The sequence below is a fragment of the Streptomyces sp. NBC_00670 genome, from assembly GCF_036226765.1.
Classification (GTDB): Bacteria; Actinomycetota; Actinomycetes; order Streptomycetales; family Streptomycetaceae; genus Streptomyces.
This window is the reverse complement of record NZ_CP109017.1, coordinates 1423881-1481551: the sequence shown is the minus strand read 5'-3', so window position 1 is coordinate 1481551 and position 57671 is coordinate 1423881. Positions and strand designations below refer to the sequence as shown.

Sequence of the window (57671 nt, the reverse complement as noted above, 5' to 3'; positions counted from 1 at the left end):
CCCGCAGCCCGACGCCGCCCAGAGCTGCGGTTTCACCGACTCCGGGAACGAGCGCTACGCCTGCACGCTGCGCAAGGACCTCAAGTTCTCCGACGGCACCCCGGTCACTGCCGACGACGTCAAGTTCTCCATGGAGCGGGCGCTGACGATCAAGGACCCCGAGGGCGTCTTCGCGCTGTTGTCCACGATCGACACCATCGAGACCAAGGGCGACCGTCAGGTGATCTTCCACCTCAAGACGGCCGACGCCACCTTCCCGTTCAAGCTGTCCACTCCGGTCGCGGGCATCCTCAACCCCAAGGACTACGAGAAGGACAAGCTGCGCGAGGGCTTCTCGATCGACGCCTCCGGCCCGTACACGCTGAAGGCCGAGGTCAAGGACAAGTCGATGGTCAAGGCCGTCTTCACCAAGAACCCCAACTACAAGGGGCTGCTCGACGTGAAGAACGACAAGGTCGAACTGGAGTCCTTCCCCTCCGCGGACGCCATGGGTGAGGCGCTGTCCAAGGGCGACATCGACGTCATGGCCCGCGCCATGACGCCGGACCAGATCGACAAGCTGTCCGCCAAGACCAACGGCGACATCAACCTCGTCGAGATGCCCGGTCTCGAGATCCGTTACCTCGGCTTCAACACCGAGGCCGACTCGGTCAAGAACAAGGCCGTGCGCCAGGCGATGGCCCAGGTCATCAACCGCGGTCAGCTGGTCTCCGAGGTCTACGGCACCCAGGCCGAGCCGCTGTACTCGATGGTCGCGGCCACCGTCACCGGCCACTCCAACGCGTTCCTCAACAAGTACGGCGACCCCAGCGTCAGCAAGGCCAAGACGCGGCTGACCGAGGCCGGCATCACCACCCCGGTGAAGCTGACGATGCACTACACGACCGACCACTACGGCGCGGCGACCAAGAAGGAATTCGAGGTCCTGCAGAAGCAGCTCAACGCCAGTGGCCTGTTCGACGTGTCCATCAAGGGCTACCGCTGGCAGGAGGACGACTACAAGACGAAGGAGCAGAAGGGCCAGTTCGACGTCTACGGCATGGGCTGGTTCCCCGACTTCCCGGACGCCGACAACTACATCTCACCGTTCCTGGACAAGGACAACACCCTCAACACGCCCTACGTGAGCAACAAGATCCGCAACCAGCTGCTGCCGCAGTCGCGGCGTGAGGCCGACCGGCTCAGCGCGGCCAAGGACCTCACGGAGATCCAGGACATCGTCGCCGAGGACGTTCCGCTGCTGCCGCTGTGGCAGGGCAAGCAGTACATCGCCGCCCGCGACGACATCACGGGCTCCGAATGGGCCATCAACTCCTCCTCGACCCTCCAGCTCTGGGAGCTGGGCCGAGGCGTGAAGGGCTGACCCGACGGCCCCCGCCGGGCCGGACACACGAAAGGGCGCCCCTCCTGAACCGGAGGGGCGCCCTTTCGTACGCGGTCGCCGGCGTCCGCGCGGGGGAGAGGGCGGGGCGCGGTTACTGCGCGCCCGGCCGGACCAGACCGCTCTCGTACGCGTACACCGCGGCCTGCACGCGGTCGCGCAGCCCCAGCTTGGTCAGCACATGCCCGACGTGCGTCTTCACCGTCGTCTCGCTGACGAAGAGATCCGCGGCGATCTCCGCGTTCGACAGCCCGCGCGCCACGAGCTTCAGCACCTCGACCTCACGGTCCGTCAGCGTGTGCAGGGTGTCCGGCACCGGTTCGTCCCCCGACGGCAGGTGCGTGGCGTACTTGTCGAGGAGCCGGCGGGTGATGCTGGGCGCCAGCATCGCCTCCCCGGCCGCCACCACCCGGATCGCCTGCACCAGTTCGTTGGCCGGGGCGTCCTTGAGCAGGAAGCCGCTGGCACCGGCGCGCAGCGCCTCCACCACGTACTCGTCGAGGTCGAACGTGGTCAGCACCAGCACCTTGGCCGGTCCGTCCCGCCCCGGCCCGGTGATCTGCCGGGTCGCCTCCACCCCGTCCATCCGCGGCATGCGGATGTCCATCAGCACCACGTCGGGCTGGAGCGCCCGCACCTGGTCCAGCGCCTGGAGGCCGTCCCCGGCCTCGCCGACGACCGCGATGTCCTGCTCGGCCTCCAGGATCATCCGGAACCCGGTGCGCAACAGCGGCTGGTCGTCGACCAGTAGGACGCGGACGGCCACGTGCAACTCCCTCGGTAGGTCCTATGGAGGGCCCATTCTGCCCTGCTCGCCGTCGTCGGAACCGGGCGCCCCGAAGGGCAGCGCGAGGGGCAGCGGGTAGGGAGGGGGAGTGCCGCCGAACTCGGGGCAGAACTGCTGGTGGTCGCACCAGCCGCAGAGCTTGGTCGGCCGGGGCCGCCAGTCGCCCGTCTCCGTGGCCGACCGGATCGCCTCCCACAGCGCCAGCAGCTTCCGCTCGACCCGCCGCAGGTCCTCGACGACCGGGTCGTACGTCACCACGTCGCCGCTGCCCAGGTAGACCAGCTGGAGCCGGCGCGGCACGACCTTCTTCAGCCGCCACACCACCAGGGCGTAGAACTTCATCTGGAACAGGGCGCCCTCGGCGTACTCCGGGCGCGGGGCCTTGCCCGTCTTGTAGTCGACGATGCGGACCTCGCCGGTCGGGGCCACGTCCACCCGGTCGATGATGCCGCGCAGGGTGAGCCCCGACTCCAGCCGCGTCTCGACGAAGAGCTCCCGTTCGACGGGTTCCAGGCGTGTGGGGTCCTCCAGGGCGAACCAGCGCTCGACCAGTTGCTCGGCCTCCGCCAGCCAGCGCGCCAGTCGGGTGCCGTCCGTGTCGTCGGCGAAGAGTTCGGCGAGCTCCGGGCGGTTCTTGCGCAGCCGGTCCCACTGGCCGGGGACCAGGGACCGGGCGCGCGGGGCGGTGCGCTCGGCGGCCGGTGCGTCGAACAGCCGCTCGAGCACCGCGTGCACCAGGGTGCCGCGGGTCGCCGCGGGGCTCGGCTTCTCCGGCAGCCGGTCGATCACCCGGAAGCGGTAGAGGAGCGGGCACTGCATGAAGTCACCGGCACGGGACGGCGACAGCGACTTGGGGCGCGCGGGCGCCCGCCGCCGGGTGGCGGGGGTGGGGTCGGGGGCAGGGGCCTGGGCCGGTATGGCGGGGGTCGCCGGTGCGACCTCGGCCTCGGCCGCGGCGGTGGCCTCCGTGGCCGTCGCCGTCGCCGCCGGGACCGCCGTGTCCGCGGATGCCGTCTCCGTCTCCGCGGGTGCCGGTGCCGCCTCGGCCGTGGTGCCGTCGGCCGGGCCGGCGGCTGTGGGCACCCCGGCCGGGGCGGCCTGGGGTTCCGTGTCGGCCGGCGCCGCCGCGCCGCCCTCCGTGCTGGTCTCCATGCCCACAGACCATACGGCCCACCACTGACAGGCTGAGGGGGTGCCGGGGCGGAACCCGGCGCCACGGCCGCATACCATCGACACCGGACCCTTCCGCCCGGTCAGCGCCGGGACCGGGAGACGCTTCGATCGAGGGGACATCGTGGACGAGAGCGGCGGGAGCGGACAGCCGCGCTCCGGCAACGACCGGGCGACCGATCGCCACGAGGGGCAGCCGCCCCGCACCGACACGTCCCGCCCCGAGCCGACCCCGGACACCACCGACCCCGGGCGGACCGCCGAGGAGCGTGCCCCGCACGAGGGGACGCCCGGCCCGGACACCGGCCCCCCGGCCGACGCGGACACCCCGGGGGACGCGGCGCCCGGCACCCCCGCGGACCACGCCCCCGGTGGCGCACCCGCCGGCGCCCCGCACCCCCCGGCCCCCGCACACCGGGGCCGGACCGAGGCATCGTCCGGCAACACAGGCGCAGGCGCAGGCACAGGTGCCGGCAGCACAGGCACAGGCGGCCCGGGCACGGGCGGTCCTGGCACCGGCGGTCCACGTGGGCCGCAGCGGCCCAAGGACCCCGGGGGCGGACTGCTCATGGGCCGCCCCTTCGGCGTCCCCGTCTACGTGGCCCCCAGCTGGTTCCTCGTCGCCGCCTTGATCACCTGGGTCTTCGGCGGCCAGCTCGATCGCGTCCTGCCCGAGCTCGGCGCCGCCCGCTACCTCGTCTCCCTCTTCTTCGCGGTCGCCTTCTACGCCTCCGTCCTCGTCCACGAACTCGCGCACACCGTGGCCGCCCTCCGCTTCAAGCTCCCGGTCCGCCGCATCCAGCTCCAGTTCTTCGGCGGCGTCTCCGAGATCGAGAAGGAGGCCGAGACCCCCGGCCGGGAGTTCGTCCTCGCCTTCGTCGGCCCGCTGCTCTCCCTCGTCCTGGCCGGCGTCTTCTACCTCGCCATGAGCCCCGTCGAACCCGGCACGGTCCCCGGCGTGCTGCTCGCCGGGCTGATGATCTCCAACCTGATCGTCGCCGTCTTCAACCTGCTGCCCGGCCTCCCGCTCGACGGCGGCCGCATGCTCCGCGCCGTCGTCTGGAAGATCACCGGCACCCCGATGAGCGGCACCGTCGCCGCCGCCTGGGTCGGCCGCGCGCTCGCCGTCGCCGTCCTGATCGGGCTGCCGCTGCTCACCCAGACCGGCGCCCTGGGCGGCGACCCCGAGGACATCGGCGGCATGGACACCGTCACCGACGCGCTGCTCGCCGCCATCCTCGCCGCGATCATCTGGACCGGCGCCGGCAACAGCCTGCGCATGGCCCGGCTGCGCGAACACCTGCCCGAGCTGCGCGCCCGTGCGCTCACCCGGCGTGCCGTCCCCGTCGAGACCGACACCCCGCTCTCCGAGGCGCTGCGCCGCGCCAACGAGGTCGGCGCCCGTGCCCTGGTCGTCGTCGACGCCCAGGGGGAGCCGCTCTCCCTGGTCCGCGAGGCGGCCATCGTCGGCGTGCCCGAGCACCGCCGCCCCTGGGTCGCGGTCAGCGGGCTCGCCCAGGACCTCACCGAGGGCATGCGCGTCTCCGCGGAACTCTCCGGCGAGGAACTCCTCGACGTCCTGCGCGCCACCCCCGCCACGGAATACCTCGTCGTGGAGGAGACCGGCGAGATCTACGGCGTCCTGTCGGCGGCCGACGTGGAAAGAGCCTTCGTCAGGGCGATGGCCAGGCCGGCCTGACCCCGCGGCACCGCATCCCGGTCAAGCCCTCGGCAAGGAGCCGGTAGGCTGGTCACATGTCCGAACCGACCGGTGCCGCCCGCCGTCGCGGGCCCTTCAAGGTCGGGGACCAGGTACAGCTGACCGACCCCAAGGGTCGCCACTACACGTTCACGCTCGAAGCCGGGAAGAACTTCCACACCCACAAGGGTTCCTTCCCGCACGACGAACTGATCGGCGCCCCCGAGGGGAGCGTCGTCCGTACCACCGGGAACGTCGCCTACCTCGCGCTGCGCCCCCTGCTCCCCGACTACGTCCTGTCCATGCCCCGCGGGGCCGCCGTCGTCTACCCCAAGGACGCGGGGCAGATCCTGGCCTTCGCCGACATCTTCCCCGGCGCCCGCGTCGTGGAGGCCGGCGTCGGCTCCGGCTCGCTCAGCAGCTTCCTGCTGCGTGCCATCGGCGACCAGGGCATGCTGCACAGCTACGAGCGTCGCGCGGACTTCGCCGAGATCGCCCAGGGCAACGTCGAGCGCTATTTCGGGGGTCCGCACCCCGCCTGGCAGCTCACCGTCGGCGACCTCCAGGACAACCTCTCCGACACCGACGTCGACCGCGTCATCCTCGACATGCTCGCCCCCTGGGAGTGCCTGGAGGCCGTCTCCAAGGCGCTCGTCCCCGGCGGCATCCTGTGCGCCTACGTCGCCACCACCACCCAGCTCGCGCGGACCGTGGAGTCGATCCGGGAGATCGGCTGCTTCAACGAGCCGACCGCCTGGGAGACGATGATCCGCAACTGGCACATCGAGGGCCTCGCCGTCCGCCCGGACCACCGCATGATCGGGCACACCGGGTTCCTGCTCACCGCCCGCCGCCTCGCCGACGGCGTCGAGCCGCCCATGCGCCGCCGCCGCCCCGCGAAGGGCGCCTACGGCGAGGACTACGCCGGTCCCAACGCCGACGGAGGCACCGCCGGCCGCTGACCCCGCCGGGCCGTCCCGCGCGGGCGGCCCGGTGCCGCGTACAACGCACAAGGGCCGTGGCCGAGTTCCCCGACACTCCGGGGAACTCGGCCACGGCCCTTCGCCGTTGACGGCGTCCCGCCCGGCGGTGCGGAGGAAATCCGGACCCCGCCGTTCCCCGGGACTGTGACGTGTGGCACCATGCCGAGCACCCCCGCCGGCTCAGCCCTCACAGGAGACGCCGTCCTCGTGCAGCAATCCGCCGCCGTCCCGGAACTGGCCCACGCCACCACCCGCCCGATCCACTGGGTCGCCACGGCCACGGCCCTCGCCGGCGTGATCGCCCTCTCCGCCGTGCTGCAGCCCGGCCACGCCACGGCCGCCCAGCCCTCGCACACCGCCGCGAAGGCCGCCCCGGTCACCGCCCCGGCGCCCGATCCCGCCAAGGCCGCCTTCCCGCTCGACTGCGGCCGCAACAAGCTCGTCGTCCAGAAGAAGGCCGAGGGCGATCTCGACGGCGACGGCCGCCCCGAGACGGCCGCCGTCGTCCACTGCGAGTCGGGCATGGGCACCCCGCCCGACGGCGTCTACGTCCTCACCCAGGCCGCCGGCGACAAGAAGCCGCGCGTGGTCGCCACCCTCGTCGATCCCAAGGACCGCGACACCGTCACGGAGTTCACGGTCGCCGACGGCGCCGTCACCGCCACCCTGCTCGGCTACTCCACGGCCGACGTGCCCAGTTGCTGCCCGGACGTCACCGAGCACGCCAAGTGGCAGTGGAAGAACGGCGTGTTCGAGCGTTCCACCCCGGCCCCGGCCCGGCGCGTCTGAGGCATGGCCGCGGCCGAAGGTCCGCTCACGGCCGGGCGAATGTGAGAAACCAGACAGAAGTGACGTACCGCATCCGGCGGGTCACCCGGCGTCCGCGGTCTCCACGGCGTCCGGGCCGTACACCTCGACGCCGTCCGAGGCCCGCCGCACATGGATGCACTCGCCCGGGCACTCCCGCGCCGAGTCCACCACGTCCGTCAGCAACGGCAGCGGCACGGGCGTCGTCGCACCCCTGGCCTGCAGCAGTTCGTCCCCGTCGCCCTTGACGTAGGCCAGGCCGTCGATGTCCAGCTCGAAGACCTCCGGGGCGTACTGGGCGCAGATCCCGTCGCCGGTGCACAGATCCTGGTCGATCCACACCTCCAGCGCCTCGCCCCCGCCGGTCGCCTCCTGCTGCACGGTCATCTCTCCTGCCCTTTCTCTGCCGGGCCGGACGGGAATCCGGCCAGCTCCGGCGGGTGTTGAACACTTCGACCCTACCCGGGGCAGCTTTTCAATCGCGTTCGGTGGGTATTCCCCTGGCGTGAGGGAGAGCGCAAGGGTGAAGATCGGACACACCCCGACCGTCTTTGTGATCTAGGGGTTTCAATCGACACCCACCCAGGTAGGGTCTGGAAGCGTCCAGCTCCCCTTGGAGGAGGTGAGGACCGTGGCAGCCCACGACGACGACATGAACCGCGGCATCCGCCCGGGACGCGGGTCCGACGACCCGGCCGGGCAGATCGCCTATCTTGAGCAGGAGATCGCCGTCCTGCGACGCAAGCTCGCCGACTCTCCGCGACACACGAGGATTCTCGAGGAGCGGATCGTCGAGCTGCAGACCAACCTGGCCGGCGTGTCCGCCCAGAACGAACGACTCGCCGGAACGCTCCGCGAGGCCCGCGACCAGATCGTCGCCCTCAAGGAGGAGGTCGACCGGCTGGCCCAGCCGCCGGCCGGCTTCGGCGTCTTCCTGCAGGCCAATGAGGACGGCACCGCCGACATCTTCACCGGCGGCCGCAAACTCCGCGTCAACGTCAGCCCCTCCGTGGAGCTCGACGAACTCAGGCGCGGCCAGGAAGTGATGCTCAACGAAGCTCTCAACGTGGTCGACGCCATGGAGTTCGAGAGCGTCGGCGACATCGTCACCCTCAAGGAGATCCTCGAGGACGGCGAACGCGCCCTGGTCATCGGGCACACCGACGAGGAGCGGGTGGTGCGGCTCGCCGAGCCGCTGCTCGACATCACCATCCGTCCCGGCGACGCCCTGCTGATGGAGCCCCGTTCCGGCTACGTCTACGAGGTCGTCCCCAAGAGCGAGGTCGAGGAACTCGTCCTCGAAGAGGTCCCCGACATCGGCTACGAGCAGATCGGCGGTCTCGGCGGCCAGATCGAGGCCATCCGGGACGCGGTCGAACTGCCGTATCTCTACCCCGACCTCTTCAAGGAGCACGAACTGCGGCCGCCCAAGGGCGTGCTGCTCTACGGGCCCCCCGGATGCGGCAAGACGCTCATCGCCAAGGCCGTCGCCAACTCGCTGGCCAAGAAGGTCGCCGAGGTCACCGGCCAGGCCGCCGGCAAGAGCTTCTTCCTCAACATCAAGGGCCCCGAGCTCCTGAACAAGTACGTCGGCGAGACCGAGCGGCAGATCCGCCTGGTCTTCCAGCGGGCCCGTGAGAAGGCGTCCGAGGGCACCCCCGTCATCGTCTTCTTCGACGAGATGGAGTCCCTCTTCCGTACCCGCGGCTCCGGCGTCAGCTCGGACGTGGAGAACACCATCGTCCCGCAGCTGCTCGCCGAGATCGACGGTGTGGAGGGCCTGCAGAACGTGGTGGTGATCGGCGCCTCCAACCGTGAGGACATGATCGACCCCGCGATCCTGCGCCCCGGCCGGCTCGACGTGAAGATCAAGATCGAACGTCCGGACGCCGAGGCGGCCAAGGACATCTTCGGCAAGTACCTCACCGAGCGCCTCCCGCTGCACGGCGACGACCTCACCGAACACAGTGGCGACAAGGCGTCCACGGTCCAGGGAATGATCCAGACCGCGGTCGAGCACATGTACGCCGAATCCGAGGAAAACCGCTTCCTGGAAGTCACCTACGCCAATGGCGACAAGGAAGTCCTGTACTTCAAGGACTTCAACTCCGGCGCCATGATCGAGAACATCGTCGGGCGCGCCAAGAAAATGGCGATCAAGGACTTCCTGGAGAAGAACCAGAAGGGCCTCCGCGTCTCCCACCTGCTCCAGGCATGCGTGGACGAGTTCAAGGAGAACGAGGACCTGCCCAACACCACCAATCCGGACGACTGGGCCCGCATCTCCGGAAAGAAGGGCGAGCGGATCGTCTACATCCGTACGCTCATCACCGGAAAACAGGGTTCGGACACCGGGCGCTCCATCGACACCGTGGCCAACACCGGGCAGTACCTGTAGCACAAAGGGAGGCTGCGGGTGCCCACGGCGGGTACCCGCAGCCGACTGCTTTACCGGCCACCGCCGGACCACCAATGACGCAAATGATCTCCCCACCAGCGCAGAGGCGTTCTAGGCTCTTTCGTACCGCCGCGTCGCGCCGTGCGGGGACGGGCACCGCACGCGCACCGGAGCACCAGCGGTAACTGAGCGCCGCCCCGACCGGGGACGCCGCCGGGCAAGGAGGGCCGCATGACCGTACGGCGAGTAATGGGCATCGAGACGGAGTACGGGATCTCCGTCCCCGGCCACCCCAACGCCAATGCCATGCTCACCTCGTCCCAGATCGTCAACGCCTACGCGGCGGCGATGCACCGGGCCCGCCGGGCCCGCTGGGACTTCGAGGAGGAGAACCCGCTGCGGGACGCGCGGGGCTTCGACCTCGCCCGTGAGGCCGCCGACTCCACCCAGCTCACCGACGAGGACATCGGCCTGGCCAATGTGATCCTCACCAACGGCGCGCGCCTCTACGTCGACCACGCCCACCCCGAGTACAGCGCCCCCGAGGTCACCAATCCGCGGGACGCCGTGCTGTGGGACAAGGCCGGCGAGCGGATCATGGCCGAGGCCGCCGAGCGGGCCGCCCAGCTCCCCGGCGCCCAGCCGATCCACCTCTACAAGAACAACACCGACAACAAGGGCGCCTCCTACGGCACGCACGAGAACTACCTGATGAAGCGGGAGACCCCCTTCTCGGACATCGTGCGCCATCTGACGCCCTTCTTCGTCTCCCGCCAGGTCGTCACCGGCGCCGGCCGCGTCGGCATCGGTCAGGACGGCCACGAGCACGGCTTCCAGCTCAGCCAGCGCGCGGACTACTTCGAGGTGGAGGTGGGCCTGGAGACGACGCTCAAGCGCCCCCTCATCAACACCCGCGACGAGCCCCACGCCGACGCCGAGAAGTACCGCCGGCTGCACGTGATCATCGGTGACGCGAACCTGTCGGAGATCTCGACGTACCTCAAGCTGGGCACCACGGCCCTGGTGCTCTCCATGATCGAGGACGGCTTCATCGCCGTCGACCTCGCCGTCGACCAGCCCGTACGCACCCTCCACCAGGTCTCCCACGACCCCACGCTGCGGCATCTGGTCACCCTCCGCAGCGGGCGCACGCTCACCGCGGTGCAGCTCCAGATGGAGTACTTCGAGCTCGCCCGCAAGTACGTCGAGGAGCGCTACGGCGCCGACGCGGACGAGCAGACCAAGGACGTCCTCATCCGTTGGGAGGACACGCTCAACCGGCTGGAGAACGACCCGATGAGCCTGGCCGGCGAGCTCGACTGGGTCGCCAAGCGGGAGCTCATGGAGGGCTATCGGCGCCGTGACGGCCTGGACTGGGACGCCGCCCGGCTGCACCTCGTCGACCTGCAGTACGCCGACGTGCGCGCCGAGAAGGGCCTGTACAACCGTCTGGCGGCCCGCGGGCGGATCAAGCGGCTGCTGGACGAGAAGGAGGTCGAGCGGGCCCGTACACAGCCCCCCGAGGACACCCGCGCCTACTTCCGCGGCCGGTGTCTGGAGCAGTACGCCGACGACGTGGCCGCGGCCTCCTGGGACTCGGTGATCTTCGATCTTCCGGGTCGGGACTCCCTGCAGCGGGTACCCACGCTGGAACCGCTTCGCGGAACGCGTAATCACGTCAAGGAGCTGCTCGACCGCTGCCGCACCGCCGAGGACCTGGTCAAGGTGTTGTCGGGCGGCTGAGCGGCCCGCCCGGCCGATCCGGCCGGGCGGGGTGGAAACCGCGGTGCGAGGGAATGATCCGATCACGGGGCCGATGTCGGACCCGGCGAGTAGGGTCTGATCATCACCGATCGGCAGGAATGCCGACCATGTCGGGCGAACCGAACTGAGCGGGGTGAGGGTAATGGCGACCAAGGACACCGGCGGCGGCCAGCAGAAGGCGACGCGCTCCACGGAGGAGGTCGAGGAGCAGGCGCAGGACGCGCAGGGCTCGGAGGACCTCAAGGAGCGCCACGAGAAGCTGAGCGACGACGTGGACGACGTCCTGGACGAGATCGACGACGTCCTGGAGTCCAACGCCGAGGACTTCGTGCGGTCCTTCGTGCAAAAGGGCGGCGAGTAGCACCCGGCCCCGCGTGAGGCCGGGGGCCGGCGCCCGGGCGCACCGCCCGGTGCCGGCCCCCGGCGGGCACGCCGGCAGCGGGCCGGTACCGGGACGGATGACCGGCCCCGGTGCGGGTAGGGTCCGTGCACGGATTTGATGATCGGCTCGGCTGTTCCCGGCGGGGCCGCAGCCTTACGTGGAAGGAAACGCGTGGAAGCCAACACTCGTAGCACCGGGCGTCTGCCGGCTGCCTTCCTGACGCCCGGGTCCTCGTCCTTCATGGACTTCCTCTCCGTACACCAGCCGGAGATGCTGCCCGGCAACCGGCAGTTGCCCCCGACCCAGGGAGTCCTCGAGGCCCCGCACGGCACGACGATCGTGGCTGTCACCTTCCCCGGCGGCGTGGTGCTCGCCGGTGACCGGCGGGCCACCATGGGCAACGTGATCGCGCAGCGGGACATCGAGAAGGTGTTCCCCGCGGACGAGTACTCGGCGGTGGGCATCGCCGGCACGGCGGGTCTCGCCGTGGAGATGGTGAAGCTGTTCCAGCTCGAACTCGAGCACTTCGAGAAGGTGGAGGGCGCCCAGCTTTCCCTGGAGGGCAAGGCCAACCGCCTGTCCACGATGATCCGGTCCAATCTCGGCATGGCGATGCAGGGCCTGGCCGTGGTCCCGCTCTTCGCGGGCTACGACGTGGACCGCGACAAGGGCCGGATCTTCTCCTACGACGTCACGGGCGGCCGCTCCGAGGAGAGCGGCTACGCGGCCACGGGCTCCGGCTCGGTCTTCGCCCGCGGCGCCATGAAGAAGCTCTACCGCGAGGACCTGACCGAGGACCAGGCCACGACGCTCGTGGTCCAGGCCCTGTACGACGCGGCGGACGACGACTCGGCGACCGGCGGTCCCGATGTCGCACGCCGGATCTATCCGATCGTCACCGTGATCACCGAGGACGGCTTCCGCCGGCTGACGGAGGAGGAGTCCTCCGGGATCGCCCGCTCGATCCTCCAGCGGCGGCTGGAGCAGCCCGACGGCCCGCGGGCCTCGCTGCTCTGACGGCGCCCGGTCTTGTTCGAGGTGTTCGAGTGACTTCCACAGAAAGGGACGGATAACCGGTGTCGACGCCGTTCTATGTTTCTCCTCAGCAGGCGATGGCGGACCGCGCGGAGTACGCCCGCAAGGGCATCGCCCGCGGCCGCAGCCTGGTGGTGCTGCAGTACGCCGACGGCATCGTCTTCGTCGGTGAGAACCCGTCCCGCGCGCTGCACAAGTTCAGCGAGATCTACGACCGGATCGGCTTCGCCGCGGCCGGCAAGTACAACGAGTACGAGAACCTGCGGATCGGCGGCGTGCGCTACGCCGACCTGCGGGGCTACACCTACGACCGCACCGACGTGACCGCCCGCGGCCTGGCGAACGTCTACGCGCAGACGCTCGGCACGATCTTCTCCAGCGCGGCCGAGAAGCCCTACGAGGTGGAGCTGGTCGTCGCCGAGGTGGGGGAGACCCCCGAGGGCGACCAGATCTACCGGCTGCCGCACGACGGCTCGATCGTGGACGAGCACGGCTCGGTCGCGGTCGGCGGCAACGCGGAGCAGATCAGCTCCTTCCTGGACCAGCGGCACCGCGACGGCATGACGCTGGCGGAGGCGCTCAAGCTGGCCGTGCAGGCGCTGTCGCGGGACACCAACGGCAGCGAGCGGGAGATCCCCGCCGAGCGCCTGGAGGTGGCCGTCCTGGACCGTACGCGGCCGCAGCAGCGCAAGTTCAAGCGGATCGTCGGCAACCGCCTGGCGCGGCTGCTGGCGGGCGACGCCGGGCCGGCCGGAAGCGCCGACGCCGACGACGACGATGCCGCGGGCGGCATCGAGAAGACCGACCCCGAGGCGGACTGACCGCCCGACGCCCCGCCTCCCGGTGCCCCGGCCCGCGGTCACGCGGCCGGGGCACCGGCGCGTCTCAGAGCGACGCGTCGACACGCCGGGCGGCGCCGGCCCCGTCCCGGGGCGGGCCGGGAGGCGCCGTGGAGCCGCGGACGACCAGCTCCACCGGGATGTCGCCCACCTCCACCCGGCGGCCCTCCAGAACGGCCAGGAGGGCGTGCATGCCGCGCTCACCGAAGCGCTCGGCGTCCAGGCGCACGGTCGTCAGCTCGGGGTCGAGCGCCGCGGCGAGCCCGAGGTCGTCCACCCCGGTGACGGAGAGGTCGTCGGGGACGCGCAGGCCGAGCCGGCGGGCGGCCTTGTAGGCGCCCGCGGCGAGCATGTCGTCGTCGCACACCAGCGCGGTCGGCCGGGCGCCCGGCGCGGACAGGGCGGTCCGGGCGGCGGCCACCGCGTCCTCGATCGAGATGGGGGCGCGCGCGGTGTGCAGCTCGGTGCCCGGGATCTCGCCGAGGCGTGCGGCCAGTTCCCGTGCGCGCACCTCGAAGGTCCAGGACGGCACGTCCGCCGCCAGGTGCAGGAACCGCCGGTGACCGAGGCCCAGCAGATGGTCGGCGACCCGGCGCATGCCGTCGGCGATGTCCAGGTTGACCGTGGCGGCGCCCGGGCCGGTGTCCGGGTCGCTGTCCAGCATGACCAGCGGCAGCTCGTCGCCGCGCAGCGCGGTGAGGGCGTCGGCGGCCATGGAGGAGGCGATGACGCCGTCCAGGGCCGCCCGGGCGGACGGGAACGGGTCGCGGGCGGGGCCGACGCCCTCGGGGGAGGGGTAGAGGACCAGCCCGAAGCCGTGGTCGGCGGCGACGCGGGCGGCGCCGGTGTAGACACCGCCGAAGAACTCGGTGGTCAGCGCCGGCACCACGAGCAGCACCGTGCGGGTGCGGCCGAGGCGGAGGTTGCGGGCGGCGAGGTTGGGCCGGTAACCGAGCCGGCGGGCGGCGGCGCGGACCCGCTCGGCGGTGGGCTCGGAGACCCGGCCGCGCCACTTGTCGCCGAACACCAGGGAGACCGCCGCCTGCGACACCCCGGCGGCCCGGGCCACGTCCCGGCTGGTCGGGCGCGTGCTGTTGGCTGCCACCGCGGGACCGCTCCTTCGTCTGGACCAGTGAACAGCGCACATGGTACGTATGCGGGAGAAAGTTATACGTAACACCGGCCCACGTGACACTGGCAGGCGTCGAGAGAGGTGGCGGGCATGGCCGCGGGGTACCTGGAGATCCTCCGTACGAGGCACGCGGCCCGGCTGCTGGCCGGCACCCTGACCGGACGGCTGCCCAACGCGACCGCCGCCATCGCCCTCGTGCTGTTCGTCCGCGCCCAGGGCGGCGGCTACGGCCTGGCCGGCGCCCTGGCGGCCGTGTACGGCGTCGCCAACGCCGTGGGGCAGCCGCTGCTCGGCCGCCTCGTCGACCTGCGCGGCCAGCCGCGCGTCCAGCTCCCCGCCGCGCTCGCCTCCGCCCTCGCCATGACCGTCCTGGCGCTCTCCGGCACCGAACCGCTGCCGCTCGCCTACGCCGCCGTCGCGGCCGCCGGACTGTTCACCCCGCCCCTGGAGGGCGGCCTGCGCGCCCTGTGGCCCTCCGTCCTGCGCCGCGAGGAGCAGGTCCCCACGGCGTACGCCATGGACGCCGTCGCCCAGGAGGTCATGTTCACCGTCGGACCGCTCCTGGTGACCCTGTGCGTGTCGCTGTGGTCGGAGCGGGCCGCGCTGCTCGTGCTCAACGCGGTGGGCGTGCTGGGCGCCCTCTGGGTGGTCGCCTCGCCGCCCTCGCGCGCGTGGCGCTCGGCGCCCCGGGAGGCGCACTGGCTCGGCGCCCTGCGCTCACCCGGGCTGCTCGCCCTGCTCGGCGCCTTCCTGTTCGTCGGCGTCGCCCTCGGCTCCATCACGGTGGCCGCGGTGTCCTACGCCGACGACCACGGCGGCGACGCCGTCTACGGGTGGCTGATGGCCGCCCTGGGCCTCGGCGCCCTCATGGGCGGCGCGGTCTACGGGGCGCGGCGGTGGAGCGGGGCGCCGGAGCGGCGACTGCGGATCCTGGTGGCCCTGCTGGCGGTCTGTTACCTCCCCCTGATGCTGATGCCGGGCGCGCCGGGCATGGTCGCGCTCAGCGTGGTCTCCGGGGTGTTCCTGGCGCCGTGCATCGCCTGCGCGTTCGTCCTCGTCGACCGGCACGCGCCGGCCGGGACGGTCACCGAGGCGTTCTCCTGGCTCGTGACGACGTTCACCGTGGGCTCCTCCGTGGGTACCGGGCTCGCGGGACCCGTGGTCCAGTCGGGCGGCGCGGCGGCCGGTTTCGCGGTGCCGGGAGCGGCGGGAGCCGTCTCCCTGCTCGTGCTGCTCGCCACGACACGGGTCCTCGCAGCTCCCCCGCCGGGAGCGGTCGTTGCGTGTTCACCGGAAAATGATCCAAACCGTGCTGCCGAACCCCGTTTCAGTTCGGGTGATCGGGCGTAATGTTCAGTCATGGACCGCCGCATTTTCGGGCTGGAGAACGAGTACGGCGTCACGTGCACGTTCAGGGGACAGCGCCGTCTGTCGCCTGACGAGGTGGCGCGGTACCTCTTCCGCCGTGTCGTGTCATGGGGCCGCAGCAGCAATGTGTTTCTGCGGAACGGAGCCCGTCTGTATCTGGACGTCGGTTCCCACCCGGAATACGCGACACCCGAATGTGACAACGTGACCGAACTGGTCACTCACGACAAGGCCGGCGAGCGCATTCTCGAAGGGCTGCTGGTCGACGCCGAACGCCGCCTGCACGAGGAGGGAATCGCGGGCGACGTCTACCTCTTCAAGAACAACACCGACTCCGCCGGAAACTCCTACGGCTGCCACGAGAACTACCTGGTGGCCCGGCACGGGGAGTTCTCGCGGCTCGCGGACATCCTCATTCCGTTCCTCGTCACACGGCAGCTGCTGTGCGGCGCCGGCAAGGTGCTGCAGACCCCCAGGGGCGCGGTGTACTGCGTCAGCCAGCGTGCCGAGCACATCTGGGAGGGCGTCTCCTCGGCGACGACGCGGTCCCGGCCCATCATCAACACGCGTGACGAACCGCACGCGGACGCCGAGCGCTACCGCCGGCTGCACGTCATCGTGGGCGACTCGAACATGTCCGAGACGACGATGCTGCTCAAGGTCGGCGCCACCGACCTCGTCCTGCGCATGATCGAGGCGGGCACGGTGATGCGCGACCTCACCCTGGAGAACCCCATCCGGGCGATCCGCGAGGTCAGCCACGACATCACCGGCCGCCGCAAGGTGCGCCTGGCCAGCGGCCGCGAGGCCTCCGCCCTGGAGGTGCAGCGCGAGTACTACGAGAAGGCGCTCGACTTCTGCGAGCGCCGCGGCATCCGCACCGGCACCGTCGAACAGGTGCTGGAACTGTGGGGCCGCACCCTGGACGCCATCGAGTCCGAGGACCTGGACCGCATCGGCACCGAGATCGACTGGGTCATGAAGTACAAGCTCATCGAGCGGTACCGGGCCAAGCACAACATGACGATGTCGCACCCGCGGGTCGCCCAGATAGACCTCGCCTACCACGACATCCACCGCCGTCGTGGCCTGTACTACCTGCTGGAGAAGAAGGGTCAGGCCACCCGGATCGCCAACGACTTGAAGATCTTCGAAGGCAAGTCGGTTCCCCCGCAGACCACTCGGGCCCGACTGCGCGGCGACTTCATCCGGCGGGCCCAGGAACAGCGCCGCGACTTCACCGTCGACTGGGTGCACCTCAAGCTCAACGACCAGGCACAGCGCACGGTGTTGTGCAAGGACCCGTTCCGTTCGGTGGACGACCGGGTGGAGAAACTGATCGCCGGCATGTGAGAGCCGGCGAGTTCCGGCGGGGCCCGTCGAGTTCCGCCGGGTGAGAAAGGGCACTCCGGGACCCCGGTCCCGGAACGCCACACGGGCGTCGCACGTTAACCGTGCGGCGCCCTTCTCACGCCGTAGAGTTTGCGCGCACTTCCGTCCGTGGCACCCGGCCCCACCGCCGGTGAAGCCGTCGCAAGACCGATCGATTGAGGCACCCACAGTGCGCCGACGCTCCCTCCTTCTCGCCACCCTGCCCGCGGGGCTGGTCACGCTCGCCGGCTGCGGCGACGACTCGTCCGGCAGCAAGACCGGTGACAGCCCCTCGCCCTCCGCGTCGGCCACCTCCGCCGCGCCGCCGCCGAAGATCGTGGACGGACCGCTCCCGGCCATCACCGCGGGCAAGAAGTTCGGCGAGAAGCCCACCGTGGCCAAGGGCAGCGGCGACCCCTCCAAGAACCTCGCGGTCCGCACGGTCATCGCTGGCAGCGGCCGCACGGTCGCGGAGAACGACTTCGTCCAGGCCCACTACCTCGGCCAGATCTGGGACACCGCGAAGGTCTTCGACAACTCCTACGACCGCGGCACGCCCCTGCTCATCCAGCTCGCCCAGGGCGGCGTCATCGACGGCTGGCGGTACGGCCTGGCGGGGAAGAAGACCGGCAGCCGCGTCGAGATGGCCGTCCCGCCGACCTGGGGCTACGGCAGCGACGGCAACAGCCAGGCGGGCATCAAGGGCACCGACACGCTGGTCTTCGTCGTCGACATCCAGGAGACGTTCAACGCCAAGAGCTCCGTCAAGGGCGAGAAGGTCCCGCAGAACGACGCGGCCCTGCCCACGGTGGGCACCAACACGGACGGCAAGGAGCCCTCCGTGAAGGTCCCCGGGGGCGACCCGCCGAAGAAACTCGTCTCCGCGTACGTCCTGGAGGGCGACGGGGCGGCCGTCAAGAAGGACCAGACCGTGCTGGTCCAGATGGTGGGCCTGGTCTGGAAGGGCGGCAAGAAGTTCGAGTCGACGTACGAGCGCCAGTCGCTGAACCAGTTCTCGCTGGCCCAGATGGAACAGGTCCTCAAGGGAGTGACCCAGGGGCTGACCGGCAAGAAGGTCGGCAGCCGTGTGCTGCTCGTGGTCCCGCCCGACCTGGGGTACGGCGACACCCCGCCGGCCGGCGACGTCGTCAAGAAGGGCTCCACCCTGGTGTTCTCCGTGGACATCCTGGCGGCGATGTAGTCCCGCGGAAGATGAAAGACTGACCCCGTTGTCTGTTGTTCTGTTGTTTTGCCGTATCGACATGCAGGAGCTGGAGAAGTGAGCATCGACAAGCCCGAGATCGACTTCCCGGGCGGCGAGCCCCCGGCCGACCTCGACATCAAGGACCTGCGGGAGGGCGACGGCCCCGAGGCCAAGGCGGGTGACTTCGTCCAGGTCCACTACGTGGGCGTGGCGTTCTCCACCGGCGAGGAGTTCGACGCCTCCTACAACCGCGGCGCCCCGCTGGAGTTCCAGCTCGGCGTCGGCCAGGTCATCCAGGGCTGGGACAAGGGCGTGCAGGGCATGAAGGTGGGCGGCCGCCGCCAGCTGATCATCCCCGCGCACCTCGCGTACGGCGACCGCGGCGCCGGCCGGGCGATCCAGCCGGGCGAGACGCTGATCTTCGTCTGCGACCTGGTGGGCGTGAAGTCGCGCTGACGTGGCCGTGAGATCGCGCCGACGCGTCCGTGGGGTCGCGCCGACGTGGCCGTGACGTGACGCCGCGCGGATACCGCAGGGCCGCCCTCGCGGCCGTCCGCGCGCACCGAGGGCCCCCGCCCGCCCGGGCAGGGGCCCTCGGCTTTTGTCCCGCGACCAAGGAGCGGTACCGTCGTCGCGCAGAAGCACATAGGGGAAGGGCGTAGGGCGTCGATGGCCATTGCCAAGGCCGAGCGGCTGATGAACCTCGCGCTGTGTCTGCTCGGGACGCGGCGGCCGCTCAGCAAGCGCGAGCTGCGCGAATCCATCGAGGCCTACGTCGAGGCGTTCGGGCCGGGCAACGGCGCGGTCCTCGCCTCCGGCGCCCCCCACACGTCGGACGACTCGTTCAACCGCATGTTCGAGCGGGACAAGGACGACCTGCGCGAGCTGGGCCTGGTCATCGAGACCGTGGAGAACCTCGACGGCGAGGTCGGCTATCTGGCCCGCCGCGACAGCAACCGGCTGCCCCCGATCACGCTCGACGCCGAGGAGGCCGCCGCGCTCGGTCTGGCCGCCAAGGTGTGGCAGCAGGCCCGTCTCGCCGGCGCGGCCAGCGGCGCCCTGCAGAAGCTGCGCGCGGCCGGCCTCCCCGAGGACGTCGACCCCTACGGGGCGCACGGCGCGCTGGAGCCGCGCATCCCCGTGCACGAGGCCGCCTTCGAACCGCTGATGCTGGCCTGCCGCGACCGCCGCCCCGTGGTGTTCGACTACCGCAAGGCCTCCGCCGCCCGCCCCGAACCCCGCCAGGTCGAGCCCTGGGCACTGGAGTGCTGGCGCGGCCACTGGTACCTGGCCGGCTTCGACCGCGACCGGAGCGCCGAGCGGGTCTTCCGGCTCTCCCGGATCACCGGGCGGGTGCGCAGCAGGTCCGGGCGGTTCACCGCGCCCGTCCCCGACGTGGTGACCGTGCGCGAGACCGTCGCGGGCTGGGCCGGGGAGATCACCGACCGTTCCGCGCTGATCCGGCTCCGCTCCGGCGCCGGTTACCCCCTTCGGGCGAAGGCCACCGTGGTCCGGGAACTCGGGAACGGCTGGGACGAGTTGGAGATTCCGTACGGGCACGGCCTGGACGCCTGGCTGGTCGAGTTCGGGCCGGACGTGGTGGTCCTGGAGCCGGCCGAGCTGCGGGCCGACGTGGTGGCCCGGCTGCGTGCCGTGGCCGGGGTCCGAGGGGGGAGTTGAGGACAGTGGCAGGCAAGCCGGCCCGGCCGGTGAACGCGATCGACCAGACCCGGCGGATGCTGTCCCTGGTGACGTATCTGCGCGAGCGGCCGGGCGCCCGGATCGAGGACGTCGCCCGCGCCTTCGGGATCACCGAGGAGGAGCTCGTCTCCGACCTCGACGTGCTGCCCATGTGCGGCACCAGCTTCCGCGGCGGCGACCTGCTCGACATCGACACCGACGGCGACCGCATCTGGTGGCACAACCCCGCCGCGCTCGGCGCGGAGGCCGCCGAGCCGCTGCGGCTCGCCGCCGACGAGGCGACGGCGCTGCTGGTGGCCGCCCGGGCCGTCGCCACGCTGCCCGGGCTGCGCGAGAGCGACCGGCAGGCGCTGCTGCGCGCCACCGCCAAGGTGGAGACGGCCGCGGGCGAGGCCGCCGGCGCCAGCTCCCGCCTCTCGGTGACGTTCGAGTCCGAGGGCGGGGTCTTCGCCGACGTCGACCGGGCCATCTCCGAGCGGCGGCGGCTGTGGATCCGCTACTACTCGCCCGCGCGCGACGAGGTCACCGAACGCGAGATCGACCCGATCCGCCTGGTCAGCGTCGGCCACACCTACGTCGAGGCCTGGTGCCGCCGCTCCGAGGCGCGCCGCACCTTCCGGCTCGACCGGGTCGCCGAGATCCGCATCCTCGACGAGCCCTCCGCGCCGCCGGAGGTGGAGCTGCGGGATCTGTCCGAGGGCCTCGTGCAGCCCGCCGCCGAGGACCCCGAGGTCGTCGTCGAGGTCGGGCCGGGCGGGCGCTGGGTGGCCGAGTACTACCCGCACGACAGCGCCGATGAACTCGACGACGGAGGACTGCGTATCACTCTGCGCACGCCCGACCCGGCCTCCCTGCGGCGGCTCGCGCTGCGGCTGGGGCGGGACGGGCGGATCGTCGCGCCGGAGGAGCTCGCGGACAGTGCGCGCCGGGCGGCGCGGGCGGCGCTCGCGGCGTACGGCGACGCGGGCGAGCACGAAGGCGGAGCGCCGGGCGCGGAGGCGCACGGCGCGGTGCCCGCGGCGCACGGGGCCGGGGACGGACTGTACGACAGGCAGGAGCAGGGGCTTTGAGCACGTCGGCGGGGTCTGGTACGTCAGCTTGGGAGCCGGAGGCGGGGGGCGTGTCCGGAGCCGCCGGGCACGTGCCGGTCGCCGGAGCGGCGGAGGTGTCCGTGCGGACGGCGTTCGCGGGGATGCGGAGAGTGGCCGACGTGGTGTTCCGGGCCGGGTGCCCGGACTGCCGGTCCCGGTTCGAGCTGGGGGCGGGGGCGTTGCGGCTGGCGATCGGGGCGAGTGACCGGACGACGTTCTACTCCTTCACGTGTCCGGAGTGCGGGGCGGCGGTGCGGAAGCCGGCGGGGGAGCGGATTGTGGAGCTGTTGACGGGGGGTGGGGTGCGGACGTTGCGGCTGCACTCCACGCTTTAGGGTTCTCGGCATGTTCTGGGCGATGGTTGCGGTGGCTCTGGGGTTCGCGGGGCTTGTGGTGCTCGGGGTGTTCGCCGTGCGGGTGTTTGTGGAGGCGGGGCGGTTGGGGCGGGAGGTGGCTGTCGCGGCGGAGCGGATCGGGCGGGCGGCGGACGACCTCGAGAGGGTGGCCGGGCGGGTGGCCGAGCGACTGTGACGGGGGGGGGGGCGCCCGGGAGGGTTTTCGCCCCCGCCGCCCCTACCCTTCCCGTCCTTTCAAGGGGCTCCGCCCCTTGGACCCCGTTGGGTGCGTTGTCGGGTGCGGGTGGGTGGGTGCTTCTCGCGCAGTTCCCCGCGCCCCTTACAGGGGCACGGTGAGTGCTCGCGCACACCGCGGCGGGGCCGCGCAGACGACACAGTCCCGCGCCCCTTACAGGGGCACGGTGAGTGCTCGCGCCCCCGCGGCGGGGCCGCGCAGACGACACAGTCCCGCGCCCCTTCCAGGACGCCCCACGCTGTGAGTTCGGCAAGAGAATGCTGAGCGTTCGGCTTGGCCTGTCGTGTGTGTGGCATCGGCAGGTACTCTGGCCTGCGGCCCGAGAAACGAGGCGCGGGCCGAATCGGGAGTACGCACAGGGATTGCCTCGCGTTCACCCCTGGGCGTTACGATCGCTGCGGACGACGGTCGGACACCTGTCCGAACAGCCGGACGTCAGCACCGCACCCAGCCCGCCTCGGTGAGAAGGTAAAGACTTATGTTCGGAAGGCTCGGCGCTCCCGAGATCATTCTCATCCTCGTCGTCATCATCCTGCTGTTCGGCGCGAAGAAGCTTCCGGACATGGCGCGCTCCCTCGGCAAGTCCGCGCGCATCCTCAAGAGCGAGGCCAAGGCGATGAAGGACGACGGCAAGACGTCGACCGCCGCCCCGGCCGGCCCGCCCAACCCCGAGGACGCCGCCGCGCAGCGCACCATCCAGGCCGCCCCCGGTGACGTGACCAGCTCCCGCCCGGTCACCGAGCCGTCGGACACGACCAAGCGCTGACGCACGGCCGGGACGCCCCCGGCCTGCCGCACGAGATGAGGACGTGGGTTGCCCAAGCCTGCCCGCAAGAAGGAGAAGGATCCCGAGGGGCGGATGCCCCTCGCGGATCACCTGCGTGAGCTCCGCAACCGGCTCGCGAAGGCACTGCTGGCCATCGTCGTCGTGACGGTCGTCGCCGCCTTCTTCTACAACGACATCATCAACTTCCTGACCGACCCGATCCTCGACTCGGTCGGCTGCAGGCAGACCTTCGAGGAGCTGGCCAAGTCCGAGGACTCCGTCAAGTGCGCCCGGATCACGATGAACGGCCTCCTCGCCCCGTTCACCCTCGCGCTCCAGGTCTCCCTGACCGCCGGCATCGTCGCGGCGTCGCCGGTCTGGCTCTACCAGCTGTGGGCCTTCGTCGCGCCGGGACTGCACCGGCACGAGCGCAAGTACGCCTACGCCTTCGTCTTCACCGGCGCCCCCCTCTTCTTCGGCGGCGCCTTCTTCGCGTACAAGGTGCTGCCCACCACGGCGAAGGTGCTGCTCCAGTTCACGCCGAGCGGGGACGTCAACAACTTCCTGCCGCTGGACGACCTGCTGCAGCTCGTCACGCGCATGGTGGTCGTCTTCGGCCTCTCCTTCGAGCTGCCGCTGCTGCTGGTCATGCTCAACCTCACCGGGGTCATCACCGGCAAGCGGATGCTCGGCTGGTGGCGGGCCATGATCATGGGCATCACGGTCTTCGCGGCCGTCGCCACCCCCAGCACCGACCCGCTGAGCATGCTCGCCCTGGCCGGACCGATCTGGGTCCTGTACTTCGGCGCCGTGGCCTTCTCGCTGCTCAACGACCGGCGCAAGCGCCGCCGCGAGCTGTCCGGCCCCGCCGACGACGAGGCCTCCGAGCTGGATCTGACACCGGAGTCCATCGACGAGGTCGAGCCGGTCACGGCCGGCCGTGCGCTGCCCGAGCAGGCGAGCACGGAGCGGGTCAACGGCTACGACGACGTGACGTGAGCGCCGGCCGAACGCTGCCGCCAACCAGAGTGGGCCCCACCGGGACAACGGTGGGGCCCGCCGTCGTTCGCGCAGGTCGGAGCGGGTATGGCGAGAAAGATCGTCCCGTTGTCGGTGGGGCCCGGTACGCTCGAAAGTACGATGACAGAGGATCTCTCTCCGGCCGAGCGGTACGCGGCAGCCCGTAAGCGTGCTGCCGAGCAGGCCACCGCACTCGCGTCCTTCCGCGAGATGTACGACTTCGGCCTCGACCCCTTCCAGATCGAGGCCTGCCGGGCGCTCGAGGCGGGCAAGGGCGTGCTCGTGGCCGCGCCCACCGGATCGGGCAAGACGATCGTCGGCGAGTTCGCCGTCCACCTCGCCCTGGAGCAGGGCCGCAAGTGCTTCTACACGACGCCCATCAAGGCGCTGTCGAACCAGAAGTACGCCGACCTCTGCCGCCGCTACGGCAGCGGCAAGGTCGGTCTGCTCACGGGCGACAACAGCGTCAACTCCGACGCCCCGGTGGTCGTGATGACCACCGAGGTGCTGCGGAACATGCTGTACGCGGGCTCCCAGACGCTCACGGGGCTCGGATACGTGGTCATGGACGAGGTGCACTACCTCTCCGACCGCTTCCGCGGCGCCGTCTGGGAAGAGGTGATCATCCACCTGCCCGAGTCGGTGACGCTGGTCTCCCTGTCGGCGACGGTCTCCAACGCCGAGGAGTTCGGCGACTGGCTGGACACCGTGCGCGGCGACACCGAGGTCATCGTCTCCGAGCACCGGCCCGTGCCGCTCTTCCAGCATGTGCTGGCCGGGCGCCGGATGTACGACCTCTTCGAGGAGGGCGAGGGCCACAAGAAGGCCGTCAACCCGGACCTGACGAGGCTCGCCCGCACGGAGGCCGCCCGCCCGCTCTACCGCGACCGCAGACGCGGCCGCGCGATGCGCGAGGCCGACCGCGAGCGGGACCGCCGCAGCCGCTCCCGGGTGTGGACCCCGGGCCGCCCCGAGGTGATCGAACGGCTCGACGCCGAGGGTCTGCTGCCCGCCATCACCTTCATCTTCAGCCGCGCCGGCTGCGAGTCCGCCGTCCAGCAGTGCCTGTACGCCGGGCTCCGGCTCAACGACGACGACGCGCGCGAGGAGGTGCGCGCCCTGGTGGAGGAGCGCACCGCCTCCATCCCGCGCGAGGACCTGCACGTCCTCGGCTACTACGAGTGGCTGGAGGGCCTGGAGCGCGGTATCGCCGCCCACCACGCGGGCATGCTGCCGACCTTCAAGGAGGTCGTCGAGGAACTGTTCGTACGGGGACTGGTCAAGGCCGTCTTCGCCACCGAGACCCTCGCGCTCGGCATCAACATGCCCGCCCGCTCGGTGGTCCTGGAGAAGCTCGTCAAGTGGAACGGTGAGCAGCACGCCGACATCACCCCCGGCGAGTACACCCAGCTCACCGGCCGGGCCGGCCGCCGCGGCATCGACGTCGAGGGCCACGCGGTCGTGCTCTGGCAGCGCGGCATGAGCCCCGACCACCTCGCCGGCCTCGCCGGGACCCGCACCTATCCGCTGCGCTCCAGCTTCCGGCCGTCGTACAACATGGCGGTCAACCTGGTCGAACAGTTCGGCCGGCACCGCTCGCGCGAACTGCTGGAGACCTCGTTCGCGCAGTTCCAGGCGGACAAGTCGGTCGTCGGCATCTCCCGCCAGGTGCAGCGCAACGAGGAGGGGCTCGACGGCTACAAGGAGTCGATGACCTGCCACCTCGGCGACTTCGAGGAGTACGCGCGGCTGCGCCGCGAACTCAAGGACCGTGAGACGGAGCTGGCCCGGCAGGGCGCGGCCCAGCGGCGCGCCGAGGCCGCCGTCGCCCTGGAGAAGCTCCGCCCCGGCGACGTGATCCACGTGCCCACCGGCAAGTACGCGGGCCTCGCCCTCGTGCTCGACCCCGGGCTGCCGGCCGGGCGCGCGGGGGGCCACCGCGGCATGGAGTACCACGACGGTCCCCGCCCGCTGGTCCTCACCGCCGAACGCCAGGTCAAGCGGCTCGCCTCGATCGACTTCCCGGTCCCGGTGGAGCCGCTGGAGCGGATGCGCATCCCCAAGTCGTTCAACGCGCGCTCCCCGCAGTCCCGCCGCGACCTCGCCTCCGCGCTGCGCACCAAGGCCGGGCACATCCCCGCCGAACGGCACCGCAAGCAGCGCTCCCAGGCGGCCGACGACCGGGAGATCGCCCGGCTGCGCACCGCCCTGCGCGCCCACCCCTGCCACGGCTGCAACGACCGTGAGGACCACGCCCGCTGGGCCGAGCGCTACTACCGGCTGCTGCGCGACACCTCGCAGCTGGAGCGCCGTATCGAGGGCCGCACCAACACCATCGCGCGCACCTTCGACCGGATCGTGGCGCTGCTGACCGAGCTGGACTACCTGCGCGGCAACGAGGTCACCGAGCACGGCCGGCGGCTGGCCCGGCTCTACGGCGAGCTGGACCTGCTCGCCAGCGAGTGTCTGCGCGCCGGCGTCTGGGAGGGCCTCGGCCCCGCCGAACTCGCCGCCTGCGTCTCGGCGCTGGTGTACGAGTCCCGCGCCGGGGACGACGCGATGGCGCCGAAGCTGCCGTCGGGGAAGGCCAAGGCGGCGCTCGGCGAGATGGTGCGCATCTGGGGCCGGCTCGACGCGCTGGAGGAGGAGTTCCGGATCAGCCAGACCGAGGGCGTCGGCCAGCGCGAGCCCGACCTCGGCTTCGCCTGGGCCGCCCACATGTGGGCCTCCGGCAAGGGGCTCGACGAGGTGCTGCGCGAGGTCGAGATGCCGGCCGGCGACTTCGTCCGCTGGTGCAAGCAGGTCATCGACGTCCTGGGCCAGATCCAGGCCGCCGCGGTGCCCGAGGGCTCCACGGTCCCGAAGAACGCCCGCAAGGCGGTCGAGGGGCTGCTGCGGGGCGTGGTGGCGTACTCGTCGGTGGGCTGACCGCACGGAGACCCCGAGCCGCCGCGCACCCTGGTGAACCACCGGGGGCGCGGCGGTTCTGCATGTCCCCGCCCGCGCATTCGCATGCCCGTTCACCGCTACTCAAGGTGTTCGAACGTACGCGCAGCGTGTAAATCAGCCGAGCGTACTCCTGTGAAAGGGGTGATTTCAGGTGGTCGCTGAATATGACACAGCGATGATCCGGTCGGACTAAGCTCGCCCGCGACGCACCGAGTTGAGGTATTCGTGCGTTTGTTCCCGAAATATGCCCAGAAGGGGCTTTGTTCCAGAGGGCTACCCACTTACGTCAGCACCACACCCCCCCGACTCCCCGTCGAATTCGTCTCAAAGGGCTTACATGGTGAGTGTTCAATCGCCCCACGGTGGCCGTGAACTTCCCTACGCACGCGTGCTCCTGCTGCCGGCCATAGTGATGGCCGCGGTGACCGGGGCCGCCGTCGCCGTGGTGACGGAGCCGGCCCGGGCCGCCGTCGGCTGGTGCGGCGGCGTCGCCACGCTCCTGGTCACCGCCGTCGCGGCCGAGGCCGTGCGCCGCGGCCGCGCGTCCGGGGCACTGCGCGCCGAACTGGCCCGGCAGAGCGCCCGCCTGGACGAGTGCGTCGCCTCCCAGGACGCCCAGTTCCACCGCCTGGGCCACGAGATCGTGCCCGAGACCCTCGACCGCATGCGGGCCGGGTTCTCACCCGATGAGGTGATCCGCGAGGTCGTCGACACCCATCCCGAATGGCGTGGACTCCCCGACTCCCAGCGCATGCTGGTCCGCCAGGTGCTCAAGGTGATCGACCGCGAGGACACGCTGCGCGACTCCCTGCAGCGCTCCTTCGTCAACATCGCCCGCCGCGTCCAGGCGATCATCCACCAACAGGCCAAGGAAGTGCGGGAGATGGAGGAGGACCACGGCCGCAACCCCGAGGTCTTCGACGACCTGCTCCGCATCGACCACGGCAACGCGCTGATCAGCCGGCTCGCCGACTCCATCGCCGTCCTCGGCGGCAGCCGCCCCGGTCGCCAGTGGCCCCTGCCGGTACCGCTCTACAGCGTGCTGCGCGGCGGGCTCTCCCGCATCCTGGAGTACCGCCGCATCGAGCTGCACTCCGTCGCCAAGGTCAACATCCGCGGCATCTCCGTCGAGCCGATCCTGCACGCCGTCGCCGAACTCCTCGACAACGCCACCCGCTACTCGCCCCCGCACACCAAGGTGCACGTCACCGCGCACGAGGTGCAGTCCGGGATCGCCGTCGAGATCGAGGACTCCGGCACCGGCCTCAACGGCGAGGGGCGCGCGCGGATCGAGCGGATCATCGAGGAGGCCAAGCGCGCCGAGGACCTCCAGGGCCTCGCCGACAGCCCCCAGCTCGGTCTCGCCGTCATCGGCCGGCTCTGCACGGCGTTCCACATGCAGGTCTCGCTGCGGCAGTCCGCCTACGGCGGCGTCCGCGCCGTCCTCGTCCTGCCGCACGTCATGGTCACCGACGAGCCCGCCTACGGCGTCGCCCACGGGGTCGGCGCGCAGTCCCGCTCCACGCTGGACAACGGCGGCGTCAGGGTCGGCTCGCGCCTCGAGAAGAACCGCAAGCCCACCACCGGCCCCCGCATCCCCGGCGAGGACGACTTCGACGAGGACATGCCCGTCGTCACCGAGTGGACGGCCAACGGCCTGCCGCAGCGCCGCAGCCGGATCAGCATTCCGCTGGACGAGCACATCCTCAACACCTACGCGGCGGCCGAACGGGCCGAGAAGGAACGCGCCGAGAAGGAGGCGCGGGCCGCGGCCGCCCGGGCCGCCGCGGCCGCCCCGGAGAAGGAGGAGCCGCCGCCCGGCATGTGGGTCGAGGCCTTCATGGAGGGCCTCAAGGCAGACCCGGACCCGAACGCATTCACCCGGAAAGACGAACCGGCCGACGCCGAGGCCGGCAACGAGGGGGACCTCAAGTGATCTCGCAGCGCGCCAACTTCGACTGGATGCTGAAGGACCTCGCCGACGGCGTGCCCGGCGTCCAGCAGATCGTGGTCCTCTCCGCCGACGGTCTGCGCATCGCCCGCCACGGCGGCGACCCCGACACCGCCGACCGCGTCGCCGCCGCCTGCGCCGGACTCCAGAGCCTGGCCGGCGCCGTGGCCGGGGAGATCCACGTCAGCGACGGCCGGATGCGCATGGTCATCATCGAGGTCGACGGCGGCTACTTCTACCTCATGGCGGCCGGCGCCAACGCCTATCTCGCCGTCCTCTCCGACATGCGGACCGAGCCCGGCATGATGAGCACCCGCATGCGCGACCTCGTGCTGCGCATCGGCTCCCATCTGACCAGTCCGCCCCGGCGCGACGGGCAGACCGTATGACTCCTCCGCAACGCCGAAGGCGCACACCCCTGGAGCCGCCCCCCGAGCCCGCCCCGGCCGCCCCGCCCGCCGAGGCGGAGGGCGCCGAGGGGGAGCCGGGGGCTCCCAACCCCGAGCGGCTGTACTCCCTCACGGGCGCGGCCGCCGGGGGCGAGCGGGCCTCGATCGACCTCGTCACCCTCATCGTGGCCGCCGAGGACCCGCCCCCGACCCTCACACCGGAGCAGGCCTCCCTGCTCCGGCTGTGCACGGCCCCCCTGTCCGTGGCCGAGATCTCGGCCTATCTGAGTCTGCCGTTCAGCGTGGTGACCGTCCTGCTCACCGAGCTGATGACGGCGGACCTGGTCCAGGCACGCGCGCCGATCGTCCGGCAGATCGTGCCCGACCGATCCCTCCTCGAAGCGGTGATGCATGGACTTCAAAAGCTCTGACACCGTCCCCGGCCCACGGGTCGAGGACCACCTGCCGCACACCACCCAGGCCGCCGTGAAGATCGTGATCGTCGGCGGCTTCGGGGTCGGCAAGACCACCATGGTCGGGTCCGTCAGCGAGATCAAACCGCTGACCACCGAGGAGACCATGACCCAGGCGGGCATCGGCGTCGACGACAACTTCGGCTCCGACAGCAAGACGGCCACCACCGTCGCCATGGACTTCGGCCGCATCGGCATCACCGAGCAACTCGTGCTCTACCTGTTCGGCACCCCCGGCCAGGAACGGTTCTGGTTCCTGTGGAACGGCCTGTTCGAGGGCGCGCTCGGCGCCGTCGTCCTCATCGACACCCGCCGCCTGGAGGTCAGCTTCGACGTGATGGGGCGGCTGGAGGAACGCGGCGTGCCCTTCGTGGTCGCCGTCAACTCCTTCCCCGACGCGCCCCGTTACCCCGTACCCGAACTCCGTGCGGCACTCGACCTGGCCGAATGGGTGCCCATCATCGAGTGCGACGTACGGCGCCGGGCCTCCAGCCGGGACGTGCTGATGACCCTCATGCACTTCCTGCACACCCTGGCCACCCGGCGGGCCCCCGTCTGACCGCCCGCCCCAGAATCCCCTCTTTTTCAGCTTCGGAGCGATCACCGTGACGCCTGAATCCCCTTCCCCGACCGGCCTGGCGGGACCGCCGCCCGGCTGCCCCGCCCACGCCCTCGGCCCGGACGGGCTGCGCCGGCTCTACGGCCCCGGCGCGGAGAACCTCTCGGACCTGTACGAGGAACTCCGCGAGGAGCACGGTGCCGTGGCCCCCGCCCTGCTGCACGACGACGTCCCCGTGTGGGTGGTCCTCGGCCACGGCGAGAACCTGCACATGGTGCGCTCGCCCTCGCAGTTCACCCGGGACAGCCGCATCTGGAAGCCCCTCCTCGACGGCGAGGTCCACCCCGCGAACCCGCTGATGCCGCACATCGCCTGGCAGCCCATCTGCTCCCACGCCGAGGGCGACGAACACCTGCGGCTGCGCGGTGCCGTCACCGGCGCGCTGGGCACCATCGACCACCGGTCGCTGCGCCGCCACATCAACCGCGCCACCCAGCGCCTGGTCAACCGCTTCTGCGAGGAGGGCCGGGCCGACCTCGTGGGCGAGTTCGCCGAGCACCTCCCGATGGCCGTGATGTGCCAGGTCCTCGGCATGCCCGACGAGTACGACGACCGCATGGTGCACGCGGCCCGCGACATGCTCAAGGGCAGCGACACCGCCATCGCCAGCAACCAGTACCTCGTCGACGCCCTGGACCGGCTCACCCGGCGCCGCCGGGTCCACCCCGAGGACGACATCGCCAGTCACCTCATCGCCCACCCGGCCGGACTCAGCGACGACGAGATCCGCGAGCACCTGCGGCTCGTCCTCATCGCCGCCTACGAGGCCACCGTCAACCTCCTCTCCAACGTGCTCCGGGTGATCCTCACCGACCCGCGGTTCCGCGCCCAGCTCAGCGGCGGGCAGATGACCGTGCCCGAGGCGGTGGAGCAGTCGCTGTGGGACGAGCCGCCGTTCAGCACGGTGCTCGGCTACTTCGCCAAGCAGGACACGGAGCTGGGCGGCAAGCGCATCCGCAAGGGCGACGGGCTGCTGTTCGGCATCGCGCCCGGCAACGTCGACCCCCGGGTGCGCCCCGACCTCGCCGCCAACATGCAGGGCAACCGCTCCCACCTCGCCTTCGGCGGCGGACCGCACGAGTGCCCCGGGCAGGAGATCGGGCGGGCCATCGCCGACGCCGGGATCGACGCGCTGCTGATGCGGCTGCCGGACGTGCGGCTCGCCTGCCCCGAGGACCAGCTGCGCTGGACGGAGTCCATCGCCTCCCGGCACCTGGCGGAGCTGCCGGTGCTGTTCGGGCCCCGGCCGCCGCAGGACGTCGCCCGGCGGCCCGCGTTCCGGCAGCTGCCGGCGCCCGCCGCGCGGGTGAGGGCCGCCGTCCCCCAGGAGACGGCCGAACCGGCACCGGCGCCGCCGACGGCCGCCCCGCGGCCCGGCGCCTGGCAGCGGTTCCTGCGCTGGTGGCGGGGCGAGGCCTAGGAGGCCGGCGTGACACCCGGGAGCGTCAACTCCCGGGTGCTGTGCAGCGCGTGGTGCCGTCCCGTCACCGGGTCCGTGAACTCCAGTGCGCGGGCGAGCAGCCGCAGCGGCCGGGTGTGGTCCTCCGCCGTGCCCGGCGGCCGCACCTCCGGGTAGAGGGGGTCGTCGAGGATCGGCAGGCCCAGCGCGCACATGTGCACGCGCAGCTGGTGGGTCTGCCCGGTGCGGGGAAGCAGCCGGTACCGCCCGACGCCGCCCTCGTGGCCCACCAGTTCGACCCGGCTCTCCGCGTTGGGCTCGCCCGGCACCTCGTGGGCCGTCAGCTGCCCGCGCTCCTTGACCAGGCGGCTGCGCACGGTGCGGGGGAGGACGACGGCGGGGTCGTACGGGGCGAGGGCCTCGTACTCCTTGCGCACCCGCCGGTCGCGGAACAGCGTCTGGTAGGCGCCGCGTTCCTCGGGGCGGACGGTGAACAGCACCAGTCCGGCGGTGAGCCGGTCCAGGCGGTGCGCGGCGGTGAGCGTGGGGATGTCGAGCTCGCGGCGGAGCCGGGCGAGCGCGGTCTCGGCGACATGGCTGCCGCGCGGGGTGGTGGCCAGGAAGTGCGGCTTGTCCGCGACGACGACGTGCGCGTCGCGGTACACCACCTCGATCTCGAAGGGCACCCGCTCCTCGGCGGGCAGCGCGCGGTGGAACCACACGTACATGCCGGGCACGTAGGGGGCGTCCGGGGCGACGGGGCGCCCGTCGGCGCCGACGATCGCGCCCGCGGCGAGCATCGCGTCGACGACACCGTCACCAGCCGTGAGCCGGGCCACCAGGTGGTCGCGGACGGTCGCCCAGGCGCCGTCCCGCGGCAGCCGCACCCGCACCGGGTCGACGCCCTCGCGCTGCGGCAGCGGGGCGGGCGGGATACGGGTCCGGCGTCTCACGCGCCCCAGCGTACGGGCGGGTGGCGCTCAGGCGGTCGCGGGCTCCTGCTCGGCCTCCACCTGGGCGTTCCACTCTCGCTTGGAGGCCTGCCAGCCGTCCTCGTTGTGGCCGAGCCGCCAGTAGCCGGAGATCGACAAATCCTCGCGCGGCACCGACAGCTCCACCCGCAGCAGCCGGCGCAGCTCCTTGACGAAGCCGGCCTCGCCGTGCACGAAGGCATGCAGCCGACCCTCGGGGAACCGAAGCGACCGTACGGCCTCGACCAGGGCCTCGCCGACCGGGCGGTCGCCGCGGTGCAGCCAGGTGACCTGCGCGTCGGAGTCGAACTTCTGCTCCTCCTCGGGGCCCGACACCTCGAGGAAGGCATGCGCGGGGGTGCCGTCGGGCAGCGACTCCAGGGCGGCGGCGATGGCGGGCAGGGCGCTCTCGTCACCGGCGAGCAGATGCCAGTCGGCGCTCGTGTCGGGGGCGTAGGCGCCGCCGGGGCCGTTGAACCGCAGTACGTCGCCGGGCTTGGCGCGGGCGGCCCACGGGCCGGCCAGCCCCTCGTCGCCGTGGACCACGAAGTCCAGCGTCAGCTCCCGGGTCTCCGCGTCCCAGGCGCGCACGGTGTAGGTACGGGTCACCGGCCACTGCTCGCGCGGGTACTCCTCGCGGACGCGCTGGAGGTCGAACGGCTCGGGGTAGGTGACGCCCTCGAGGGGAAACAGCAGTTTCACGTAGTGGTCGGTGTATCCGCCGGTGCCGAACTCGGCGAGACCGTCGCCGCCCAGCACCACCCGCTGCATGTGCGGGGTCAGGCGCTCGGTGCGGATCACCTGGCCGGTGTGGAGCTTGCGGGGCTTGCGGGCGGGGCGCTCTGCCATGACGGCCTCCGTGTCTCTTCGCTAAGGCTTACCTAAGTTAGCACTCGTCCGTGCCGGGAGGGCCGCGAACGGCCGCGAAGGGCAGGGAAACGGACTTCCGGGTACCGGGTACGCGACTCATCATGCACCGGACGGCGCCCGTGGCCGGGGTCGCGGGACCGGCCACGGGCGCAGGCATTGCTTGCCCCGTACGTGCGATCAGGCTCCCAGCGTCGTCAGCAGGCGCTGCAGGGAGCCGCCGAGGTTCCAGCGGGCGGCGAGCGCGTCCAGCAGTTCGGGGTCGTGCGGCGCGCGCGGCAGCGCGGGCGTCACCTCGGGCAGCGGGACGTCGTCGGCGACCTTCACCACCGTGGGGGCCACCTCCAGATACGGCAGGGCCTCGGTGATCCGGCGGCGCTGGGCCGGCGTCAGCTTCGCCTTCGGGTCCTCGGCGGCGGCGAGGATCCCGGCCAGGTCGCCGAACTCGGCGAGCAGCTTCGCAGCCGTCTTCTCGCCGACGCCGGGCACGCCGGGCAGGCCGTCGCTGGGGTCGCCGCGCAGCGTGGCGAGGTCGGCGTAGCCGCGGCCGTCCACGCCATACTTCTCGCGCAGCACGGCCTCGTCGGTCAGTTGCAGGGTGCCGACGCCCTTGACCGGGTACAGCACGCGCACGCCGCGGGCGTCGTCGACCAGCTGGTACAGGTCGCGGTCGCCGGTGACGATGTCGACGGGGCCGGTGGCGCGGGCGGTGAACGTGCCGATCACGTCGTCCGCCTCGTAACCGGCCACGCCGACGCGGGCGATGCCGAGGGCATCGAGGACGGCCTCGATGATCGGCACCTGGGGGGACAGCGTGTCCGGCACCTCCTCGGTGTCCGGGCCCGCCGGGCGCGCCTCGGCGACGCGGTGCGCCTTGTAGGAGGGGATCAGCTCGACGCGCCAGGCGGGGCGCCAGTCCGCGTCCATGCAGGCGACGAGGTCGTCGGGGCGGTGGTCCTTGACGAGGCGGTCGACGAAGTCGAGGAGGCCGCGGACGGCGTTGACGGGCGTGCCGTCCGGTGCCTTCAGGGACTCCGGGACGCCGAAGTAGGCGCGGAAGTAGAGGGAGGCGGTGTCGAGAAGCATGAGACGTCGTGTCACGCCCCGCAGATTACGGGGCGCGGCCTGCCCGGGATGCGCCCCCGAGCTGCCGGGCGCCCTGTGAAGGAGGTCACGTCCGCGTTTGGGTACGGACGATCCGGGCAGGCGCCGCCTCGTTCCGGTGGGCGGTTGACCCTTCAACCGTCTACGGGGACGCGCCATGCCGCCGGCAGACGAGAGGTACACGTGTCATCAAGACTGCAGGCCGAACACCTGTACAAGGTGTTCGGCAGACGACCCGACGACGCCGTGGAGCGCATCCACAAGGGCGCCGACCGCGAGGAACTGCGCAACGACGGCATCACCGCCGCCGTGATCGACGCCTCCTTCTCCGTCGCGCCCGGCGAGATCTTCGTCGTCATGGGCCTGTCCGGATCGGGCAAGTCCACCCTGCTGCGGATGCTCAACGGACTCCTCGAGCCCACCTCGGGACACGTCTCCTTCGACGGCCGTGACCTCACCGCACTCGACGACCGCGAACTGCGCGAGGTCCGCGCGAAGAAGATCAGCATGGTCTTCCAGCACTTCGCGCTCTTCCCGCACCGCAGCGTCCGCGAGAACGCCGCCTACGGCCTGGAAGTGCAGGGCGTGCCCCGCGCCGAGCGCGAACGCCGCGCCGACGAGGCGCTCGCCCTGTGCGGCCTGGCCGGCTGGGAGTCGTCCTGGCCCGACGAGCTGTCCGGCGGCATGCAGCAGCGCGTCGGCCTGGCCCGCGCGCTCGCCACCGACGCCGACCTGCTGCTGATGGACGAGTCCTTCAGCGCCCTCGACCCGCTGATCCGCCGCGACATGCAGGACCAGCTGCTCGAACTGCAGAAGACCCTGAAGAAGACGATCGTGTTCATCACCCACGACCTGAACGAGGCCATGCGCCTGGGCGACCGCATCGCCGTCATGCGCGACGGCCGCATCGTGCAGACCGGCACCGCCGAGGACATCCTGCTGCGCCCCGCCGACGACTACGTCGCCTCCTTCACCAAGGACGTCGACCGCTCCCGCGTGCTGACCGCCGAGGCCGTCATGGACACCGAGGTGCGGGGCGACGAGGCCGACTGCGGCTGCGAGACCGCCGCACCGGCCACCCCCTTCACCGAGCTGTGCGCGCTCAGCGCCCGCCTCAGCCACCCCGTGGCCGTGCTCGACGGCGAACGACGGCTCGTCGGCGTCGTCCCCCGCCAGCGCCTCGTTGGCTTTCTCAGCGGGAGCGGCACCGAGGCAGGTGACCCCGTGCCCTGCGACCGGCCGGGCGACACGCACGGGAAGAAGGTGATCAGCCGTGCCTAGGATCCACCTCGGTGACTGGGTCGACGACGGCGTGAGCTGGCTCGTCGACCACATGTCCTGGCTCTTCGACGCCGTCAAGACGGTCGTCGAAGGCATGTACGACGGCGTCGACGCCGTCCTCGGCGGCCCTTCGCCGCTGCTGATGGCGGGCATCCTCGCCGTCCTCGCCTGGTGGCTGCGCGGCCTCACCGCCGGTGTCCTCGCCTTCGCGGGCTTCGCGCTCATCGACTCGCTCGCCCTGTGGGACCGGTCGATGTCGACCCTGTCCCTGGTCCTCGTCGCCACCGTGATCGCCCTGGTCATCGGCGTGCCCGTGGGCATCTGGGCGGCCCGCTCCAAGACCGTCTCCTCCGTCGTGCGGCCCGTCCTGGACCTGCTCCAGACGATGCCGTCGATGGTGCTGCTGATCCCGGCGATCCTGTTCTTCGGCCTGGGCGTGCCCGCCGGTGTCGTCGCCACCCTGATCTTCGCGATCGCCCCCGGCGTGCGCATGACCGAACTCGGCATCCGCCAGGTCGACGCCGAGCTGGTCGAGGCGGCCGAGGCGTTCGGCACCACTCCGCGCAACACCCTGCTGCGCGTCCAGCTGCCGCTCGCCCTGCCGACCATCATGGCCGGCGTCAACCAGGTGATCATGCTCGGTCTGTCCATGGTCGTCATCGCCGGCATGGTCGGCACCGGCGGCCTGGGCGGCGCGGTCAACGAGTCCATCGGCCAGCTCGACATCGGCCTCGGCTTCGAGTCCGGCCTCGGCATCGTCATCCTCGCCATCTACCTCGACCGGGTGACCGGCGCCCTGGGCACCCAGCTCTCCCCGCTGGGCCGCCGCGCCGCCGCCCGGGCCCGCACGACGGGCGGGGCCAAGGTCTGGACGTACCGTCCGCGCCCGGCGGTCGCCGTCGTCGGCGTGGTCGTCCTCGCCCTGGTCGCCGGGGGCATGGGCATCTTCGGCTCGTCCTCCTCCAGCACCGTGCAGGCCTCCGACGGCAACGTCGGCCAGGGCAAGAAGATCAGCATCGGTTACATCCCCTGGGACGAGGGCATCGCGACCACCTTCCTCTGGAAGGAGATCCTCCAGAAGCGCGGCTTCGAGGTCACCACCACGCAGTACACCGCGGGACCGCTCTACACCGGCCTGGCCGCCGGCCAGATCGACTTCGAGACCGACTCCTGGTTGCCGACCACGCACGCCGAGTACTGGAAGAAGTACGGCAAGCAGCTCGACGACCTCGGCTCCTGGTACGGGCCCACCAGCCTGGAGCTGACCGTTCCCAAGTACGTCGAGGACGTCGACTCGCTCGCCGACCTCAAGGACCACGCCGACCTGTTCGATGGCCGGATCACCGGCATCGAGCCCAGCGCGGGCGAGATGGGCCTGCTCAAGAGCAAGATCCTCAAGGCGTACGGCCTGGAGAGCACGTACAAGGTCGTGGACGGCTCCACGCCCGCGATGCTCGCCGAGCTCAAGCGGGCCTATGCCAAGAAGGAACCGATCCTCGTCCCGCTGTGGTCGCCGCACTGGGCGTACAACAACTTCGAGCTGAAGAAGCTCAAGGACCCGAAGGGCGCCTGGGGCAAGGGCGACGGCGTCCACACCCTCGCCCGCAAGGGCTTCACCTCCGACAATCCCGAGGTCGGCAACTGGCTGAAGAACTTCTCGATGACCGAGGACCAGCTCACCAGCCTGGAGGCGGAGTTCCAGAAGGTCGACAAGGGCCATGAGCAGGACGCCGTCCGCGCCTGGCTGAAGAAGAACCCCGGCCAGCTCGACAAGTGGGCGCCGGTCGGCGGCTCGAAGACGGAGTAGTACGGCGGCGTGCCGTCGATGCGGGAGAGGGGCGGACCGGACCCGGGTCCGTCCCTCTCCCGCTTTCCCCGGCGGTGGCCGGTGGCGAACCGGGCGGTGGGACGACGCGCGGGACGGGGCCATTCGGGGTACCCGCCCCCTCTGCGTACGCCCACGTCCCTGCCCGCCGACACCCGGGAGGCGTCGTGCTCCACACGCCCCGCCCCGTGCTGTACGCGGCACTGGCCGTCCTGGTCGCCCTGCTCCCCGCCGCGAGCCCGGTGGTGGCCTCGCCCTCCGCCGCCGCCCGTTTCACACAGCTCGCCGGCGACGTCCGGCAGGCCGACGGCCACCTCTACGACGCGCGGGACGACACCGGCCGCACCATGGACGCGGCCCAGATCGTGCAGCCGCCGTCCGGCTCCGGCCCCTACCTCGCCGTCTACCACACCGCGCTCGACGACGGCCGCTTCCACGCGGCGGTCGCCACCTCCACCGACCTGCGCACCTGGCACCGCAGACACGACTTCGGCCCCGGCACCAGCCAGCCGTCCCTCGCCGCCGCCGGGGGAAGCGGCGGCGACTGGGTCCTCGCCTACGAAAAAGATCCGGACAATCACCTGGAGCTACGGTCCTACCCCGGACTCACCGCACTCCTGACCGGTCGCCCCGAACGTTCCTTCGACGCGCCCCGCACGCTCTCCCGCTGCGCCGAGGGCACCCCCGACATCACCGCCGTGCGCGGCACCACCGTCGAACTGACCGGCCACTACCGCGCCCACTGCGACACCGACCGCCAGCTCACCGCCGTGCTCCACGGCTTCCGCGACTGGCGCACCCACCCCGACCAGCGGCTCGACCACGCCGTACGGGACTGCGGCCCCCGCGGCAACATCGGCGACCGCTCGGTCCTGCGGCTCGCCGGGCAGGACCTCGTCCTGATCGAGGGCCAGCTGCGACCGCACGACTTCGGCAGCTGGCGGCTGTACGGTTATGACCCACGGCTCGGCCGTGCCGAACCGGTCACCGTACGCACCCACCGCGGCAGCCACGCCTTCGCCAACCCCTCCGCGACCACGATCACCACCCCGGACGGCCGTCGCGCCCTCCTGGTCAGCGTTTTCGTGCCGAGCGAGGGGGCGGCGCCGGGGGAGGCCGGCGAACTCCTGTACTGGCGCGAACTGTGAGCCTCGTGCTTCCCCGCGGTCACGGCGTTGTGAAGGCCGCATGAAACGGTTTGCCGAACGTGCGTAGGGTGCAGACAACCGTGGAGTACGTACGCGTCCGTGTTGGCACGGCGACGATGAGCGAGGGAGGAGGCCGGGGAGATGGGCGACCACAAGGAACAGCCCCTGCGGGTGGGCGCGGCCGTCCGGCGGCGGCGCCGGGCCCTGGAACTCACGCTCGCCGTCGTGGCCGAGCGCAGCGGGCTGTCCGTGCCGTTCCTCAGCCAGGTCGAGAACGAGAGGGCCCGGCCGAGCCGGCGCTCCCTGGAGAAGGTCGCCGACGCGCTCGGCACGACGGCGGCGACGCTGCTGGCCGCGGCGGACCCGGCGGGGGGCGTGGACGTGGTCCGCGCCGACGACGAGGGGCCGGTGCCGGCGCGCGTACGGTCACTGGTGCGGGGGCACCATCAGCTGCACGCGATGGAGTTCATCGGTGACCATGACGCGGGGCGCGAGTTCCAGCACCGCAACGACGAGCTGATGTACGTGGTGGAGGGCGGGATCGAGGTCGAGGCGGAGGGCCGCGCCCAGCGCCTGGGCCGCGGCGACACGCTGTACCTCACCGGTGGGATACGGCACCGGTGGAGGGCGACGGTGCCCGAAACCAGGGTCGTGGTCGTCGCCGTGGGCGACCACCTCGACCCCGGGGCCTGACAGCTCGGGGGTTCGCGTACGTGAGCGGCTGCGGCCACGTCGTGGCTTGTCGCGCAGTTCCCCGCGCCCCTTAAAAACAGGGGGCGCCGCCTGCTTTTAGGGGCGCGGGGCTGTGTCCTTTGCGCGGCTCCGCCGCGGAGGCGCGAGCAGCCGCGCCCTGAAGGGGCGCGGGGCTGTGTCCTTTGCGCGGCTCCGCCGCGGGGGGCGCGACAAGCCCCCACCCACCCGCACTCCCCACTCAACCCCACCCACCCGAGCTCCCCGGGGTCCAAGGGGCGGAGCCCCTTGAAGGGACGGGAAGGGTAGGGGCGGCGGGGGCGAGAAAAGACCGTCAGGACGCCGCCGCCTCCACCAGCGCCCGCATCACCCGCACATCGCCCCCCATCTCCGGATGCCACTGCACCCCCAGCACCCACCCCCCGTCCGCCCTCCGGGGCGACTCGACCGCCTCCACCACACCGTCCGCCGCGTACGCCGACACCACCAACCCGTCACCCACCCGCTCCACCGCCTGATGGTGATACGCCGGCACCTCGCACACCTCCGGCACGATCCCCGCGTACAGACTCCCCGGCATCGGCTCCACGGGATGCGTCCCGAAGACCCCCACCCGTTCGGCATGCCCGTCCATGTGCTGCACCAACGTGCCGCCCAAGGCCACGTTGAGCAGCTGCATTCCCCGGCAGATGCCGAGCAGCGGCGTGCCCGCCGCCAGCGCCGCCCGGATGAGCGCCAGCTCCCACGCGTCCCGCTCCGGCGCAGCCGGCCCCGTCCGCGGCGACCGCTCCGCGCCGTAGCGGGCGGGGTCGACGTCGGGACCGCCCGCGATCACCAGGCCGTCGAGCCGCGCGACGGCCTCCTCCGCCCGGCCGGGCTCGTCCGGCGGCAGCAGCACCGCGAGCCCGCCGGCCCGCTGCACCAGCCGCGGATACCCGGCAGGCAGCAGCACCGCCTCCAGCTCCCAGACACCCCAGCGCGCCCCCGACTCCAGATACGTACTGACCCCGATCAACGGCCGCCCGCCCGCACCGCCCACACCACTCACCCACGCACTCCCACTCCGCAATGGCCCGCCACCGTACCTTTACCGCACACCTCGCCGAACCTCAGCTCAAGAACCCCCGCAGCAGCGCCGCCGTCCCCGCACAGTGCTCCCGCATCCCCTCCCGCGCCGCGCCCGCGTCCCGGTCGAGCACCGCCTCGACCAGCGCGGTGTGCTGCCGCTGGGAGTGCTCGAGATTGCGCACCAGCAGCGGGATGCAGTCCAGCAGGTCGTTGAGCGTGGCCCGCACCGCCGCGTACCGCGCGGCCAGCGTCGGCGAGCCGGACAGCTCGGCGAGCGTGAGGTGCAGCAGGGTGTCCCGGCGCCGATAGCCGCCCGGCGGCGTGTCCCGGGTGCCGGCCAGCGCCGCCCGCAGCCGCCCCGCCCCCGCGTCGTCCAGCCCGTGCGCCGCGCACAGCCCCGCCGCGCCGACCTCCAGCACCTCGCGGAAGCGCAGCACGTCCTCGAGGTCGACCGCGGCGATCCGGCGCCGCAGCTCGGCCGCGCCGGAACCGCCCCCGCCCTCCGCGCGCGGCAGCACGAACGTGCCGCCGTACCGCCCGCGCCGCGACTCGACCAGGCCCTCCTCGTGCAGCACCCGCAGCACCTCGCGCAGCGTCACCCGGCTGACGCCGAGCCGCTCGGCCAGCTCCCGTTCGGCGGGCAGCCGCTCCCCGGCGGGCACCAGCCCGAGCCGCAGCACCTGCAGCACCTGCTCCAGGGCCTCCTCGAAGCCGTTGCCCGCCCGCACCGGCCGCAGCACCGCCGCCAGCCGGTCCCGCCCAGGAGCCGGACCGCCCCACGGCTCGCCCGCCCCGTCCTGCGACATGCGCGGCACCCCCTTCCCAGGCAATGGTCTCAAGCCATACCTTAGGGCTCCCGGCTGACCTAGGAGGACTTCCCGTGGCAGACCGCACACCCCCGCTCGCCGCCGAGGAGCTGCACGCCCTCGTCGCGGGCGGCGAGATCGACACCGTCGTCCTGGCCTTCCCCGACATGCAGGGGCGGCTCCAGGGCAAGCGGTTCGCCGCGCGCTTCTTCTGCGACGAGGTCCTGGAGCACGGCACCGAGGGCTGCAACTACCTCCTCGCCGTCGACGCCGACATGAACACCGTCGACGGCTACGCGATGTCGTCCTGGGAGCGGGGCTACGGCGACTTCGTGCTGCGCCCCGACCTCGCCACCCTGCGCCGTGTCCCCTGGCACGAGGGCACCGCGCTCGCCCTCGCCGACCTCACCTGGCACGACGGCTCACCGGTCGTCCCCGCGCCCCGCCAGATCCTGCGCCACGGACTCGAACGTCTCGCCGCACACGGCTGGCGCGCGCAGATCGGCACCGAGCTGGAGTTCATCGTCTTCAAGGACACCTACGAACAGGCCTGGGACGCCGGCTACCGCGGCCTCACCCCGGCCAACCAGTACAACGTCGACTACTCGATCCTCGGCACCGGCCGCGTCGAACCCCTGCTGCGCCGCATCCGCAACGAGATGGCGGGCGCCGGGCTCACCGTCGAGTCCGCCAAGGGTGAGTGCAACCCCGGCCAGCACGAGATCGCCTTCCGCTACGACGAGGCCCTGGTCACCTGCGACCAGCACGCCCTCTACAAGACCGGTGCCAAGGAGATCGCCGCCCAGGAGGGCGTCTCGCTCACCTTCATGGCCAAGTACAACGAGCGCGAGGGCAACTCCTGCCACATCCACCTCTCCCTCACCGACGCCGACGGCGCCAACGTGATGGACGGCGACGGACCCGAGGGCATGTCGCAGACCATGCGGCACTTCCTGGCCGGACAGCTCGCCGCGCTCCGCGACTTCACCCTCCTCTACGCACCCCACATCAACAGCTACAAACGGTTCCAGCCCGGCTCCTTCGCCCCCACCGCCGTCGCCTGGGGCCACGACAACCGCACCTGTGCGCTGCGGGTCGTCGGCCACGGCCACTCCCGGCGGTTCGAGAACCGGGTGCCGGGCGGCGACGTCAACCCCTACCTCGCCGTCGCCGGAATGGTCGCCGCCGGGCTGTACGGCATCGAGCACCGCCTCGACCTCCCCGAGCCCTGCACGGGCAACGCCTACGCCGCCGACTACGCGCACGTGCCCACCACCCTGCGCGAGGCGGCCGAGCTGTGGGAGCACAGCCCGATCGCCCGCGCCGCCTTCGGCGACGAGGTCGTCGACCACTACCGCAACATGGCGCGCGTCGAACTCGCCGCGTTCGACGCCGCGGTGACCGACTGGGAGCTGCGCCGCTCCTTCGAACGCATGTGAGAGGCCCGCCGTGGACACGCTGAACGAACAACCGCGGGGCGCGCTCCGGGTGCTCAACCCCGCCACCGGGGAACTCCTCGCCACCGTCCCGGCCGCGAGCCCCGCCGACGTGGACGCGGCGGTCGTACGGGCCGGGCGGGCGCAGGAACGCTGGGCGGCCCTCGCCCCCGGCGACCGCGCCCGGCTGCTGCGCCGCTTCGCCGCCACCGTCGACGCGCATGTCGACGAACTGGCCGCCCTGGAGGTGCGCGAGGCCGGACACACCGTCGGCAACGCCCGCTGGGAGGCCGGCAACGTCCGCGATCTGCTCGACTACGCGGCCGGGGGAGTGGAACGGCTCACCGGCCGCCAGATCCCCGTCCCCGGCGGCCTGGACGTCACGATCCTCGAACCGCTCGGCGTCGTCGGCGTCATCGCGCCCTGGAACTTCCCCCTGCCCATCGCCGCCTGGGGCACCGCCCCCGCCCTCGCGGCCGGCAACGCCGTCCTCCTCAAACCCGCCGAGACCACCCCGCTCACCGCGCTCCGCCTCGCCGAACTCGCCCTGGAGGCCGGGCTGCCGGAACACCTGTTCCAGGTGCTGCCCGGCCACGGACCGGTCGCGGGCGCCGCCCTCGTCGACCACCCCGACGTGGCGAAGATCGTCTTCACCGGCTCGACGGCCGTCGGCAGACAGGTGTGGACGAAGGGCGCGGCGCACCTCAAGCGGATCACCCTCGAACTCGGCGGCAAGAGCCCCAACCTCGTCTTCGCCGACGCCGACCTCGAAGCGGCCGCGGCCGCCGCGCCGATGTCCTTCCTCGACAACTGCGGCCAGGACTGCTGCGCCCGCACCCGCATCCTCGTCCAGCGCTCCGTCCACGACCGCTTCCTGGACCTGCTCGCCCCCGCGATCGAGGCCGTCCGCGTCGGCGACCCCGCCGACGCGGCCACCGACATGGGCCCGCTGATCTCCGCCGCCCAGCTCGCCCGCGTCCGGTCCTACGTCGACCCCGGCGCCCCCGGCCTGCGCGGCACGGCACCCGAGGGCCCCGGCTTCTGGTTCCCGCCCACCGTCCTCACCGGTGTCGACGCCGGGGCGCGCGTCGCCGTCGAGGAAGTCTTCGGCCCCGTCGCCGTCGTCCTCCCCTTCGACGACGAGGCCGACGCGATCCGTCTCGCCAACGCCACGCCCTACGGCCTGTCGGGCTCGATCTGGACCCGTGACGTCGGGCGTGCGCTGCGCGTCTCGGGCGCGGTCCGGGCCGGGAACCTGTCCGTCAACTCCCACTCCAGCGTCCGCTACTGGACCCCGTTCGGCGGCTACAAGCAGTCCGGTATCGGCCGTGAGCTGGGCCCGGACGCCCTGACCGCGTTCACCGAGACCAAGAACGTCTTCATCTCCACGGAGGGCCCCGCACAGTGAGCGACACGACCGACACGTCCCAGGACGTCATCTGCCGCCGACTCGTCGGCCGTACCGCCGTCGTCACCGGAGCCGGCAGCGGCATCGGCCTCGCCGCCGCCCGCCGGCTCGCCTCGGAGGGCGCCCACGTCGTCTGCGGCGACGTGGACGAGACCCGCGGCCGGGCCGCCGCCGAGGAGACCGGCGGCCTCTTCGTCCCCGTCGACGTCACCGACCCCGACCAGGTCGAGGCGCTGTTCCGGGCCGCCCACGACACCTACGGCTCGGTCGACGTCGCCTTCAACAACGCGGGCATCTCCCCGCCCGACGACGACTCCATCCTGGAGACCGGCCTGGAGGCCTGGAAGCGGGTCCAGGAGGTCAACCTCACCTCCGTCTATCTGTGCTGCAAGGCCGCCCTGCCCCACATGCGGCGCCAGGGCCGGGGCTCCATCATCAACACGGCGTCGTTCGTGGCCCGGATGGGCGCCGCCACCAGCCAGATCTCGTACACCGCATCCAAGGGCGGCGTCCTCGCCATGTCCCGCGAACTGGGCGTGCAGTTCGCCCGCGAGGGCATCCGCGTCAACGCGCTGTGCCCGGGACCCGTCAACACCCCGCTGCTGCGGGAGCTGTTCGCCAAGGACCCCGAGCGCGCCGCCCGCCGCCTGGTGCACATCCCGCTCGGCCGGTTCGCGGAGGCCGAGGAGATCGCAGCCGCCGTCGCCTTCCTCGCCAGCGACGACTCCTCCTTCGTCAACGCCACCGACTTCCTGGTGGACGGCGGAATCTCGGGGGCCTACGTCACGCCTCTGTAGTCACGGCGGTCCGCGGGTGTAGCGTCCCGGTCCCATGCGACTCCGACGAGCGATCACCCCCACGATCATCCGGACGACAGCAACCCTCGCCGCGGCCGCCGCCCTGGCGGCCGCACCGTCGGCCGCGGCGGCCGCCGCACCCGCGGACACGACGGACAACATCCACGCCACGGCCGCCCACGACAACTGCCCGCGGCTGACCACCGACTGGTACGGCGCCAACCGCGAACGGCTCCAGCAGGTCATCGACGCCTACGGCACCTGTTACGGCGGCCGGCACCACGGTCACCGCCCGGTCGCGGCGTTCGACTGGGACAACACGATCACCAAGAACGACGTCACCGACGCCACCCTCGCCTGGTCCCTCAAGCACGACAAGATCCTGCGCCCCGCGCGCTGGAAGGACACCAGCGCCTGGCTCACCGACGCCGCCGACCGGGCGCTCACCGAGGCGTGCGGCACCGACGTACCCGTCGGCGCGCCCCTGCCGACCTCCACCGACACCGACTGCACCGACGAGATCTTCGAGATCCGCGAGAACGCCACCACCATGAGCGGCGCCGCCGCCTTCACCGGCACCTGGAACCACCGGCGCACCGTCCCCCAGTACGCCTGGGTGCCGCAGCTCTTCGCCGGCCACACCGTCGCGGAACTCTCCTCCTACGCGCGCCAGGCCCGCACCGAGGCCCTGGCCGCACCCGTCGGCACCACTCAGACGCTGGGCACGCACACCATCCCGGGCTACGTCCGCTACTACGAGCAGCAGCGCGATCTGATCCGCACGCTGAAGAAGGCGGGCTTCGACGTCTGGATCGTCTCGGCCGGCTCCGAGCCCGTCACCGAGGTGTGGGCGCCGGGCGTCGGCGTCGACGCCGCGCACACCGTCGCCATCCGGTCGGTCCTGGACCGCCGGGGCCGGATCACCACGTACAACACCGGCTGCGGCGACGTCCCGGTCAACAAGGGCACGGCCATCCCGTACATCGACGGCAAGCGCTGCTGGATCAACCAGGAGATCTACGGCGTCCACGGCGCCGCCGCCTGGAAGAAGCAGAACCGGGCCCACCGCATCGTGATCGGCGGCGGCGACGCCGACACCGACGTCACCTTCGTCGGCGACGCGGTCGGCGCGCACCTCGTCCTCAACCGCAACAAGGCCGAGATCATGTGCCGGGCCTACGACGACGCCGACGGCCGCTGGGTGATCAACCCCATGTTCATCGACCCGCTGCCCCGCAAGGCCGACCCGTACCCCTGCTCGACGACCGCGTACAACGAGCCCGACGGCGGCCGGGGACCGGTGCGCCGCGACGACGGCTCCGTGGTGCCGGACCAGAAGGACACGGTGTACGGGCCGGAGGCCGCGACGAGTTCCTGAGGACCGCTCCGGTGACCGGCCGGGCAGGCTCTACAGTGCCGGGATGAGCAGTGCGCCGCCGCCCGGCTGGTACCGGGACCCGTCGTACCCGCTGGTCGAGCGCTGGTGGGACGGGACCGCGTGGACCGACCACCGGCGCACACCGGAGGGACGGCCGCAGCCGCCGGTGGTGCCCACCGGCGACTTCGCCCCAGCCTCCGGTTCCCGCCGCGGCAGGGTCGTCGCCCTCGTCGCGGCCGGGGTCGTACTGGTGGTGTGCCTGGTGACCGGGGTGTTCGTCCTCGGCCGGGACGGCGGCGACGGCGGCGATGACGGAGGCGGGCGGGCCGGTGCCACGGCGTCGGACCCCGGATCCCCGGCCGCCGCGTCGGGGAAGTCCACCGGAGCCGGGGCACCCTCGCCGTCCGCCACCGCCGACTCCTCGGTCGTCGTGGACGACCTCAACGGCATCACCTTCCCCGTCCTCGACGGCTGGACCCGGCCCGAGAACGTCGCCGAGGACGACATCGTGCTCACCACCCCCGGCAGCTACCCGTGCCCCGGCGACTCGATCGGGGTGTGCCGGCACGGCCGCGTGCTGTCCCGCACGGCCCGGGCCGGCGACGACTCGACCCCCGAGACGCTCGCCAAGGGCGACATCCAGGACGCGGCGGACGCCGAGTACGACCGCGACGGCGCCGGCGACCGCCCCTACGGAGGCATCACGTCCCACCGCCTCGTGGACCAGGGCCAGATCGCGGTGGCCGGGCGGGCCGGGTACTACGTGCGCTGGCGCGTCACCACGGCGAAGGGCTCCGGCGGCTACGTCGAGTCCCTCGCCTTCCCCTCCAGCACGGGCTCCCAGGCGCCCGTCCTCGTCCGCTTCGCGTTCGACGCGGGCGCCGACGGGCCGCCGCTCGCCGACATGGACCGGATCACCAAGGGCATCCGCCCGGTCGGCGACGCGGCCGCGGACGGCGGGGTGGGCAGCAGCATCGGCCCGGACGCGTAGAACCGGCCGCGGGTACCGCTCGGTTCAGAGGAAGGTGTGCCCCTCGCCCCGGTACGTCGGCACGGTCGCCGTGACGGTGTCGCCCTCGACCAGGTGCAGCGCGTCGAACCGCTCGCACAGCTCGCCCGCCTTGGCGTGCCGGAACCACACCTTGTCGCCGATCAGGAGATCGTCGGCGGGGGAGCCGAGCAGCGGGGTCTGCACCTCGCCGGGGCCCTCCTGCGGGTCGTAGCGCAGCCCCTCGGGGAGATACGGCACGGGCAGCCGGTCCCGGCCGGCCGCGCCCGACGCCGGGTAGCCGCCGCCGAGCACCGTCACCACGCCGACGCCCGGCCGGCGCACGACGGGCAGGGCGAACAGGGCGGCCGGACGGCCCCGGAACGAGGTGTAGTTGTCGAACAACCGCGGCACGTACAGGCCCGAGCCGGCCGCGATCTCGGTGACCGCGTCCTCGGCGGCCGTGTACTGCACGCTGCCCGTGCCACCGCCGTTGACGAACTCCAGTTCCGGCGCGACCGCCCGCACCGCGCGCACGGCCTCCGCGCGCCGTGCGGCCAGCTCACGGCGGGCCGCCGACTGCATCAGCCGCACCGCCCGCGACCGCAGCGGCTGCCCGGCCACCGCGTCGCCCACACCGGCGATGTGCCCCTCGTACGCCATGATCCCGACCAGCCGGAAGCCGGGCGTACGGGTCACCGTGCGGGCCAGCTCGGCGAGCTGGGCGGGGGAGTGCAGGGAGGAACGGCGGGCGCCGATCCGCACCCGGCCGCCCAGGAGCCGCAGCGAGGTGTCCAACTCCACACAGACGCGCACCTCTTCGGTGCCGCCGGCGCGGGCGTCGTCGATCAGCCGGAGCTGGGCGGGATCGTCGATCATGACGGTGACGGCGGCGGCCAGCTTGGGGTCGCCCGTCAGCTCGGCGTAGGCGGCGCGGTCGGCGGAGGGGTAGGCGAGGAGCACGTCCTCGAAGCCGGAGCGCGCGAGCCACAGGGACTCGGCGAGCGTGTACGACATGACGCCCGCGAAGCCCTCGCGGGCGAGGACCCGTTCGAGCAGGGCCCGGCAGCGCACGGACTTGCTGGCGACACGCACCGGTTTGCCCGCCGCGCGGCGCAGGATGTCGTCGGCGTTGGCGTCGAACGCGGCCAGGTCGACGATCGCGACGGGGGCGTCGAGAGCGGCGGTGGCCCGGTCGTACCGGGCACGGTCTGCGGCACGGGCGGTCATGTCCGAAGCCTGCCAGAAGTGATTACCGCAGGGTAGGGGACGTTCCGGGCCAAAGGCCCTGGCATCCCCGACTGGTTCCCGTGGGGACGGGTTCAGCCCGTAGAGTGACGCGCGGTGAGGGGGCAACCCCCACAGAGGAAACGGGGGAAGGGACCCATGAGCACGGAAGCACACCGCGCCCCGGCCCCCTCGCCCCCGGAGGCCCAGGGGACAGAGCCCCCTGGGGCCGTGGGGCGGAGCCCCGAACCCGCGCCGGGGGCGAAGCCCCCCACACAGCGGGGTGCGGGGGCGCAGCCCCGCAAGGACGGGGACGAAAAACCCGACAGCACCGCCCACCCCTACGCCCACCCCACCCCCACCCTCCCACCCCCCGCAGCCACCGCCCGCTTCCCCGACGTCCCACCGGCCCCGCCGACTCGACCGGCTCCGTCAACCCCACCGGCTCCGCCGACCGAGCCGGCCCCACCGGCTCCGCCAATTCCGCCGGCTCCGCCAACCATCCCCACCCCCCACCCCACCGACGGAATCGTCGAAACCACCGACCCCCTCCCACCCCCACCACCTCCCCCCACCCCGACCCGCCCCCACATCACCCTCGCCACCCCCCAAACCTTCGACACCCGCACCACCCACCCCCCTCACCCTCACCCTCACCCTCACCTCCACCCCTTCGGCGACCGCATACGCACAAGGGCCGCCGCAGCGGCGGCCTGCCTCGTGCTGGGCATCGGCCTCCTCGGCGGCGCGGCCACCGGCAGCTGGCTCACCGGCGGCGACCCGTCCGACGACGACGCCCGCACCACCTACACCGCCGCCGCCGACCTCTGGCACACCCTCCCCGTCGACCGCCTCTTCCCTCCTATCGTCGACGGCGACGGCGCCGGCCCCGGCGGCTCCGACCGCACCTGGACCCGCGTCGCCGTAGCACCCGACACCACCTGTGCCCACGCCTTCGACCCGCTGCTGCGCAAGGCCCTCGCCCCCGTCGGCTGCCTCCGGCTCCTGCGCGCCACGTACACCGACGCCACCCGCAGCCATGTCACCACCGTCGGCCTGCTGTTCACCCGCGCCGACGCCACCGCCATGACCGCCCTGAAGGCCCGCTTCGCCAAGCAGGGCCTGGACCGCCGCGCCGACCTGATGCCCCGCCCGTACGCCGCGAAGGACACCGTCGCCGCGGGCTTCGGCGACGCCCAGCGCGCCTCGTGGACCCTGTCCGTGCTCACGGACGCCCCGGTCGTCGTCTACGCCGTCTCCGGCTTCGCCGACGGACGTACGGTCACGGACCCCGAACCCGCCGCGGAGGCCATGGAGTCCGGCGCCACCACCGCGCCCGCCCAGGCCGGCCTCGGCCACGAGGCGAAGGGCCTCGCCGACCGCGTCGAACGCAAGCTGCGCACGGCGGTCGCCTCCGCCACGGAGGAACCGTCATGACGACCCGCACCCGCACCCCTCACTCCGGCACCCCTCACTCCCGCACCCCCCGCCCGCGCCGTACCCGCCGCCGAGCCGCCCGCCTCCTCACCCCCCTCCTCGCCGCCGCCTTCGTCGCCCTCACCCCCGCCGGCACCGCCCACGCCGACGGCATCCGCGCCCAGCAGTGGGCCCTGGACGCGATGCACACCAGCGAGGCGTGGGCGACCACCAAGGGCAAGGGCGTCACCGTCGCCGTCCTCGACACCGGCGTCGACGACCAGCACCCCGACCTGGCCGGCAACGTCCTGACCGGCAAGGACATGATCGGCTTCGGCGCCGGCCGCGGCGACCGCCCCTGGGCCCGGCACGGCACCGCCATGGCGGGCATCATCGCCGGTCACGGACACGGCGCCGGCGACACCGACGGCGTCCTCGGCATCGCCCCGGAGGCCAGGATCCTCCCCGTCCGCGTCATCCTGGAGGAGGGCGACCCGGCCCGCGCCAAGGCCCGCGACACCCGGGGCAACGCCCTGGCCGAGGGGATCCGCTGGGCCGCCGACCACGGCGCCGACGTCATCAACCTCTCCCTCGGAGACGACTCCGAGTCCGCCCACCCCGAACCCGCCGAGGACGAGGCCGTCCAGTACGCGCTGAAGCGGGGCTCCGTCGTCGTCGCCTCCGCGGGCAACGGCGGCGAGAAGGGCGACCACATCTCCTACCCGGCCGCCTACCCGGGCGTGATCGCCGCGACCGCCGTCGACCGCTACGGCACCCGCGCCGCCTTCTCCACCCGGCACTGGTACGCCACCGTCGCCGCGCCCGGCGTGGACGTCGTCATCGCCGACCCGGACCGCCAGTACTACGAGGGCTGGGGCACGAGCGCCGCCTCCGCGTTCGTCTCGGGTGCGGCCGCCCTGGTCAAGGCCGTCCACCCGGACCTCACCCCGGCCCAGGTCAAACAGCTCCTGGAGGACACCGCCCGCAACGCCCCCACCGGTGGCCGCGACGACGCCCGCGGCTTCGGCCTCGTCGACCCCGCGGCGGCCCTGAAGGCGGCGGCCCGGATGGAACCACGGCAGCCGCACGCCGCCACCTACCCCGAGAAGTACTTCGGCCCCGGCCCCGACGGCACGGACGACGACGGGGGCTCCACCGGCTGGGCGGGCCCTCTCGCGGGAGGCCTCGGCGCGGTCCTGCTGGTGGCGGCCGTGGTCCTGTGGCGCACCCGGCACCCGTCGGACGGCCCGGTCTGACCGGGTCCCCTACGCGGCCCCGGCGAGCACCCCGACCGCCGCGCGGGCCGCGGCCTCCACCACCGCGATCCCCTTGGCCTGCGTGGTGTGCCCCTCGGACAGCACGGCCACCAGACAGTGGTCCCCGCCGGCCGCCGTGATCCGCCCGACGCTGTTGACGTCCCACAGTCCCGTGGTGCTCCGCGCCAGCCATCCGTTCTTCAGGGCGTACGCCGCCGACGCCGAACCGGCCGCCGCGGACACCCCCCAGCTCTGGTCCGTCTCGACGTTGCCCATCAGCCCCTGGAGATACGACCGCGAGGCCTCGTTCAGGAGCGGGTCACCGGCCGCCGTGCCCTCGCCGAACACCTGCTGGAGCAGGAGCAGTTGATCGGCCGAGGTGGTCTGTGTCAGCCCCCACAGCGGTCCGTCGCCGCCCTGTGTGGCCGTCAGCCCGAACCGCTTGTTGGCCGCGTCGAGACCGTCCGCCCGCCCGATCGTGTCCCACAGCGCGGAGGCGGAGGCGTTGTCGCTGTTCTCGATCATCGCGGTGGCGTACGTCTTCTCCCGCGCGGTCAGCGACCGGTCGGCGTCCTGCGCCTGGAGGAGCAGCGCCGCGAGGATGTCGACCTTGACGATGCTCGCCGTGTCGAACGCCGCGTCGCCGTACTCGGCGTGCTCACCGGAGTCCACGTCGAGCACGGCCACTGAAACCCGCACCCCGTCCGGCAGGGCGATCCCCTTCATCGCCGCGGCCAGCGCCTCGCCCCGGTCCACCGACGCATCCGTCGCAGGTTCCACCGAAGCCTCCCCACTCCCCGAAGCCGAAGCCGCGTCCGGACCCGCGTCGGACGCCGACGCCGAGGGCGACGATACGGCGTGCCCGCCACCGTCCGCCTGCCCCCGCACGTACACCGTGCCCGCGGCCGTGGCACCCGCGACGGCGGCGGTCACGAGGAGCGTGACGAGCAGGGGACGGCGCCGGGAGGGGCGGGCGCGGCGGCGGGACGCTCTTCGGGACTCCATGCCCGCGATGCTCGGAGCACCCGCTGTGCGCCCCGTGGGACGCGCATGAGACAGGGATCAGGGAACCCTGAGAAAACCGTGAACGCCCGGACCGCCGGGCCCGCCCGGACCGCCGGGCCCGCCCGGGCCCGTACGGGCCCGGGCCGCCCGCCCCCGATAGGGTCGGTGACCGTGGCGAACAAGAACATCCCCGACCCCGGCTTCTCCGACGACGACGGCACCGCCGATCCCGCGCTGAGCGCCGCGCTCGCCGCCTGGGCGGAGGACCGTTCCGCGCACGGGCCCGTCCTGGCGGCGCTCAAGGGCGCCCGGCTCCTCGTGCCCGTCGTCGCCGTACTCGGAGAGGTGGAAGAGGACGAGAACGGGCTGCGCCGGGAGAAGACGAGCGACATGGCCGTGCCCACGCTGAAGGCCGGCGGGCGCACCGCGCTGCCCGCGTTCACCTCCACCGAGTCGCTCGCCCGCTGGGACCCGGCCGCCCGCCCCGTCGCCGTACCCCTGCACCAGGCGCTGCAGGCCGCGGCGCACGAGAAGGCGGACACGATCGTGCTCGACCTGTCGGGGCCGGTGCCCTACGAGCTGACCGGCCCGGCGCTCCGCGCGCTCGCCGAGGGGCGTACGACGACCGATCCGCTGGCCGATCCCGCCGTACGGGAGGCCGTGCGGGCCGCCGTCGCCGCCGAGCCCGCGGTGCTCGGCGCCTATCTGGGCCCCGGCCGGGCCGACGGCACGCTGGCGCTCGTCCTGGACCCGGAAGGGGCTCCGGAGGACGCCGCCCGCGCGGTCGCCGGCCGTCTCGCGGCCGACGAGACGCTGCGCGCCCGTCTGGTGCGCGGACTGGATCTGGCCCTGCTCCCGGCGGGCACGAACCCGCCGGGCGAGGCGCTGTACGTCAAGCGGTAAGGCCGTACGCCAAGCGGTGAGGAGGGGGAGGGGCGCTCAGCCGAAGACCGGGCCCGTGTACTTCTCGCCCGGGCCCTGGCCCGGCTCGTCCGGGACGAGCGACGCCTCGCGGAACGCGAGCTGGAGCGACTTCAGGCCGTCCCGCAGCGGGGCGGCGTGGAAGGAGCTGATCTCGGTCGCGCCGGCGTCCAGCAGCCCGGCGAGGGCGGTCACCAGCTTGCGGGCCTCGTCCAGGTCCTTGTACTTGTCGCCCTCCTCGGTCAGCCCGAGCTTGACGGCGGCGGCACTCATCAGGTTGACCGCGACGGTCACGATCACCTCGACCGCCGGGACCTCGGCGATGTCACGGGTCATGTCGTCGAAGCCGGGCGTGCCGGGGCCGTCCGAGGGAGAGGTGTCACTCATGGAGAACACGATAGGGCCCGCCGTCCACCTCCTTGACACCGGAGCCGGGGACACCGGATTAGCGCGTGCCTCCGCCGGCTGCTAACCTTGTGTGACGACCGGCCGAACACTTATGTGTCCGGCCCACAAGTGGAGGCTCCGATCTCCCACCCGACCGCCCTCCGGGACGGCGGGTCACCGGTCAGACGACGGTCATCGCTCCGTACTTCCCCGTACGGACGGTGCGGTCGTCCGAAAGCGCGCCCCGCGGTCGACCCGCGGCGGTGCTCCGGCACTTCGGAGTCCCGCCTGTGTCCCGTCCGGGGCATTTTTGATGCGCCGCGATGGTTGGTCCCCATGTCACCCAGACGAAACACGGCTGTCCGCCAGACCGCCGTGTGGTGCTAACCGAGGAGGATCCATCAGCGCCGAGCCCCGCATCAACGACCGGATTCGCGTTCCCGAGGTGCGACTTGTCGGTCCCAGCGGCGAGCAGGTCGGGATTGTCCCGCTTGCCAAGGCCCTGGAGCTTGCGCAGGAGTACGACCTGGACCTGGTCGAGGTCGCGGCGAACGCCCGTCCGCCCGTGTGCAAGCTCATGGACTACGGGAAGTTCAAGTACGAGTCGGCCATGAAGGCCCGTGAGGCGCGCAAGAACCAGGCGCACACGGTCATCAAGGAGATGAAGCTCCGGCCGAAGATCGACCCGCACGACTACGACACCAAGAAGGGTCACGTCGTCCGGTTCCTCAAGCAGGGCGACAAGGTCAAGATCACGATCATGTTCCGTGGTCGCGAGCAGTCCCGGCCGGAGCTCGGCTACCGGCTGCTGCAGCGGCTCGCGGAGGATGTCCAGGACCTCGGTTTCGTGGAGTCGAACCCGAAGCAGGACGGCCGGAACATGATCATGGTTCTCGGTCCGCACAAGAAGAAGACCGAGGCGATGGCCGAGGCCCGCCAGGCGCAGGAAGCCCGCAAGGCGGAGGCGAAGGCCCACCCCGGCCGCTCGCAGAACGCCGCGGACGCCGACCACGACGTCGATGTCGACGACGGGGCCGAGGTCCCTGCCGAGGCTCCGGCCGAGGCGTGATCCCGGGGGCGCGCGCCTCCAGGACGTAACCGATACAAGAGCGACGTTCCACCGTGCCCGGTTCCCGGAACCGGGCACCGGAACGCCACCGACGAGGAGAGAACGGCGCTATGCCGAAGAACAAGTCGCACAGCGGTGCCAGCAAGCGCTTCAAGATCACCGGCTCCGGCAAGGTGCTCCGTGAGCGCGCCGGCAAGCGCCACCTGCTCGAGCACAAGTCGTCCCGCGTGACGCGTCGCCTCACCGGCAACGCCGAGATGGCCCCGGGCGACGCCGCGAAGATCAAGAAGCTTCTCGGCAAGTGACGTACGGGCGCCACTGAGCGCCGTACGCCAAGACCGGGTCCCAGTCGTTTTCGGGCCGCGTGAGGACAGACCGCGGCCCCGCTACAAGGAGTCAATCAAGTGGCACGCGTCAAGCGGGCAGTCAACGCCCACAAGAAGCGCCGGGCGATCCTCGAGCAGGCCTCCGGCTACCGCGGGCAGCGTTCGCGCCTGTACCGCAAGGCCAAGGAGCAGGTCACCCACTCGCTGGTCTACAACTACAACGACCGCAAGAAGCGCAAGGGCGACTTCCGGCAGCTGTGGATCCAGCGGATCAACGCCGCTGCCCGCGCCAACGGGATGACGTACAACCGGTTCATCCAGGGGCTGAAGGCCGCGAACGTCGAGGTCGACCGGAAGATCCTGGCGGAGCTCGCGGTGAACGACGCGAACGCGTTCGCCGCGCTGGTCGAGGTTGCGCAGAAGGCGCTGCCGTCGGACGTCAACGCGCCGAAGGCCGCGTGACGTTGCGGCGGCGCTGAGCCGTCGCCGGATCGGACCCGCAGGCCCTCAACGGGCTGCGGGTCCGACTGCGTCGGGGCGGTGGTGGTGCCGAGTGCGTTTTTCGCCCCCGCCGCCCCTACCCTTCCCATCCCTTCAAGGGGCTCCGCCCCTTGGACCCCGGGGGTGCGTTCTCGGCTGACCGCCGGTGGGGCTTCTCGCGCAGTTCCCCGCGCCCCTTACGGGGCACGGTGAGTGCTCGCGCTCGCCGCGGCGGAGCCGCGCAGACCACACAGCCCCGCGCCCCTGCTGCCCGCATGTGGGGGTGCCCGTCCAACGAGCCTGAAGGTAGTCCATGCTCATCTCTCCCCGTTCACCCCGTGTCGGCGCCGCCCGGCGGCTCGGGCGGCGGAATTTCCGGGGGAAGGAGCGGCTGTTCCTCGCGGAGGGGCCGCAGGCCGTGCGGGAGGCGGCCGCGCACCGGGGCCCGGACGGTGCGGCCGGCCTCGTGGAGCTGTTCGTGACACCCGACGCCGCCGACCGGTACGCGGACATCGTGGGGGAATCCCGCGACGCCGGCGCACGCGTGCACCTCGCCGGTGACGACGTCATCGCCGACATCTCCACCACCGTCACCCCGCAGGGCCTCGTCGGGGTGTGCCGGTTCCTCGACACGCCGTTCGAGGAGATCCTCGCCGCCCGGCCCCGCCTCGTCGCCGTCCTCGCCCACGTCCGCGACCCCGGCAACGCCGGCACCGTACTGCGCTGCGCGGACGCCGCCGGCGCGGACGCGGTGGTCCTCACCGACGCCTCCGTCGACCTGTACAACCCCAAGGCCGTGCGCGCCTCCGTCGGCTCGCTGTTCCATCTGCCGGTCGCCGTCGGCGTCACCGTCGAGCGGGCCGTGGGCGGGCTGCGGGAGGCCGGGGTGCGCGTCCTCGCCGCCGACGGCGCCGGGGCCGACGACCTCGACGACGAGCTCGACAAGGGCACCATGGGCACCCCCACCGCCTGGGTGTTCGGCAACGAGGCCTGGGGGCTGCCCGAGGAGACCCGCGCCCTCGCGGACGCCGTCGTACGCGTCCCGATCCACGGAAGGGCCGAAAGTCTGAACCTGGCGACCGCCGCGGCCGTATGTCTCTACGCGTCCGCGCGTGCACAGCGCGCCGCCGGAGGGTGCCGGTCCGTCACCGACGGCCAGTAGGGTGACCAGGGTTCGGGGCCCACGCCGGAAGAGAGGTGGGGTGCGGGGATGAGTGTCGGCACGAGCAGGGAACCGGGGGCCGGGGCCGGAGCCGGGTCCGGGGACCTGCGGGGTGGCCGGGACGGCCGGGGCGGCCACGCAGGTGATCCCGACGCGGACCCGGCCGGGTCCCGCGCCGACGCCGGTATCGACCCCGACGACCTCCCCGACGGACTCGTCGTCGCCGACGAGCGCGGCCGCGTCGTCCGCTTCAACGCCGCCGCCGAGCGCGTCACCGCCCGCCGTGCCGCCGACGTCCTCGGCCGCCCCCTCGCCGAGGCCCTGCCGCTGGAGGACCTGGAGGGCCGCCGCTGGTGGCAGCTGACCGACCCCTATGGCGGCCTCGCCACCCGCACCCGCCAGCCGGAGCGCAACCTGCTGCTGCCCGGCGGCCGCGAGGTCCTGGTCTCCGCCCGCTACGTGCGCACCGAGCCCACCGGACCCGTCCGCCGGGTCGTCGTCTGCCTGCGCGACACCGAGGCCCGCCGCCGCACCGAGCGCAGTCACGCCGAACTGATCGCCACCGTCGCCCACGAGCTGCGCTCCCCGCTGACCAGCGTCAAGGGGTTCACCGCGACCCTGCTCGCCAAGTGGGAGCGGTTCACCGACGACCAGAAACGGCTGATGCTGGAGACCGTCGACGCCGACGCCGACCGGGTCACCCGGCTCATCGCCGAACTCCTCGACATCTCCCGCATAGACTCCGGGCGCCTCGAAGTGCGCCGTCAGCCCGTCGACATCGGTGCCGCCGTCGGCCGGCACATCCAGGCCTACGTCGCCGCGGGACAGCCCGCCGACCGGTTCCTGCTCCGGCTCGAACACCCGCTGCCCGCGCTGTGGGCCGACCCCGACAAGATCGACCAGGTGCTCAGCAACCTGCTGGAAAATGCCGTGCGCCACGGCGAGGGAACCGTCACCATCGAGATCACGCCCTCGGCGTCCCCCCGCGAAGGGGAGGAGGCCGGCACGTCGGTCACCGTGAGCGACGAGGGCACCGGCATCCCGGAGGAGTCCATGAACCGCGTCTTCACCCGCTTCTGGCGGGGCAGCAAGCGCGGCGGCACGGGCCTCGGGCTGTACATCGTCAAGGGCATCGTCGAGGCCCACGGCGGCGTCATCACGGTCGGCCGCGCCCCCGGCGGCGGCGCGCGGTTCCGATTTACGCTGCCCGTGGCGCTCCCGGCCTACCTCACCTGAGAGCGGGCCCCGACCCACGGGCGCATCCGCACACCTCACCCCCGTTAGACTCGGCCTTTGGCACCTTTGCGTCCCGAAGTCGGTGACGATCCCAGCTCGGATCGGTGACGGGGACCTTCAGCCAGCCAACCGGAAGCACGGGAAGAGATG

Annotated in this window: 54 protein-coding genes and 1 pseudogene (2 of these 55 cut by a window edge); 43 read left to right on the top strand and 12 right to left on the bottom strand. The window is 72.2% G+C overall.

The window, feature by feature from the left end:
• Nucleotides 1-1363 carry the 3' portion of an ABC transporter substrate-binding protein gene (locus OIE12_RS06570; RefSeq protein ID WP_329132674.1) on the top strand. The gene continues 248 nt to the left of window position 1, outside the view, so 1363 of the gene's 1611 nt are visible here — the last part of the coding sequence; the start codon falls outside the window, past its left edge; it ends in the stop codon at nt 1361-1363.
• Nucleotides 1364-1475: 112 nt separating this feature from the next.
• On the opposite strand, the gene OIE12_RS06565 is transcribed toward OIE12_RS06570, so the two are convergent.
• Both OIE12_RS06565 and OIE12_RS06560 read right to left on the bottom strand, forming a co-directional pair.
• Complete coding sequence (locus OIE12_RS06565; protein WP_030381534.1) at nt 1476-2147, bottom strand: response regulator; 672 nt, start codon at nt 2145-2147, stop codon at nt 1476-1478.
• A gap of 21 nt (nt 2148-2168) precedes the next feature.
• On the bottom strand, nt 2169-3320 hold the full coding sequence (locus tag OIE12_RS06560; RefSeq protein WP_329132670.1) for a RecB family exonuclease: 1152 nt from the start codon (nt 3318-3320) through the stop codon (nt 2169-2171).
• Nucleotides 3321-3462: 142 nt separating this feature from the next.
• On the opposite strand from OIE12_RS06560, the gene OIE12_RS06555 reads away from it, so the two are divergent.
• The 3 genes from OIE12_RS06555 to OIE12_RS06545 all read left to right on the top strand — a co-directional run bounded on the left by OIE12_RS06555 (nt 3463) and on the right by OIE12_RS06545 (nt 6809).
• Nucleotides 3463-5037: a site-2 protease family protein gene (locus OIE12_RS06555; RefSeq protein ID WP_329132668.1), complete on the top strand. Its 1575-nt coding sequence runs from the start codon at nt 3463-3465 to the stop codon at nt 5035-5037.
• A 56-nt stretch (nt 5038-5093) separates the two neighbouring features.
• Nucleotides 5094-5999: a tRNA (adenine-N1)-methyltransferase gene (locus tag OIE12_RS06550; protein WP_006141749.1), complete on the top strand. Its 906-nt coding sequence runs from the start codon at nt 5094-5096 to the stop codon at nt 5997-5999.
• 228 nt (nt 6000-6227) lie between these two features.
• Entirely contained in the window at nt 6228-6809 is a 582-nt protein-coding gene (locus OIE12_RS06545) for a hypothetical protein (RefSeq protein ID WP_329132666.1), read from the top strand.
• An 81-nt stretch (nt 6810-6890) separates the two neighbouring features.
• Here the strand turns inward: OIE12_RS06545 and OIE12_RS06540 are convergent, their stop codons facing one another.
• Nucleotides 6891-7214, bottom strand: coding sequence for a ferredoxin (locus OIE12_RS06540; protein WP_329132664.1), 324 nt, complete (start codon nt 7212-7214; stop codon nt 6891-6893).
• Between the two features lie 244 nt (nt 7215-7458).
• On the opposite strand from OIE12_RS06540, the gene arc reads away from it, so the two are divergent.
• The 5 genes from arc to prcA all read left to right on the top strand — a co-directional run bounded on the left by arc (nt 7459) and on the right by prcA (nt 13227).
• The gene (gene arc, locus OIE12_RS06535; RefSeq protein WP_329132662.1) at nt 7459-9225 is read left to right on the top strand and encodes a proteasome ATPase; all 1767 of its coding nucleotides are present in this window, start codon (nt 7459-7461) and stop codon (nt 9223-9225) included.
• A 231-nt stretch (nt 9226-9456) separates the two neighbouring features.
• Nucleotides 9457-10968: a depupylase/deamidase Dop gene (gene dop, locus OIE12_RS06530; protein WP_443053770.1), complete on the top strand. Its 1512-nt coding sequence runs from the start codon at nt 9457-9459 to the stop codon at nt 10966-10968.
• Nucleotides 10969-11131: 163 nt separating this feature from the next.
• A complete protein-coding gene (locus tag OIE12_RS06525) occupies nt 11132-11350 on the top strand; it encodes a ubiquitin-like protein Pup (RefSeq protein ID WP_030381948.1) in 219 nt (72 codons plus the stop codon).
• A 192-nt stretch (nt 11351-11542) separates the two neighbouring features.
• Nucleotides 11543-12388, top strand: coding sequence for a proteasome subunit beta (prcB, locus tag OIE12_RS06520; protein ID WP_329132658.1), 846 nt, complete (start codon nt 11543-11545; stop codon nt 12386-12388).
• 59 nt (nt 12389-12447) lie between these two features.
• On the top strand, nt 12448-13227 hold the full coding sequence (gene prcA, locus OIE12_RS06515) for a proteasome subunit alpha (protein ID WP_329132656.1): 780 nt from the start codon (nt 12448-12450) through the stop codon (nt 13225-13227).
• Between the two features lie 64 nt (nt 13228-13291).
• Here the strand turns inward: prcA and OIE12_RS06510 are convergent, their stop codons facing one another.
• Nucleotides 13292-14350: a LacI family DNA-binding transcriptional regulator gene (locus OIE12_RS06510; RefSeq protein WP_329132654.1), complete on the bottom strand. Its 1059-nt coding sequence runs from the start codon at nt 14348-14350 to the stop codon at nt 13292-13294.
• A 117-nt stretch (nt 14351-14467) separates the two neighbouring features.
• Here OIE12_RS06510 and OIE12_RS06505 point away from each other — a divergent pair, with 117 nt between their 5' ends.
• The 16 genes from OIE12_RS06505 to OIE12_RS06430 all read left to right on the top strand — a co-directional run bounded on the left by OIE12_RS06505 (nt 14468) and on the right by OIE12_RS06430 (nt 31290).
• Complete coding sequence (locus OIE12_RS06505) at nt 14468-15727, top strand: MFS transporter (RefSeq protein WP_329132652.1); 1260 nt, start codon at nt 14468-14470, stop codon at nt 15725-15727.
• Between the two features lie 9 nt (nt 15728-15736).
• A complete protein-coding gene (gene pafA / locus OIE12_RS06500; protein WP_030381943.1) occupies nt 15737-17098 on the top strand; it encodes a Pup--protein ligase in 1362 nt (453 codons plus the stop codon).
• A gap of 208 nt (nt 17099-17306) precedes the next feature.
• On the top strand, nt 17307-18317 hold the full coding sequence (locus OIE12_RS06495; RefSeq protein WP_329132649.1) for an FKBP-type peptidyl-prolyl cis-trans isomerase: 1011 nt from the start codon (nt 17307-17309) through the stop codon (nt 18315-18317).
• A 78-nt stretch (nt 18318-18395) separates the two neighbouring features.
• Nucleotides 18396-18776 carry an FKBP-type peptidyl-prolyl cis-trans isomerase gene (locus OIE12_RS06490; RefSeq protein ID WP_329132647.1) on the top strand — a complete coding sequence of 127 codons (381 nt, stop codon included), beginning with the start codon at nt 18396-18398 and terminating at the stop codon, nt 18774-18776.
• A gap of 213 nt (nt 18777-18989) precedes the next feature.
• Entirely contained in the window at nt 18990-20000 is a 1011-nt protein-coding gene (locus OIE12_RS06485; protein ID WP_329132645.1) for a helix-turn-helix transcriptional regulator, read from the top strand.
• A 5-nt stretch (nt 20001-20005) separates the two neighbouring features.
• A complete protein-coding gene (locus OIE12_RS06480; RefSeq protein ID WP_329132643.1) occupies nt 20006-21091 on the top strand; it encodes a helix-turn-helix transcriptional regulator in 1086 nt (361 codons plus the stop codon).
• A 50-nt stretch (nt 21092-21141) separates the two neighbouring features.
• A complete protein-coding gene (locus tag OIE12_RS06475; protein WP_443053769.1) occupies nt 21142-21447 on the top strand; it encodes a hypothetical protein in 306 nt (101 codons plus the stop codon).
• A 10-nt stretch (nt 21448-21457) separates the two neighbouring features.
• Nucleotides 21458-21643 carry a hypothetical protein gene (locus OIE12_RS06470; protein ID WP_329132640.1) on the top strand — a complete coding sequence of 62 codons (186 nt, stop codon included), beginning with the start codon at nt 21458-21460 and terminating at the stop codon, nt 21641-21643.
• Between the two features lie 538 nt (nt 21644-22181).
• The gene (gene tatA / locus OIE12_RS06465) at nt 22182-22469 is read left to right on the top strand and encodes a Sec-independent protein translocase subunit TatA (RefSeq protein WP_329132638.1); all 288 of its coding nucleotides are present in this window, start codon (nt 22182-22184) and stop codon (nt 22467-22469) included.
• A 48-nt stretch (nt 22470-22517) separates the two neighbouring features.
• Nucleotides 22518-23468 (top strand): twin-arginine translocase subunit TatC, encoded by a 951-nt coding sequence (gene tatC, locus OIE12_RS06460; protein ID WP_329132636.1) that lies wholly within the window; start codon nt 22518-22520, stop codon nt 23466-23468.
• Between the two features lie 87 nt (nt 23469-23555).
• A complete protein-coding gene (locus OIE12_RS06455; RefSeq protein WP_329132634.1) occupies nt 23556-26417 on the top strand; it encodes a DEAD/DEAH box helicase in 2862 nt (953 codons plus the stop codon).
• A gap of 358 nt (nt 26418-26775) precedes the next feature.
• Entirely contained in the window at nt 26776-28374 is a 1599-nt protein-coding gene (locus tag OIE12_RS06450; protein ID WP_329132632.1) for an ATP-binding protein, read from the top strand.
• Nucleotides 28371-28778 (top strand): roadblock/LC7 domain-containing protein, encoded by a 408-nt coding sequence (locus tag OIE12_RS06445; RefSeq protein ID WP_006141728.1) that lies wholly within the window; start codon nt 28371-28373, stop codon nt 28776-28778. Before OIE12_RS06450 ends, OIE12_RS06445 begins: the two co-directional genes overlap by 4 nt.
• Nucleotides 28775-29209, top strand: coding sequence for a DUF742 domain-containing protein (locus OIE12_RS06440; protein ID WP_329132630.1), 435 nt, complete (start codon nt 28775-28777; stop codon nt 29207-29209). The genes OIE12_RS06445 and OIE12_RS06440 overlap by 4 nt, the downstream gene beginning before the upstream one ends.
• The gene (locus tag OIE12_RS06435; protein ID WP_329132628.1) at nt 29190-29810 is read left to right on the top strand and encodes a GTP-binding protein; all 621 of its coding nucleotides are present in this window, start codon (nt 29190-29192) and stop codon (nt 29808-29810) included. Before OIE12_RS06440 ends, OIE12_RS06435 begins: the two co-directional genes overlap by 20 nt.
• Before the next feature lie 46 nt (nt 29811-29856).
• The gene (locus OIE12_RS06430) at nt 29857-31290 is read left to right on the top strand and encodes a cytochrome P450 (protein WP_329132627.1); all 1434 of its coding nucleotides are present in this window, start codon (nt 29857-29859) and stop codon (nt 31288-31290) included.
• Here the strand turns inward: OIE12_RS06430 and OIE12_RS06425 are convergent.
• From OIE12_RS06425 to OIE12_RS06415, 3 genes are all read right to left on the bottom strand, one after another.
• Entirely contained in the window at nt 31287-32222 is a 936-nt protein-coding gene (locus tag OIE12_RS06425) for a pseudouridine synthase (RefSeq protein ID WP_329132625.1), read from the bottom strand. The two genes, OIE12_RS06430 and OIE12_RS06425, sit on opposite strands and share 4 nt — an antisense overlap.
• Nucleotides 32223-32249: 27 nt before the next feature.
• On the bottom strand, nt 32250-33089 hold the full coding sequence (locus OIE12_RS06420) for a siderophore-interacting protein (protein WP_329132623.1): 840 nt from the start codon (nt 33087-33089) through the stop codon (nt 32250-32252).
• A 198-nt stretch (nt 33090-33287) separates the two neighbouring features.
• Nucleotides 33288-34193, bottom strand: coding sequence for a 5'-3' exonuclease (locus OIE12_RS06415; protein ID WP_329141748.1), 906 nt, complete (start codon nt 34191-34193; stop codon nt 33288-33290).
• Nucleotides 34194-34394: 201 nt separating this feature from the next.
• Between OIE12_RS06415 and OIE12_RS06410 the strand changes: the two genes are divergently transcribed.
• The 4 genes from OIE12_RS06410 to OIE12_RS06395 all read left to right on the top strand — a co-directional run bounded on the left by OIE12_RS06410 (nt 34395) and on the right by OIE12_RS06395 (nt 39158).
• Entirely contained in the window at nt 34395-35492 is a 1098-nt protein-coding gene (locus OIE12_RS06410) for a quaternary amine ABC transporter ATP-binding protein (protein WP_329132621.1), read from the top strand.
• A complete protein-coding gene (locus tag OIE12_RS06405; RefSeq protein WP_329132619.1) occupies nt 35485-37299 on the top strand; it encodes an ABC transporter permease/substrate binding protein in 1815 nt (604 codons plus the stop codon). The genes OIE12_RS06410 and OIE12_RS06405 overlap by 8 nt, the downstream gene beginning before the upstream one ends.
• 185 nt (nt 37300-37484) lie before the next feature.
• Entirely contained in the window at nt 37485-38465 is a 981-nt protein-coding gene (locus OIE12_RS06400; RefSeq protein ID WP_329132617.1) for a hypothetical protein, read from the top strand.
• Between the two features lie 141 nt (nt 38466-38606).
• A complete protein-coding gene (locus tag OIE12_RS06395) occupies nt 38607-39158 on the top strand; it encodes a helix-turn-helix domain-containing protein (RefSeq protein ID WP_030381923.1) in 552 nt (183 codons plus the stop codon).
• A 331-nt stretch (nt 39159-39489) separates the two neighbouring features.
• Here OIE12_RS06395 and OIE12_RS06390 read toward each other — a convergent pair whose 3' ends face one another.
• Both OIE12_RS06390 and OIE12_RS06385 read right to left on the bottom strand, forming a co-directional pair.
• Nucleotides 39490-40203, bottom strand: a complete 714-nt coding sequence (locus OIE12_RS06390) for a gamma-glutamyl-gamma-aminobutyrate hydrolase family protein (RefSeq protein ID WP_443053768.1) — start codon at nt 40201-40203, stop codon at nt 39490-39492.
• A 61-nt stretch (nt 40204-40264) separates the two neighbouring features.
• Nucleotides 40265-41029 (bottom strand): FadR/GntR family transcriptional regulator, encoded by a 765-nt coding sequence (locus OIE12_RS06385; RefSeq protein WP_329132614.1) that lies wholly within the window; start codon nt 41027-41029, stop codon nt 40265-40267.
• 74 nt (nt 41030-41103) lie between these two features.
• On the opposite strand from OIE12_RS06385, the gene OIE12_RS06380 reads away from it, so the two are divergent.
• From OIE12_RS06380 to OIE12_RS06360, 5 genes are read left to right on the top strand one after another with little or no spacing between them, the layout of a single operon-like run.
• On the top strand, nt 41104-42468 hold the full coding sequence (locus tag OIE12_RS06380; RefSeq protein WP_329132612.1) for a glutamine synthetase family protein: 1365 nt from the start codon (nt 41104-41106) through the stop codon (nt 42466-42468).
• Between the two features lie 19 nt (nt 42469-42487).
• Nucleotides 42488-43873 carry an aldehyde dehydrogenase family protein gene (locus OIE12_RS06375; protein ID WP_329141746.1) on the top strand — a complete coding sequence of 462 codons (1386 nt, stop codon included), beginning with the start codon at nt 42488-42490 and terminating at the stop codon, nt 43871-43873.
• A complete protein-coding gene (locus OIE12_RS06370) occupies nt 43870-44670 on the top strand; it encodes a 3-oxoacyl-ACP reductase (RefSeq protein ID WP_329132610.1) in 801 nt (266 codons plus the stop codon). Before OIE12_RS06375 ends, OIE12_RS06370 begins: the two co-directional genes overlap by 4 nt.
• 34 nt (nt 44671-44704) lie before the next feature.
• A complete protein-coding gene (locus OIE12_RS06365; RefSeq protein ID WP_329132608.1) occupies nt 44705-46048 on the top strand; it encodes a haloacid dehalogenase-like hydrolase in 1344 nt (447 codons plus the stop codon).
• 43 nt (nt 46049-46091) lie between these two features.
• A complete protein-coding gene (locus tag OIE12_RS06360; protein WP_329132606.1) occupies nt 46092-47039 on the top strand; it encodes a DUF2510 domain-containing protein in 948 nt (315 codons plus the stop codon).
• 24 nt (nt 47040-47063) lie between these two features.
• Here OIE12_RS06360 and OIE12_RS06355 read toward each other — a convergent pair whose 3' ends face one another.
• On the bottom strand, nt 47064-48266 hold the full coding sequence (locus OIE12_RS06355) for an amino acid deaminase/aldolase (RefSeq protein WP_329132604.1): 1203 nt from the start codon (nt 48264-48266) through the stop codon (nt 47064-47066).
• 717 nt (nt 48267-48983) lie between these two features.
• Here OIE12_RS06355 and OIE12_RS06350 point away from each other — a divergent pair.
• Both OIE12_RS06350 and mycP read left to right on the top strand, forming a co-directional pair.
• A complete protein-coding gene (locus OIE12_RS06350) occupies nt 48984-49700 on the top strand; it encodes a hypothetical protein (RefSeq protein WP_329132601.1) in 717 nt (238 codons plus the stop codon).
• Entirely contained in the window at nt 49697-50935 is a 1239-nt protein-coding gene (gene mycP / locus OIE12_RS06345) for a type VII secretion-associated serine protease mycosin (RefSeq protein ID WP_329132599.1), read from the top strand. The genes OIE12_RS06350 and mycP overlap by 4 nt, the downstream gene beginning before the upstream one ends.
• Nucleotides 50936-50944: 9 nt before the next feature.
• On the opposite strand, the gene OIE12_RS06340 is transcribed toward mycP, so the two are convergent.
• Nucleotides 50945-51940, bottom strand: a complete 996-nt coding sequence (locus OIE12_RS06340) for a serine hydrolase (RefSeq protein WP_329132597.1) — start codon at nt 51938-51940, stop codon at nt 50945-50947.
• A 171-nt stretch (nt 51941-52111) separates the two neighbouring features.
• On the opposite strand from OIE12_RS06340, the gene OIE12_RS06335 reads away from it, so the two are divergent.
• Nucleotides 52112-52843, top strand: coding sequence for an SseB family protein (locus OIE12_RS06335; protein ID WP_329132595.1), 732 nt, complete (start codon nt 52112-52114; stop codon nt 52841-52843).
• Nucleotides 52844-52879: 36 nt separating this feature from the next.
• Here the strand turns inward: OIE12_RS06335 and OIE12_RS06330 are convergent, their stop codons facing one another.
• Nucleotides 52880-53248: a DUF1844 domain-containing protein gene (locus OIE12_RS06330; protein WP_329132593.1), complete on the bottom strand. Its 369-nt coding sequence runs from the start codon at nt 53246-53248 to the stop codon at nt 52880-52882.
• Between the two features lie 375 nt (nt 53249-53623).
• Between OIE12_RS06330 and infC the strand changes: the two are divergent.
• The 6 genes and pseudogenes from infC to pheS all read left to right on the top strand — a co-directional run.
• Nucleotides 53624-54317: pseudogene (gene infC / locus OIE12_RS06325) on the top strand (translation initiation factor IF-3).
• A 110-nt stretch (nt 54318-54427) separates the two neighbouring features.
• Nucleotides 54428-54622, top strand: a complete 195-nt coding sequence (rpmI, locus tag OIE12_RS06320) for a 50S ribosomal protein L35 (protein ID WP_003977225.1) — start codon at nt 54428-54430, stop codon at nt 54620-54622.
• Nucleotides 54623-54721: 99 nt separating this feature from the next.
• On the top strand, nt 54722-55105 hold the full coding sequence (rplT, locus tag OIE12_RS06315; protein WP_030381833.1) for a 50S ribosomal protein L20: 384 nt from the start codon (nt 54722-54724) through the stop codon (nt 55103-55105).
• A 331-nt stretch (nt 55106-55436) separates the two neighbouring features.
• Nucleotides 55437-56285, top strand: a complete 849-nt coding sequence (locus OIE12_RS06310; protein ID WP_329132589.1) for a TrmH family RNA methyltransferase — start codon at nt 55437-55439, stop codon at nt 56283-56285.
• Between the two features lie 48 nt (nt 56286-56333).
• Nucleotides 56334-57521 (top strand): sensor histidine kinase, encoded by a 1188-nt coding sequence (locus tag OIE12_RS06305; RefSeq protein ID WP_329132587.1) that lies wholly within the window; start codon nt 56334-56336, stop codon nt 57519-57521.
• 147 nt (nt 57522-57668) lie between these two features.
• On the top strand, nt 57669-57671 hold the beginning of the coding sequence (gene pheS, locus OIE12_RS06300; RefSeq protein ID WP_329132585.1) for a phenylalanine--tRNA ligase subunit alpha. 1116 nt of this gene lie beyond the right edge of the window; the window shows 3 of its 1119 coding nt (coding positions 1-3); the start codon lies at nt 57669-57671; its stop codon lies beyond the right edge, outside the window.

What these genes read in the sequence shown, in the direction of transcription:
- OIE12_RS06330 (WP_329132593.1), bottom strand. Translation starts at nt 53,248, where the DNA reads ATGAGTGACACCTCTCCCTCGGACGGCCCCGGCACGCCCGGCTTCGAC.
- OIE12_RS06415 (WP_329141748.1), bottom strand. Translation starts at nt 34,193, where the DNA reads ATGCTTCTCGACACCGCCTCCCTCTACTTCCGCGCCTACTTCGGCGTC.
- pafA (WP_030381943.1), top strand. Translation starts at nt 15,737, where the DNA reads ATGGACCGCCGCATTTTCGGGCTGGAGAACGAGTACGGCGTCACGTGC.
- OIE12_RS06420 (WP_329132623.1), bottom strand. Translation starts at nt 33,089, where the DNA reads ATGGCAGAGCGCCCCGCCCGCAAGCCCCGCAAGCTCCACACCGGCCAG.
- OIE12_RS06435 (WP_329132628.1), top strand. Translation starts at nt 29,190, where the DNA reads ATGGACTTCAAAAGCTCTGACACCGTCCCCGGCCCACGGGTCGAGGAC.
- OIE12_RS06450 (WP_329132632.1), top strand. Translation starts at nt 26,776, where the DNA reads ATGGTGAGTGTTCAATCGCCCCACGGTGGCCGTGAACTTCCCTACGCA.
- OIE12_RS06360 (WP_329132606.1), top strand. Translation starts at nt 46,092, where the DNA reads ATGAGCAGTGCGCCGCCGCCCGGCTGGTACCGGGACCCGTCGTACCCG.
- OIE12_RS06305 (WP_329132587.1), top strand. Translation starts at nt 56,334, where the DNA reads ATGAGTGTCGGCACGAGCAGGGAACCGGGGGCCGGGGCCGGAGCCGGG.
- OIE12_RS06485 (WP_329132645.1), top strand. Translation starts at nt 18,990, where the DNA reads ATGGCCATTGCCAAGGCCGAGCGGCTGATGAACCTCGCGCTGTGTCTG.
- OIE12_RS06505 (WP_329132652.1), top strand. Translation starts at nt 14,468, where the DNA reads ATGGCCGCGGGGTACCTGGAGATCCTCCGTACGAGGCACGCGGCCCGG.
- OIE12_RS06310 (WP_329132589.1), top strand. Translation starts at nt 55,437, where the DNA reads ATGCTCATCTCTCCCCGTTCACCCCGTGTCGGCGCCGCCCGGCGGCTC.
- OIE12_RS06470 (WP_329132640.1), top strand. Translation starts at nt 21,458, where the DNA reads ATGTTCTGGGCGATGGTTGCGGTGGCTCTGGGGTTCGCGGGGCTTGTG.
- tatA (WP_329132638.1), top strand. Translation starts at nt 22,182, where the DNA reads ATGTTCGGAAGGCTCGGCGCTCCCGAGATCATTCTCATCCTCGTCGTC.
- OIE12_RS06550 (WP_006141749.1), top strand. Translation starts at nt 5,094, where the DNA reads ATGTCCGAACCGACCGGTGCCGCCCGCCGTCGCGGGCCCTTCAAGGTC.
- OIE12_RS06355 (WP_329132604.1), bottom strand. Translation starts at nt 48,266, where the DNA reads ATGACCGCCCGTGCCGCAGACCGTGCCCGGTACGACCGGGCCACCGCC.
- OIE12_RS06395 (WP_030381923.1), top strand. Translation starts at nt 38,607, where the DNA reads ATGGGCGACCACAAGGAACAGCCCCTGCGGGTGGGCGCGGCCGTCCGG.
- OIE12_RS06560 (WP_329132670.1), bottom strand. Translation starts at nt 3,320, where the DNA reads ATGGAGACCAGCACGGAGGGCGGCGCGGCGGCGCCGGCCGACACGGAA.
- rpmI (WP_003977225.1), top strand. Translation starts at nt 54,428, where the DNA reads ATGCCGAAGAACAAGTCGCACAGCGGTGCCAGCAAGCGCTTCAAGATC.
- dop (WP_443053770.1), top strand. Translation starts at nt 9,457, where the DNA reads ATGACCGTACGGCGAGTAATGGGCATCGAGACGGAGTACGGGATCTCC.
- OIE12_RS06525 (WP_030381948.1), top strand. Translation starts at nt 11,132, where the DNA reads ATGGCGACCAAGGACACCGGCGGCGGCCAGCAGAAGGCGACGCGCTCC.
- OIE12_RS06440 (WP_329132630.1), top strand. Translation starts at nt 28,775, where the DNA reads ATGACTCCTCCGCAACGCCGAAGGCGCACACCCCTGGAGCCGCCCCCC.
- OIE12_RS06340 (WP_329132597.1), bottom strand. Translation starts at nt 51,940, where the DNA reads ATGGAGTCCCGAAGAGCGTCCCGCCGCCGCGCCCGCCCCTCCCGGCGC.
- OIE12_RS06455 (WP_329132634.1), top strand. Translation starts at nt 23,556, where the DNA reads ATGGCGAGAAAGATCGTCCCGTTGTCGGTGGGGCCCGGTACGCTCGAA.
- OIE12_RS06365 (WP_329132608.1), top strand. Translation starts at nt 44,705, where the DNA reads ATGCGACTCCGACGAGCGATCACCCCCACGATCATCCGGACGACAGCA.
- mycP (WP_329132599.1), top strand. Translation starts at nt 49,697, where the DNA reads ATGACGACCCGCACCCGCACCCCTCACTCCGGCACCCCTCACTCCCGC.
- OIE12_RS06540 (WP_329132664.1), bottom strand. Translation starts at nt 7,214, where the DNA reads ATGACCGTGCAGCAGGAGGCGACCGGCGGGGGCGAGGCGCTGGAGGTG.
- OIE12_RS06385 (WP_329132614.1), bottom strand. Translation starts at nt 41,029, where the DNA reads ATGTCGCAGGACGGGGCGGGCGAGCCGTGGGGCGGTCCGGCTCCTGGG.